43 protein-coding genes and 1 pseudogene (1 of these 44 only partly in view) are annotated in these 46,188 nt (G+C 64.1%); 20 read left to right on the top strand and 24 right to left on the bottom strand.

What is annotated here, in order from left to right; all coding sequences use genetic code 11:
* Nucleotides 1-211: hypothetical protein (locus U4Y90_RS21070; protein WP_415749390.1), on the bottom strand; the 211-nt coding region annotated here is incomplete at its 3' end.
* Nucleotides 212-355: 144 nt separating this feature from the next.
* On the opposite strand from U4Y90_RS21070, the gene U4Y90_RS21065 reads away from it, so the two are divergent.
* Entirely contained in the window at nucleotides 356-478 is a 123-nt protein-coding gene (locus tag U4Y90_RS21065) for a hypothetical protein (RefSeq protein ID WP_279616393.1), read from the top strand.
* Nucleotides 479-519: 41 nt separating this feature from the next.
* On the opposite strand, the gene U4Y90_RS21060 is transcribed toward U4Y90_RS21065, so the two are convergent.
* The 3 genes from U4Y90_RS21060 to U4Y90_RS21050 all read right to left on the bottom strand — a co-directional run bounded on the left by U4Y90_RS21060 (nucleotide 520) and on the right by U4Y90_RS21050 (nucleotide 3,874).
* Entirely contained in the window at nucleotides 520-3,075 is a 2,556-nt protein-coding gene (locus tag U4Y90_RS21060; protein ID WP_321797376.1) for a glucose/quinate/shikimate family membrane-bound PQQ-dependent dehydrogenase, read from the bottom strand.
* Nucleotides 3,076-3,247: 172 nt separating this feature from the next.
* Complete coding sequence (locus U4Y90_RS21055) at nucleotides 3,248-3,571, bottom strand: hypothetical protein (RefSeq protein WP_321797374.1); 324 nt, start codon at nucleotides 3,569-3,571, stop codon at nucleotides 3,248-3,250.
* Between the two features lie 54 nt (nucleotides 3,572-3,625).
* Nucleotides 3,626-3,874 carry a hypothetical protein gene (locus U4Y90_RS21050; RefSeq protein WP_321797373.1) on the bottom strand — a complete coding sequence of 83 codons (249 nt, stop codon included), beginning with the start codon at nucleotides 3,872-3,874 and terminating at the stop codon, nucleotides 3,626-3,628.
* Between the two features lie 126 nt (nucleotides 3,875-4,000).
* Here U4Y90_RS21050 and U4Y90_RS21045 point away from each other — a divergent pair, with 126 nt between their 5' ends.
* Complete coding sequence (locus U4Y90_RS21045) at nucleotides 4,001-4,381, top strand: hypothetical protein (RefSeq protein ID WP_321797371.1); 381 nt, start codon at nucleotides 4,001-4,003, stop codon at nucleotides 4,379-4,381.
* Between the two features lie 15 nt (nucleotides 4,382-4,396).
* Here U4Y90_RS21045 and U4Y90_RS21040 read toward each other — a convergent pair whose 3' ends face one another.
* Nucleotides 4,397-5,596: an amino acid aminotransferase gene (locus tag U4Y90_RS21040; RefSeq protein WP_321797369.1), complete on the bottom strand. Its 1,200-nt coding sequence runs from the start codon at nucleotides 5,594-5,596 to the stop codon at nucleotides 4,397-4,399.
* A 23-nt stretch (nucleotides 5,597-5,619) separates the two neighbouring features.
* A complete protein-coding gene (locus U4Y90_RS21035; protein WP_321797367.1) occupies nucleotides 5,620-7,020 on the bottom strand; it encodes an amino acid permease in 1,401 nt (466 codons plus the stop codon).
* Between the two features lie 50 nt (nucleotides 7,021-7,070).
* Here U4Y90_RS21035 and U4Y90_RS21030 point away from each other — a divergent pair, with 50 nt between their 5' ends.
* Nucleotides 7,071-7,625 (top strand): hypothetical protein, encoded by a 555-nt coding sequence (locus U4Y90_RS21030; RefSeq protein WP_321797365.1) that lies wholly within the window; start codon nucleotides 7,071-7,073, stop codon nucleotides 7,623-7,625.
* An 88-nt stretch (nucleotides 7,626-7,713) separates the two neighbouring features.
* On the top strand, nucleotides 7,714-7,866 hold the full coding sequence (locus tag U4Y90_RS21025) for a hypothetical protein (RefSeq protein WP_321797394.1): 153 nt from the start codon (nucleotides 7,714-7,716) through the stop codon (nucleotides 7,864-7,866).
* 71 nt (nucleotides 7,867-7,937) lie between these two features.
* Here U4Y90_RS21025 and aroQ read toward each other — a convergent pair whose 3' ends face one another.
* The 3 genes from aroQ to U4Y90_RS21010 form a co-directional block, all read right to left on the bottom strand.
* Nucleotides 7,938-8,384, bottom strand: a complete 447-nt coding sequence (gene aroQ, locus U4Y90_RS21020; protein ID WP_321797364.1) for a type II 3-dehydroquinate dehydratase — start codon at nucleotides 8,382-8,384, stop codon at nucleotides 7,938-7,940.
* Between the two features lie 36 nt (nucleotides 8,385-8,420).
* On the bottom strand, nucleotides 8,421-9,479 hold the full coding sequence (locus tag U4Y90_RS21015; RefSeq protein WP_321797362.1) for a Gfo/Idh/MocA family oxidoreductase: 1,059 nt from the start codon (nucleotides 9,477-9,479) through the stop codon (nucleotides 8,421-8,423).
* Between the two features lie 95 nt (nucleotides 9,480-9,574).
* Nucleotides 9,575-10,993, bottom strand: coding sequence for an MFS transporter (locus U4Y90_RS21010; protein ID WP_321797360.1), 1,419 nt, complete (start codon nucleotides 10,991-10,993; stop codon nucleotides 9,575-9,577).
* 395 nt (nucleotides 10,994-11,388) lie between these two features.
* On the opposite strand from U4Y90_RS21010, the gene U4Y90_RS21005 reads away from it, so the two are divergent.
* Nucleotides 11,389-12,963, top strand: a complete 1,575-nt coding sequence (locus tag U4Y90_RS21005; protein ID WP_321797358.1) for a diguanylate cyclase domain-containing protein — start codon at nucleotides 11,389-11,391, stop codon at nucleotides 12,961-12,963.
* 6 nt (nucleotides 12,964-12,969) lie between these two features.
* On the opposite strand, the gene U4Y90_RS21000 is transcribed toward U4Y90_RS21005, so the two are convergent.
* From U4Y90_RS21000 to U4Y90_RS20985, 4 genes are read right to left on the bottom strand one after another with little or no spacing between them, the layout of a single operon-like run.
* Complete coding sequence (locus U4Y90_RS21000) at nucleotides 12,970-15,312, bottom strand: EAL domain-containing protein (RefSeq protein WP_321797357.1); 2,343 nt, start codon at nucleotides 15,310-15,312, stop codon at nucleotides 12,970-12,972.
* 12 nt (nucleotides 15,313-15,324) lie between these two features.
* Complete coding sequence (locus U4Y90_RS20995) at nucleotides 15,325-15,921, bottom strand: methylamine utilization protein (protein ID WP_321797356.1); 597 nt, start codon at nucleotides 15,919-15,921, stop codon at nucleotides 15,325-15,327.
* The gene (locus tag U4Y90_RS20990; protein ID WP_321797355.1) at nucleotides 15,918-16,337 is read right to left on the bottom strand and encodes a group 1 truncated hemoglobin; all 420 of its coding nucleotides are present in this window, start codon (nucleotides 16,335-16,337) and stop codon (nucleotides 15,918-15,920) included. Before U4Y90_RS20990 ends, U4Y90_RS20995 begins: the two co-directional genes overlap by 4 nt.
* Before the next feature lie 2 nt (nucleotides 16,338-16,339).
* Nucleotides 16,340-17,242, bottom strand: coding sequence for a DUF3034 family protein (locus U4Y90_RS20985; protein WP_321797354.1), 903 nt, complete (start codon nucleotides 17,240-17,242; stop codon nucleotides 16,340-16,342).
* 332 nt (nucleotides 17,243-17,574) lie between these two features.
* On the opposite strand from U4Y90_RS20985, the gene U4Y90_RS20980 reads away from it, so the two are divergent.
* Complete coding sequence (locus U4Y90_RS20980; protein ID WP_321797353.1) at nucleotides 17,575-17,763, top strand: hypothetical protein; 189 nt, start codon at nucleotides 17,575-17,577, stop codon at nucleotides 17,761-17,763.
* Here U4Y90_RS20980 and U4Y90_RS20975 read toward each other — a convergent pair.
* The 3 genes from U4Y90_RS20975 to U4Y90_RS20965 form a co-directional block, all read right to left on the bottom strand.
* Entirely contained in the window at nucleotides 17,760-18,431 is a 672-nt protein-coding gene (locus U4Y90_RS20975) for a response regulator transcription factor (RefSeq protein WP_321797352.1), read from the bottom strand. The two genes, U4Y90_RS20980 and U4Y90_RS20975, sit on opposite strands and share 4 nt — an antisense overlap.
* Nucleotides 18,421-20,274 carry an ATP-binding protein gene (locus U4Y90_RS20970; RefSeq protein WP_321797392.1) on the bottom strand — a complete coding sequence of 618 codons (1,854 nt, stop codon included), beginning with the start codon at nucleotides 20,272-20,274 and terminating at the stop codon, nucleotides 18,421-18,423. Before U4Y90_RS20970 ends, U4Y90_RS20975 begins: the two co-directional genes overlap by 11 nt.
* Nucleotides 20,275-20,358: 84 nt before the next feature.
* Nucleotides 20,359-20,739, bottom strand: a complete 381-nt coding sequence (locus U4Y90_RS20965; RefSeq protein WP_321797350.1) for a response regulator transcription factor — start codon at nucleotides 20,737-20,739, stop codon at nucleotides 20,359-20,361.
* A gap of 214 nt (nucleotides 20,740-20,953) precedes the next feature.
* Here U4Y90_RS20965 and U4Y90_RS20960 point away from each other — a divergent pair, with 214 nt between their 5' ends.
* A complete protein-coding gene (locus tag U4Y90_RS20960; RefSeq protein ID WP_321797349.1) occupies nucleotides 20,954-22,177 on the top strand; it encodes an MFS transporter in 1,224 nt (407 codons plus the stop codon).
* Between the two features lie 12 nt (nucleotides 22,178-22,189).
* On the opposite strand, the gene pssA is transcribed toward U4Y90_RS20960, so the two are convergent.
* Nucleotides 22,190-22,804 (bottom strand): CDP-diacylglycerol--serine O-phosphatidyltransferase, encoded by a 615-nt coding sequence (gene pssA / locus U4Y90_RS20955; protein WP_033535860.1) that lies wholly within the window; start codon nucleotides 22,802-22,804, stop codon nucleotides 22,190-22,192.
* 172 nt (nucleotides 22,805-22,976) lie between these two features.
* On the opposite strand from pssA, the gene U4Y90_RS20950 reads away from it, so the two are divergent.
* The 5 genes and pseudogenes from U4Y90_RS20950 to U4Y90_RS20930 all read left to right on the top strand — a co-directional run bounded on the left by U4Y90_RS20950 (nucleotide 22,977) and on the right by U4Y90_RS20930 (nucleotide 29,878).
* Entirely contained in the window at nucleotides 22,977-23,483 is a 507-nt protein-coding gene (locus U4Y90_RS20950) for a MerR family transcriptional regulator (RefSeq protein ID WP_321797347.1), read from the top strand.
* Nucleotides 23,480-25,034 (top strand): annotated as a pseudogene (locus U4Y90_RS20945) (MFS transporter). The gene U4Y90_RS20950 and the pseudogene U4Y90_RS20945 overlap by 4 nt, the downstream one beginning before the upstream one ends.
* A 21-nt stretch (nucleotides 25,035-25,055) precedes the next feature.
* The gene (locus U4Y90_RS20940; RefSeq protein WP_321797345.1) at nucleotides 25,056-25,982 is read left to right on the top strand and encodes a LysR family transcriptional regulator; all 927 of its coding nucleotides are present in this window, start codon (nucleotides 25,056-25,058) and stop codon (nucleotides 25,980-25,982) included.
* Nucleotides 25,983-26,116: 134 nt separating this feature from the next.
* On the top strand, nucleotides 26,117-28,846 hold the full coding sequence (locus U4Y90_RS20935; RefSeq protein WP_321797343.1) for a BNR repeat-containing protein: 2,730 nt from the start codon (nucleotides 26,117-26,119) through the stop codon (nucleotides 28,844-28,846).
* 216 nt (nucleotides 28,847-29,062) lie between these two features.
* On the top strand, nucleotides 29,063-29,878 hold the full coding sequence (locus tag U4Y90_RS20930) for a cytochrome c (RefSeq protein ID WP_321797341.1): 816 nt from the start codon (nucleotides 29,063-29,065) through the stop codon (nucleotides 29,876-29,878).
* Nucleotides 29,879-29,891: 13 nt separating this feature from the next.
* Here the strand turns inward: U4Y90_RS20930 and U4Y90_RS20925 are convergent, their stop codons facing one another.
* Nucleotides 29,892-30,290, bottom strand: a complete 399-nt coding sequence (locus tag U4Y90_RS20925) for a RidA family protein (protein WP_321797339.1) — start codon at nucleotides 30,288-30,290, stop codon at nucleotides 29,892-29,894.
* A 26-nt stretch (nucleotides 30,291-30,316) separates the two neighbouring features.
* Nucleotides 30,317-31,141, bottom strand: a complete 825-nt coding sequence (locus tag U4Y90_RS20920) for an isocitrate lyase/phosphoenolpyruvate mutase family protein (RefSeq protein ID WP_321797337.1) — start codon at nucleotides 31,139-31,141, stop codon at nucleotides 30,317-30,319.
* Nucleotides 31,142-31,271: 130 nt separating this feature from the next.
* On the opposite strand from U4Y90_RS20920, the gene U4Y90_RS20915 reads away from it, so the two are divergent.
* The gene (locus U4Y90_RS20915; protein ID WP_321797336.1) at nucleotides 31,272-32,027 is read left to right on the top strand and encodes a hypothetical protein; all 756 of its coding nucleotides are present in this window, start codon (nucleotides 31,272-31,274) and stop codon (nucleotides 32,025-32,027) included.
* Between the two features lie 72 nt (nucleotides 32,028-32,099).
* Here the strand turns inward: U4Y90_RS20915 and katG are convergent, their stop codons facing one another.
* Complete coding sequence (katG, locus tag U4Y90_RS20910; protein WP_321797334.1) at nucleotides 32,100-34,367, bottom strand: catalase/peroxidase HPI; 2,268 nt, start codon at nucleotides 34,365-34,367, stop codon at nucleotides 32,100-32,102.
* A 466-nt stretch (nucleotides 34,368-34,833) separates the two neighbouring features.
* Between katG and U4Y90_RS20905 the strand changes: the two genes are divergently transcribed.
* Nucleotides 34,834-35,193, top strand: a complete 360-nt coding sequence (locus U4Y90_RS20905) for a toxin-antitoxin system TumE family protein (protein ID WP_321797333.1) — start codon at nucleotides 34,834-34,836, stop codon at nucleotides 35,191-35,193.
* Nucleotides 35,190-35,672: a transcriptional regulator gene (locus U4Y90_RS20900; protein WP_321797332.1), complete on the top strand. Its 483-nt coding sequence runs from the start codon at nucleotides 35,190-35,192 to the stop codon at nucleotides 35,670-35,672. Before U4Y90_RS20905 ends, U4Y90_RS20900 begins: the two co-directional genes overlap by 4 nt.
* Before the next feature lie 107 nt (nucleotides 35,673-35,779).
* Here U4Y90_RS20900 and fae read toward each other — a convergent pair whose 3' ends face one another.
* On the bottom strand, nucleotides 35,780-36,313 hold the full coding sequence (fae, locus tag U4Y90_RS20895; RefSeq protein ID WP_321797331.1) for a formaldehyde-activating enzyme: 534 nt from the start codon (nucleotides 36,311-36,313) through the stop codon (nucleotides 35,780-35,782).
* Nucleotides 36,314-36,790: 477 nt separating this feature from the next.
* Between fae and U4Y90_RS20890 the strand changes: the two genes are divergently transcribed.
* Nucleotides 36,791-37,774 (top strand): glycosyltransferase family 2 protein, encoded by a 984-nt coding sequence (locus U4Y90_RS20890; protein ID WP_321797329.1) that lies wholly within the window; start codon nucleotides 36,791-36,793, stop codon nucleotides 37,772-37,774.
* A 485-nt stretch (nucleotides 37,775-38,259) separates the two neighbouring features.
* On the top strand, nucleotides 38,260-39,552 hold the full coding sequence (locus U4Y90_RS20885) for an MFS transporter (protein WP_321797328.1): 1,293 nt from the start codon (nucleotides 38,260-38,262) through the stop codon (nucleotides 39,550-39,552).
* 22 nt (nucleotides 39,553-39,574) lie between these two features.
* On the opposite strand, the gene U4Y90_RS20880 is transcribed toward U4Y90_RS20885, so the two are convergent.
* From U4Y90_RS20880 to U4Y90_RS20870, 3 genes are all read right to left on the bottom strand, one after another.
* Nucleotides 39,575-40,291 (bottom strand): GntR family transcriptional regulator, encoded by a 717-nt coding sequence (locus tag U4Y90_RS20880; RefSeq protein ID WP_321797327.1) that lies wholly within the window; start codon nucleotides 40,289-40,291, stop codon nucleotides 39,575-39,577.
* Between the two features lie 238 nt (nucleotides 40,292-40,529).
* Nucleotides 40,530-40,934, bottom strand: coding sequence for a BON domain-containing protein (locus U4Y90_RS20875; RefSeq protein ID WP_321797326.1), 405 nt, complete (start codon nucleotides 40,932-40,934; stop codon nucleotides 40,530-40,532).
* A gap of 106 nt (nucleotides 40,935-41,040) precedes the next feature.
* Nucleotides 41,041-42,156 (bottom strand): porin, encoded by a 1,116-nt coding sequence (locus tag U4Y90_RS20870; RefSeq protein ID WP_321797325.1) that lies wholly within the window; start codon nucleotides 42,154-42,156, stop codon nucleotides 41,041-41,043.
* A gap of 339 nt (nucleotides 42,157-42,495) precedes the next feature.
* Here U4Y90_RS20870 and U4Y90_RS20865 point away from each other — a divergent pair, with 339 nt between their 5' ends.
* The 3 genes from U4Y90_RS20865 to U4Y90_RS20855 form a co-directional block, all read left to right on the top strand.
* Nucleotides 42,496-45,312: a LuxR C-terminal-related transcriptional regulator gene (locus U4Y90_RS20865; RefSeq protein WP_321797324.1), complete on the top strand. Its 2,817-nt coding sequence runs from the start codon at nucleotides 42,496-42,498 to the stop codon at nucleotides 45,310-45,312.
* A gap of 261 nt (nucleotides 45,313-45,573) precedes the next feature.
* Nucleotides 45,574-45,864: a hypothetical protein gene (locus U4Y90_RS20860; RefSeq protein WP_321797323.1), complete on the top strand. Its 291-nt coding sequence runs from the start codon at nucleotides 45,574-45,576 to the stop codon at nucleotides 45,862-45,864.
* Between the two features lie 24 nt (nucleotides 45,865-45,888).
* A protein-coding gene (locus U4Y90_RS20855; RefSeq protein ID WP_321797322.1) for an acyl-CoA dehydrogenase family protein crosses the window boundary here: on the top strand, nucleotides 45,889-46,188 show its 5' portion. The gene runs 840 nt beyond the window's last position; only the first 300 of its 1,140 coding nucleotides appear in the window; the start codon lies at nucleotides 45,889-45,891; the stop codon falls past the right edge of the window.

Genomic DNA, 46,188 nt, shown 5'->3' with positions numbered 1-46,188 from the left:
GACGTGCGGCTGCCGGCGCCGATGCACCCGACGGACTCGACGCAGCCGCCGGCGCCGACGCTCCTGAAGGATTCGACGCGGCCGCCGGTGCGCTGCCGCTTGCTCCAGCGGCGGAATTATCGCCGGAGCCGCCGCTGCACGCGACGACAATCGCCGCGACAAGCGCTAGCGCGCCGAGTGCGACGGCGCGAACCGGAACATGCGTGTCCATGTGCATCCTCCTTCGGAGGGTCGGAACAACCCGGCGATTCGCTCTCGCGTACAGTCAATTTCTCAAGATAAATTTGTTGCAACGCGTCATAGTGTGCTAACCTAGGGTTATTACCTAGTTAGTTACCCTAGTACGGAGTCCACCATGGGAATCATTGCCGCCACGCCGATCGCCCTCGTTTCTTTCATCGTCGCCACGGTGCGCAACGCCCTCGCGACGCGCGCCAAGGTCAGCGCGCTGATGGCGGAAGCCTATCGTCGAACGTAACGCACGGGCGCGGGTGAAAATTCCCGCGCCGCTTACGACATTTATTGCAACGTGTAGGCGATCACGTAGTCGCCTGCTTTCGTGCCGAGCGAGCCATGACCGCCCGCCGTCACGAGCACATATTGCTTGCCGCTCGCATCGGCGTAGCTCATCGGCGTGGCCTGACCGCCTGCGGGCAGTCGCGCCTCCCACAGCTTCTTGCCATCGCGCACGTCGTACGCACGCACGTACTGGTCCAGCGTACCCGTCAGGAACGCGACACCGCCCGCCGTCACGATCGTCCCGCCGAGGCTCGGCACGCCGAGCGGCATCGGAATGGGCAAGGGCGCGCTGTCGACGATCGTGCCGTTCTTGTGCATCCACGCGATCTTGTTCGTGCGCAGATCCACGCCCGCCATGTAGCCCCATGGCGGCGCCTGGCAAGGAATCCCGAGCGGTGAGAGAAACGCGCTGATCTCATAGCCGAAAGGCGTGCCCCGCGCGAGCTTGATGCCGCTCGTCTCGCTGCCCTTCTTCTCGCCGTTTTCCTCCGGAATCTTTTCGCGCGGAATCAGCTTCGACGTGAACGCCATGTAGTCGGGATTCGCGATCAGAATCTGCCGCACCGGATCGACCGAAATGCCGCCCCAGTCGAACACGCCGAAGTTGCCCGGGAACACCAGCGTCCCCTGCTCGGACGGCGGCGTGAACGGCCCGTCGTAGCGCAGGCTCCTGAACTTGATGCGGCACCAGAGCTGATCGAACGGCGTCGTGCCCCACATGTCCGCTTCCTTCACGCGCGGCGGGTTGAAGTTGAGCGCGGAGACCGCCTGCGTCGGCGCCGTGTGATCGCCCTTCGCCGCGCCGCCCGGCACCGCGACCTCGCTGATCGGCACGATCGGCTGACCGGTTTCGCGATTCAGCACATAGATGCTGCCCTGCTTCGTCGATGCGATCACTGCCGGCTGCGTGCCCTGCGCCGTCTGCAGATCGACGAGCGTCGGCTGGCCGCCGACGTCCATATCCCACAGATCGTGGTGCGTGAACTGATAGTTCCAGCGCAGCTTGCCCGTCGCCGCATCGAGGGCGACGAGGCCCGCGGCGAACTTCTCCGCTTGCGGCGTGCGTTGGCCGCCCCACTGGTCCGGCGTTTGATTGCCCATCGGCAAATAGATCATGCCGCGCTTCTCGTCGACGCTGAACATCGACCACATGTTCGGCGAGTTGCGCACGTAGGTGCCCCCCGGCGCGATCGGCTCGGTGGCGTCCGGCTTGCCCGGGTCCCAGTTCCAGACGAGGTGGCCGTCGTTGACGTCGAATGCGCGGATCACGCCCGACGGCTCGTTGTTCGATTCGTTGTCGGTCACGTGGCCGCCGACGATCACGAGGTTGCGGAACACCGCCGGCGGCGACGTCGAGTAGTAGCCGCCCGGCGTGAACGGGCCGATGTTCGCGCGCAAATCGATCGCGCCGTCCTTGCCGAAGCCCATGCACGGCTTGCCGGTTTCCGCGTCGAGTGCGATCAGGCGGGCATCGGCGGTGGGCAAGAAGAGGCGCCGCGGGCACTCGGCCTGCGCGGTGGTCTGCGCGGGCGTTTGTACGGGCGTCTGCACTGGCGCCGAAGCCTCGGACGGCGCGGACGCAGCCTGCACTTGCGCGTCCGACGACGCAGCCGGCGCGCTCGCCTCGGCCGGCGCTGAAGCGGATGCGACGTCGGAAGCCGCGTCGGAAACGGCGGCGGCAGCGGCGGGCATCGGATGCATCGCCGCGTCGTAATAAGCGACGCCCCGGCAGGTCATATGCTCCCAGTGCTTAAACCCGATCGGACTCTGAATCTGCGGGTCGTAGCGCCACTTCTCCTTGCCGCTCGCGGCATCCAGCGCGATCACCTTGCTGTGCGCCGTGCACAGGAAGATCGTGTCGCCGACCTTGAGCGGCGTGTTCTCGTCCGTGGTTTCGGTCGGGTCGTCGGCGCCGGGCATGTCGCCGGTGCGATACGTCCACACGACTTTCAGTTGATGCGCGTTCTCCGGCGTGATCTGGGTGAGCGGCACGTAGCGCTGCGCGAGCGGCGAACCGCCATAGTCGATCCAGTCGCCCGGCGCGCGGCCGGTCGCGGCGTTGCTGTCGGGCTGATTGGCATCGGCGGCGACATTCACGTCGATACGTCCCGGCCGGTCATGCGGATCGTTGAAATAAGTGCCGGCGCCGAGCAGCAACGCGAGAACGATCGCGGCGGCGAGCGGCGTGCGCGCCGCGCGCGCGGTCGCCGGCGGCCCGAACAGCGCGCCGCGATGCACGAAGGGAATCAACAGCCAGATGGCGAGCAGCACCCAGATCCACAGGCGCGGCATCAGTTGCCAGAAGTCGAAATGCACTTCGAAGACGGCCCAGATCGTCGAGCCGAACAGAACCAGCGCGAAAAGCACGAGCGCGGAACGCCGCCGGATCAGCAGCAGCAGCCCGGTCAAAACAATGGCCGCCCCCGCGATCACGTAGTACCACGATCCTTTCAGCGCGACGAGATAAGCGCCGCCCGCCGCAAGCAACACGCCGATGACGATGAACGCGAGGGCCGTGAAGAACGTGAGCGGATTGAGTCTTCCGTTGCCAGCCATGCTGAAACCCTCCGTGACGATGAATGGCGGAACACGGCCGGCGCGCGGTCGTGGTTCGGACGTGGTCGCGTCGTGGAAGAGAGCAATCGCTGTGCCGTTCGGCGGAGGGATGACGCGTGCGGGACACGCTTACAGATGACTTTCCGACAGAGGCGCGTTCGCGCCTGCCGGATCAGAGCGGCCGCGGCCAGAGTCCCCCGGCCGCGCTCGCGGGCATGACGCCGGAAACGAACGCCGCCTTCAGGTCGGCGCGTTCGGAGAAACGCGGTGCATCGAACCATGTCAGGAATTCGTCGCCCCAGTTGCCCCACGCGTTTTCGTCGAAATCGAAATCCTCGTCGATGCGGCCGTCGTCGCGCAGATACGCGCCGACCACTTGCGTGCCGTTCCAGTACGCGACCGCGACATCGGTCAGATCGGCCGTCACGCCGCGCGGCAGGTCGCGCAGCAGCATTGCGACATGCGCCTTGAACGATTTGAATTCGGTCGGTCTCATCGCCTGCTCCGCTTTAAAAAAGTGCGTGAAAAAACCTGCATGCGGCGTGCTCGTTCAATTGAACACGCCCTTGTTCAAATCCTTCTCGAACGCGGCGGTCCATTCCGTGCCGTGCCCGATGCGGTATTCGCGTTCCTTCAACGTGGAACGTCGCGTGATGGTGACTACGCCCTGCAACGGATAGACATCGTCCACGACATCGGACGCACCGCCTTCCTGCACGAGAAAATCGCTCTCTTCGAGCCGATGCCGCGCGAGAATCGCAAGGAAATCCGCTCTTTCGTCCGGTGCGATGACAGTCATGAGCCCCTCCACGGTCGAAGGCTGCTTTCATTCAAAGTAGCACACGCACAGAGGAACGTCGGCGCATATCTTGCGACGAGCGCGGGACGGCGCACGCGCCATGTCTTCAAGAGGAGTCGAACGACGATGAAACGCGCATCGATCACGTTTTTGGCAAGCGCGCTCGCAACGCTCGCCGTCTGCGCGCACGCGCATGCCGACGACGCGGTCTGCGGCACGCTCGAAAGCGCAACGAACGGGCAGGACGGCATGATCGCGCTACGCGAAGGGGAAAGCGTGAATTTCTGGCGAGGCGGCGCCGTGCGGCACGGCGCGCTGCATGTCTACAAGGACGGCGAGGTGTATCGCGTGTACTGGCAGCCGGAAGGAAGCGGCGATGTCTACGTGCTCGCGAATGAAAGCGCGACGAGCGTGCGCCTCATCCTGACGCCGCCGCGCGGCACGAAGGTCGACGCGGGGCCGGGCACTCTGCCGCCGCAGAAAGTGCTTTCCTGTCCCGCGTTTTAGCGTTGCACTCGACGCTTACTTCGCCGCGAGCACGTGGCCGATGGCATCGGCGACGATCTGCACGTTGCCCTCGTTCAGACCCGCGACGCACATGCGGCCCGAGCGCAGGATATACACGCCGAACTCCTCCTTGAGGCGGTCCGCCTGATCCGCGACGAGACCCGTGTAGGTGAACATGCCGCGCTGCTTGATGTAGCGCGTGAGCATTTCGCCGTGCACGTGATCCTTCAGGCCGTCGTGAATCGCCTGGCGCATGCGCGCGATGCGCTGGCACATCGACGCAAGCTCCTTCTCCCACGACTGCTTCAACTCGGGCGTGTTCAGCACATGCGTGACGATCTTCGCGCCGTGCGTCGGCGGATTGCTGTAGTTCGCGCGCACCGCGCTCGTCAACTGGCCGAGCACGCGATCGGCTTCCCCGGCATCGTCGCAGATCACGTGCAGGCCGCCGCAGCGCTCGCCGTACAACGAGAAATTCTTCGAGAACGAATTGGCGATGAACGCCGGCACGCCACGGCGCGCGAGTTCGCGCACGGCGAACGCGTCGTCGTCGAGGCCGGAGCCGAAGCCCTGATACGCCATGTCGACGAACGGCAGCAGATCGCGCTGTTGCAGCACGTCGATGATCTTCACCCATTGCGCCTGATCGAGATCGACGCCGGTCGGGTTATGGCAGCACGCGTGCAGCAGGACGACGCTCTTCGCGGGCAGCTTGTCGATGGCTTCGAGCATCGCGTCGAAGCGCAGGCCGCCGGTGGCTTCGTCGTAATACGGGTACGTGTTCACCTCGAAGCCCGCGCGCTCGAAGATGAAACGATGGTTTTCCCACGTCGGATCGCTCACCCAGACCTGCGATTTCGGGAAATAGCGCTTGATGAAATCCGCGCCCACTTTCAGCGCGCCCGAACCGCCGAGCGTCTGCACGCTCGCGATGCGGCCATCGGCGCGCGCCGGGCTGTCGCTGCCGAACACGAGCGCCTGCACGGCGTCGCGATAGTGCGCGAAACCCGCCATCGGCAGATAAGGCTTCGGGCCGAGATCTTTCAGAATCGACAGTTCGGCTTCGCGCACCGCCTGCATCACGGGCAGGCGGCCTTCGTCGTCGAAGTAAATGCCGATGCTCAGGTTGACCTTGTTGGTGCGCGGGTCCTTCTGGAAGTTTTCGTTCAGCGACAGGATCGGGTCGCCGGGATAGGCATCGATATGTTCGAACATGGTGATGATATGAGGACGAGAGATCAGCGGGATTGCAGGCGATCGGCGCGCCGTGCGTCAGCGCCCCTTTTTTTGAGATAGTAGCCGATTCCGAGAACGGCCAGCCAGACGGGAATCAGGTACACGGACAGGCGCAGATCGGCATTTTCGTACATGACCCAGACGATGCCCGCGAGAAACGCGAGCACGATGTAGTTCGAAAACGGATGGGCGAAGCTCGGAAACGACGTCGCTTCGGCGTTCGCGCGCTTTTGCCGGCGGAACATGAGGTGGATGATGCTGATCATCGCCCAGTTGATGACGAGCGCGGACACCGCGAGGCCCATCAGCAGGCCGAACGCGCGTCCCGGCATCACATAGTTGATCACGACGCACGCCGCCGTCACCAGCGCCGACACCGCCAGCGCCGCGAGCGGAATGCCGCGCGCGTTCACGTTGAGCAGCGCGCGCGGCGCGTTGCCTTGCCGGGCGAGCCCGTAGAGCATGCGGCTGTTCGCATAGACGCCGCTGTTGTACACGGACAGCGCGGCGGTCAGCACGATCACGTTGAGCACGTTCGCGACGAGCGCGCTGTTCATCTCGCGGAAAATCAGCACGAACGGGCTGCCGCCGGTCGCGACCTTGTCCCACGGATAGAGCGACAACAGCACGGCGAGCGCGCCGACATAAAAAATGAGAATGCGATAGATGACCTGATTGGTCGCGCGCGGAATGCTGCGCGCCGGATCTTCCGCTTCCGCCGCCGTGATGCCGACGAGCTCCAGCCCGCCGAACGAGAACATGATCACGGCCATCGACATCACGAGTCCGTGCACGCCGTACGGAAAGAAGCCGCCGAGCCGCCACAGGTTCGTGACGCTCGCTTCCGGCCCCGCCTTGCCCGACATGAGCAGATAGCCGCCGAACAGGATCATCCCGACGATCGCCGCCACTTTCACGATCGCGAACCAGAACTCCGTTTCGCCGTAGGACTTCACGCTCGTCAGGTTGATCGCGTTGACGATCATGAAGCACGCGAGCGCCGATATCCACGTCGGCAGCCCCGGCCACCAGTACTGCATGTAGATGCCGATGGCCGAAAGCTCCGCCATGCTCACCAGGATGTAGATCGCCCAGTAATTCCAGCCGGAGATGAAGCCGGCCGCGTGTCCCCAGTATTTGTCGGCGAAATGGCTGAAGGAGCCGGCGACCGGCTCGTCGACGATCATCTCGCCGAGCTGCCGCATGATGAAAAACGCCATCAGCCCGGCGATCGCATAGCCGAGCAGCACGGACGGCCCGGCGAGTTTGATCGTTTGCGCGACGCCGAGAAAAAGGCCGGTGCCGATCGCGCCGCCGAGCGCGATCAGCTGGATGTGGCGGCTCTTGAGTCCGCGCTTGAGTGTTTCGTGCCGGGGTGCTTCGTTCGTGTTGCCAGAAACCATGTCGATGCCTGCTGTACCGCAAAAGTTACCGCGCTCGGATGAACGGACGAATGCCTGCCGTTTCGTACGATTTTTGGCTATGTCTTTTGGGTAAAAACTGTTGTTTTTTCGTGCGGATGACCCCACAGGCCGCAGCAAAAAGAGCCGATTATCTGTGGACGGATCTGCGATTTTACCGCCCGGCGACCCGCGAAGCCTTGATGGGCGGACTTACCGCAGCCGCGTACCGATCTTCCAATCCGCACAACAAACGAATTGAGGCCGGAATCAGGGGTTGTTCGGAGGATTGCCCGGGACGCGTCGGCGGGAGAATCGCATCATCCACTCACGACGGGGTCGCCATGTATCAGACGATGGAAGGAAACGCCAAGCCGCATCGTACGGCAGCGTGTTTCACTGAAGAATCGCAGGACAGCGCGGCGGTAACGCAAGCCGAGTTGCTGCACGCGCTGCAGTCGGTGTCGGACAACATCATGCGCCTCGCCGGGAAGCTGCGCGGCGAGCGCGACGCCACCGACGAAGATGCAGTGACCATTACCGAGCAGCATGCGCTCGCGCAAAAGCTGATCGGACGCCTGCTGACGCTGCCCGCGTCGCCGGCGTAACGGACCAACAGGGCCAACAGAGGGAGAGCGGCGGTGACGGCATGAGCCGCCCGCGCTCGGAGCATCGGGGGAATGGGAAATGAGTTACTTGACGATCATCGCCGCGGTCTGGGGTGTGTGCGCGGTCGGCGCGGTGCTGTTCATCCGCGGTGCGGCGCAACGCGATCAGGAACCGTCGCGCACGCAGAGCGATCGTGAACCGGCTGCGCACGCTTCGAAGGATTTCAGCCACCCGGTCTGACCCGATGACCCCGGCGAGGCGCACCCACACGCCTCGCCCGCAAGTCATCGGAACGCAGTTCGTTTCCCGCCTTACTTGCCCGCGTTGATCGCGGCGACCGCTGCGCGCAAGCCCAGCAGGTAGCTATCGACGCCGAAGCCGGAAATCTGCCCCCTGGCGATTTCCGCGAACACCGACTTGTGGCGGAACTCTTCCCGCGCATGCACATGCGACATGTGCACTTCGATGATCGGCGCGTTCAGAATGGCGAGCGCGTCGCGAATCGCATAGCTGTAGTGCGTCCACGCGCCCGCGTTGATCACGATCGCGTCGACCTTTTCCTCGAACGCGCGATGAATGCGCGAGCACATTTCGCCTTCGATGTTGGTCTGGTAGCACTCCACCTCCACGCCGAGCTCCTTGCCCAGCGCGGCCATTTGCTCGTCGATTTGCGCGAGCGTCGCCGTGCCGTACTGCTTCGGGTCGCGCTTGCCGAACATGTTGAGGTTGACGCCGTGCAGCGTCAGGATCTTTGCCATGTGATGTCCTTGAACTGGAAGGGGAATTGAAAAGGTTCAGGCGGTCTCGACGATCTTGCCGCTCGTGGCGGCGAGCGCGATGGCCTCGGTGATCCGCAAATTTTGCAGCCCGTCGCGCGCGCTGACAATAGGCTTGGCCTCCCCGCGCACCACACGCCCGAAATGTTCCATCTGATGCGCGAGCGGATCGTCGCGCTGCATCGTCACGATGCTTTCCTCGAACGGCTTCCACCACGAGCGGTCTTCCGCCTTCGCATAGGACTTGAGGCGCATCGTCGGCACGGAAAGCGAGCCGAAGGTGCCCGCGATCACGTAGCAGTCTTCGTCGGGATAGGTCGAGTACGCCTTGTTCTCCTGCGAGGTCTGCTCCCAGCTGCGCGGGCACGCGGCCGTGTCGGAGAGCATGAACGTGCCGAGCGCGCCGCTCGCGAAGCGCAGATTGATCGCCACCGTGTCCTCGACGGGAAAGCCGCGCGTCGCCTGCGAAGCGAACGCCTGCACCGCGACGATGTCGCCGCACAGCATGCGCAGATTGTGCACCTCGTGGATCATGTTGAGCAGGATCGGGCCGCCGCCCGGCTCGCGCCGCCACGGCGCACCGGCGTAATACTCGTCGGGCTTGAAGAACACCGCGCTGCCCATCACGGCGACGAGCTTGCCGAGACGCCCTTCGTCGATCACCTGCTTCGCGCGCGCCATGATCGGGCTGTGCGCGCGATGATGGCCGATCAGCACCTCGACGCCAGCGCGCCCGGCTTCGTCGACGAGCGCCTGCGCTTCCTCCACGGTCGGCGCGATCGGTTTTTCCAGCAGAATCGGCACGCCGGCCGCAAGACAGATACGTGCATGCTCGACGTGCAACTGGTTCGGCGTCGCGAGCACGATGCCGTCCGGACGATCCTTCGCGAGCAATTCATCGAGCGTTCTGTAGAGCGGCACGCCCGCCTTTTCCGCGATCGCGACGGCGGCCGGCGCCGGATCGACGATGGCGGAAAGCGCGCAGGTCGCGCTCGCCTGTGCGACGTCCATGTGCGCCTGTCCGATATAGCCCGCACCCGCCACTGCGATACACGTCTTGCCTGAGTCTGTGTTCACTTGAATTCACCGGGTTGAGAAAAAATGCGCGCGCGAGGGCACGCGGACGGCGCGGGTCGCGCGCCGCCGTGAGGAAAGCAATCGAGGGAAATGAACTAGGAAGCGCGCGCGTTTGCAACCGATTCCGCGCGCAGGCGGTCGTACTCCGACTTTTCGACCGGCCGCGCATCCGGTTCGCCGAGCTGGCTGAGCGGTATGCGATACGTCTCCCGCGCGCTCCACGCGGCGATGGCGGAGATGATGGTGACGGCGAGCGCGATCGAGCCGATCGTGAACGGGATGTTCGTCGATCCCGGCGGGGCGACGGTGGCGAAGAGCGCGGGCAGGAGCGCCGTGATCGTCGTGCCGACGTTCTGCGAGATCGCCATCGCGGACACGCGCGTGCGCGTCGGGAAAAGCTCGGGATAGAAGCTCGGGAAGATCGCGTTATAGCCTTGATAGACGATGCCCCACATCAGCAGCGACGCGACGATCGCCATGCCGACGTTGTGAATGCTGATCGCGTAGAGATACAGATACGACAGCAGGCCCGAGGCGATCGCGCCGACGATGATCGGCGGCTTGCGCCCGATCCTGTCGGAGAGATTGCCGACGATCGGAATCACCACCACGGCCAGAATATTGCCGACGACCGGAATCCACAGATACACGCTCTTGTGAAAGCCGATGCCGTAGGCCGCCTGCACCGCATAGGCCGCGCCGAAAATGGTCGCGACCACGGGAATCACGTTCATCAGCGCCATGCAGACGACGCGGATCATGTCGCCGAGGTTGTACTTGAAGGCATCGACGATCGGCGAGCGTGGCACGGCGCCCTTTTCGCCTTCCTTTTCGAAGGCGGGCGTCTCGTGCACTTCGCGCCGGATGATGTAGCCCGCAACCAGCACGATCGCCGAAAGCAGGAACGGAATGCGCCAGCCCCAGGAATTGAACGAGTCCTCCGGCATGTAGTACGCGAGCGGCAGGAACACGGCGGCGGCGAGAATCTGCCCGGCCTGCACGCCTTGCAGCGTGAAGCTCGCGAAATAGCCGCGCCGCCCGAACGGCGAGTGTTCGAGGATCATCGAGCTCGCGCCTGAAATTTCGCCCGCCACCGCGAAGCCCTGCACCAGGCGCAGGATCACGAGCAGCGCCGGCGCGAGCATGCCGACGCTGTGATACGTCGGCAGGAGGCCGACGGCCATCGTCGAGAAGCCCATCAGGAACATGCACAGCACGAGCACGGTCTTGCGGCCGTGCGTGTCGCCCCAGTGACCGAGCACGAACGCGCCGATCGGCCGGGCGACGTAGCCGACGCCGTAGGTCGCGAGCGACGCGACGATCGCCACTTTCGGATTACCCGACGGAAAGAAAAGCTGGGGGAAGATCAACGCGGCGGCCTGCGCGTAGATGAAGAAGTCGTAATACTCGAGCGCGGAGCCTATCCAGCCGCTCGCGGTGGCCTTCTTCGTCTGCTTGTGGTGCTCGGCGTGCGACCCGCCTTGTGCACCGGGTGAGAGAGAGTTCGTGTCCATGACGTCTCCTTTTTTGAATCGCCCGACGGTTTCTGTGGCCATCTCTACGACGAAGCTGCTTCTTTCATTTCCTCACCGACAACGCCTCCGCGCATCGCGCACAGGACATCCAGTCATGATCGTCTCTGAAACGAAAGCTTTCGATGAGGCAAAACCCGCGCGTGCGCCGCGAAACAAACGGCTTGGGCGTTAAATTACTATGCACGCGCGAAAACATAATCCAGCCGGAAGGAAAGTCAGAATGCGCTGAGAGCGAATAATCGCCCGGCGCGCCGATCGAGGCCCATCCATACCTTGCCTAAAGAACGTGCAGCGCCGGCCGTATACACGACTACCAGCGGTGACGACATCGCCGCTGCACTTTTCTTCGTCCTCTCGCTGGCCCAGTCTTCCGTATGTCAGGCAATCCGTCCTTGATCGATTCGATTCTGGCCACGCCGGCGACAGAGGACGGGCGCATCACGGACGCCATTCGCGCATCGCTTCTGTCGACGCTCGTCGACGACGTCCATCCGCTGCTGCTTTCCGGGATCGCCGGTGCCTTCGTAGCAATAATCGCGCTCGGACGCCAGCAGGCGCTCTGGACGATGCTCTGGGTCGCCGCCGACGCCCTTTTGATCGGCGTGCGTCTGTCGATCGTGTGCCGCTATCGTGCGCGCTCCCGCCCGATCGCGCCGCATCCTGGTCCGTGGGCCGCGCGCTATGCGCCGTTCGGGCTTCTGACCTGTCTCGTGACCGGTCTCGGCACGATGGCCTGCGTGTTGTCCGGCGATGCCGTGCTCGCGTCGCTTGCGATCATGGTGACGGCGGGGCTGCTCGGCGGCATCGCGTCGCGCAACGCGGGCACGCCGCATCTGGCGATCGCGCAGGTATGCCTCGGCGCACTGCCGATCGGCGTCGGCGGACTGTTCGGGCCGGCGGGCTACTGGATTCTCGTGCCGCCGCTCTTTCTCTATATCGGCGCGATGTGCGCGGTGGTGCAGCGCCACTACCGCGGCCTCGTCGCGCTGATGACGGCCGAGCAGAGCCATGCCGAAATCGCCGCGCGCTTCGACGCGGCGCTCGCGCATATGCCGCACGGCCTCTGCACCGTGGATGCGTCGGGCAAGGTGGTGATCGCCAATCGCAAGGCGGCGGAGTTGTTCGGTGCGACCGTCGAAATGCTGCGGCTGAACGTTTCGCTGCCGGAATTCATCGGCTATGTCGGGCTCGCGAAGTTCGGCGAGACGCTGCGCGCGCAGTTCTCCGAGCGCTGCCTGCAATGGCTCGAGCAGGGGAACCGGCCGCTCGACCTGCCGCTGCGCGACGGCCGGCATCTCGAGTTGAGCCGCAATCCGGTGCCCGACGGCAGCGCGGTGATCATCATCGAGGACGTCACGGAGCGGCGCAAAGCCGAGGCGAAAATTCTGCACTGGGCGCATCACGATTCGCTCACGGGCCTGCCGAACCGGCGCTATCTCGGCGATCACGCCGAACGCCTGATGGCAAGCGGCGCGGGCCGCGAAAAAGTGATGGTGCTGTATGTCGATCTCGACGGCTTCAAGCGCGTGAACGATACCCACGGCCACAATGCGGGCGATGAATTGCTGAAGCTCGTCGCCGACCGCCTGCGCAACGTCATGCGTCGCGGCGAGCTGGCCGCGCGCCTGGGCGGTGACGAATTCGCGATCGTCGCGACGTATATCGCGGACGCGTCGAATGCCGTTTTCGCGCGCAAGATCATCCACGAGCTGTCCGCGCCGTACGCGCTCGTGAGCGGGCAGACGGTGCGCGTGGGCGTGAGCGTCGGCATTGCGCTCGCGCGTCCCGGCGAAGTGTTCGAAAGCGCGTTGAAACGCGCCGATGCCGCGCTGTACGAAGCGAAATCGCAGGAGCGCGGCACGTACCGGTTCGCCGATGGCGACGGCGACACGGTCACGAGCGAAGATCGCGCCGTCGCCGCGACCGCCGAGCGCGGCCGCGCCTGGTAGACGCCGCTATGCGTCCTGCGGCCCGGCGATCGATGCCTTCTCGTTCGTCGTACGCCACACGTCGAGCCACGCTTCGAGCTTCGCGGGCGGCAGCGGCCGGCTCAGGTGATAGCCCTGCGCCAGATCGCAGCGCAGCGTTCTGAGCCGCTCCAGCATTTCCTCGTTTTCCACGCCTTCCGCGACGACCTTCAATCCCATGTTGTGCCCGAGATCGATCGTCGAGCGCACGATCGTCTCGTCGTCCTTGTGCTGCGACATGCCCATCACGAACGACTTGTCGATTTTCAGCTCGTCGACCGGCATGCGCTTCAGATACGACAGCGACGAATAGCCCGTGCCGAAATCGTCGATGGACAGACGAATGCCGAGCGCATGAAGCCGGTCGAGCGTTTCGATCGCGTGATTCGGGTCGTCCATGATCGCGCTCTCGGTGATCTCGATCCAGATCCATTCCGGCGCGACGCCGTGCCTGTCGAGCAGGCCCTGAAAGATTTCCGGCAGCGACGACTGGATCAGCTCGCGCGCCGACACGTTCACCGACACGGCGAGCTCGATGCCCTGTCTGCGCCACGCGGCGCACTGCCCGATCGCCTTGTCGGCGACCCAGCGCGAAATCGTCTTGATGTAGCCCGTCTGCTCCGCGAACGGAATGAACTGGTCGGGCGCGACGAAGCCGCGCGTCGGATGTTCCCAGCGCACGAGTGCCTCGACATACTTCACGCGATGTGTCGCGAGATCGACCTTCGGCTGATAGTGGAGCGTCAACTGGTCGTGCTCGACGGCCTGACGCAGCTCGCTCATCAGCGAAAGACGCTCGGCGCCGTTTTCGTCGTGACGTTCGTCGTAGACCGCGAAGCCGAGGTTCGAGCGCTTCGCCACGTACATCGCGATATCGGCGCGGCGCAAGAGCACGTTCATGTCCGTGCCGTTCTGCGGAAACGCGACGATGCCGATGCTCGCGCCCACGTCGACGAGCTGCCCTTCGATCGTGATCGGCTCTTCCAGCGCGCGCAGCATGCGGGCGGCCAGAAGACGCGCGGAGGCCAGATCGTCCGCCGGCAGAAGCACGGCGAACTCGTCGCCGCCCAGACGCGCGACCGTATCGGACTGACGCTGCAGCGCCGCGCTCAGGCGCTTCGCCACTTCGCACAGCAGCATGTCGCCGATCGGATGCCCGAGCGTGTCGTTCACGTACTTGAAGCGATCGAGGTCCATCATCATCACGCAGAGCGGATGATCGGCGCCCGTCGCGGCGACGATCGCCTGCTGCAGCCGGTCGTTGAAGAGCGCGCGATTGGGCAGTCCGGTCAGCCGGTCCATGTACGCGAGTTCCGTGATGCGCTTCTCGCGCTCCGAGATGCCGTCCTGCATCTGACTGAACGCGCGCACCAGCTCGCCGATCTCGCCGTCCTCGCGAATCTCGATCGGCGCGGCATAGTCGCCCTGCCCGATGCGCTTCGAGAACTGCGCGAGCGCCGCGATGGGACGCGTGACCGAGCGCGCCGTGAGCACGCTGCCGACGATCGACACGAGCACGCCGGCCAGCGTGATCAGCAAGAGCGTCGACTGCACGCGATGGAACGGCGCGAGCGCATCGTCGAGCGAGCGCGCGAGCAGCACGGCGACCGTGCGGCCTTCGGAGTGCAATCGCATGACGCGCGTCACGTAGCCGTCTGCGTCGAGTGCCGCCTGGTCCTCGAGCGCGCCGCGCGCGTCGCGCGGCAGCGAGCTCGCGAGCACGCCCCGGTTGCCCTTGTCGTCCACCGTGAGGAACGACACGTCGAGCGAAGTGAGCGAGCTCATCGCGCGGGCGAGCGTGTCGTCGATCGCGAAGCCCATCACGACCCACGCGATCGTGATCGGCGCCTTCACCGGCACCGCGACCAGCTGATAGGCGCGCGGTCCGATCATGCCGAACGATGACGCATCGCCCTTCTTGGCGACGGTCTTGATGAGCTTCGGAAACGGAAAAGCCATGCCTTCGTGACCGACGCCGGCGCTGTCGGCGATCAGCTTGCCGTCGAGATCGACGAGCATCACGACATCCGCGCGGACCCGGTCGCCGTGATTCTGCAGCGCGGACACGACCGTCTTGCCGTCGTGCGTCGCGACCGCCTCGCGAAAGCCGAAGTCGAGGGCGACCACGCTCGCCGCCTGCGTCAACTGCTCGCTGTTGCCGCGCAAGACCTGCGCGAACACGCGCTCGGCCACCGACAGTTGCTCTTCGGCGTTGCGATGCGCGTTCTTCAGAATCACCGAGTTGATGACGAGGAACGCCGCGGCCTGCGCGACGAGCATCAGGACGACGAACACGAGCGCGATGCGCGCGCGCAGGCTGTGCAGAAGCATGGCGCGGGCGTCCTATTCGGCCGGTTTCAGTTGCAGCGCGAACTTCGCCGCGCCGTCCGCGCCGACCTTCTGCGTCGGCTGCGCGTTCGGATCGCTCTGGCGAAAATGCCACGCGACCACCTTGTACGACTCGGCGGGCAGATTCTCGATGGTCGCGACGCCGCTCGCATCGGTCTTCGCGAACCACGGCGTGTCGACGATCAGCAGGTACGCGACCATCGCGTCGTGAATATTGCAGCCCATCACGACGAGACCGGGCTTGTCGAACACGACCGGATTCGCGGGAATGCCGTGATACAGGTTCAGCTCGAAGCGCCTGGGCGGCGAGAACGAATAGACGTCGTGCTCGATGTTGTCCTTGTTCGGGAACGTCACCGACGCGCCCGTCTGCACGACGGACACCATCGGCACGAAGCGGCGCTTGATCTGGTCGATGACGGCGGGCGCGGGCTTCGTCGCGGGCAGCTTGTCGTTCACCGGCAGCGCGTAGACGATGGCATCGGAGACGGGCGCGCCGGCCTGATCGACCACTTGCACGCGCACGTTCGCGGCGTGGGCGAGCGTGGCGCCAGAAGCGAGCAATGCAAGAAGAAATTTGAACATGTTCATTCGCGATCCTGGACGTCGCGATACATCGGCGCGAGCTTCGCCAGCAGTTTGTTCTGTGCGTGAAACGGCACGCCGTTCTTGTCCATCGCGGCCTGCAGGTCTTCGACGAGCGCGTTGAACGCGGCGCGGTCGATGTTCTGACCTTCGTGCGCGCGCCGCATCGGCCGGCCGGTGTAGACGCAGGGACCGTCGAGCAGCACGCAGAACTGCTCGACGAGCTTCTGCTTGATGCGCTTCACGGGCGCGTTGTCGAAATAGGGCGCGGTGCGCGGATCGGCGAGCACGTAGTCGTACATGTCGTCGACGATTTTCGTCAGCCCTTCCTTTTCCCCGAACTGACGGTAGAGCGCGTCGTCGGCGTGCGCGGCGGCGCAGGCGAGCATGAGCACCAGCAGCGCGGCATGGCGGATTTTCATCGTCAGAACCCCGCCTGCAAGGAAACGTAGAGGCCGCGCTGATTCTTCACGGTCGCGATATCGCCGAGCGCGACATATGCCGCCGTCAGCGACACATGCTTGTTCGGCGCCCACGCGACGAACGCGTCGTAGGCGTCCTGCTCGCGCGCGAACGAGAGATTGTTCGGCTTCATGCGATATTCCCCGCCGATCGCGACGTTCTTCGACAGCAGATACGCCACCGACGACTCGAACTCCGCGTGATAGGCATTAGACTTGTCGCCGCCGAAGCCGAGCAAACCGAACTGGTTCGCCTTCGTGAAACGCAGCGTGCCGTTGAGCAAAAGGCTTTGCGCGAGCAGCAGCTTGGTCGCGGAGAGATAGAAATCGGTGCCGGAATTGCTCGCGGCGCCGATCGCCTTCACGATATCGCCCTCTTCGTTGTGCTTGAACTGCAGGCCGGCCGCGATCTGCGGCATCCACGTGTCCTGATCGAGCACGGCGTCGCCGAGCAGACGAACCTTCACGCCGAAGACGTTCTGGTTGAACCTGAAGTTCTCGCCGAGGCCGAGCTGCGCGCCGACATCGCGTGTATCGAAGCTTTGACGCGCGAGCGACAGCTCCACGCGATTCGCGACACCCACGGTCAAGCCCCACGTGCCGAGTGCGTAATCCTGCGTGCGGATATAGGTGCCGTGCGCATTCGCGCCGAGCTGGCTCGCGGTGCCGTAGCCGCCGATCACGGCCCACGGGGTCAGGCCGCCGCCGGCCGCGCCTTCGACTTCCGATACGCCGCCCGTCAGCAGCAGCTTGCCGCCGGTGAGCGGCACGACGGGCGGATCGTCGGCGAAGGCGGACGACGAAAACGAAACGAGCGACGCCAGCGTCAGACCGGCGAGGCGCGCCTTTGTGTAGGGCAAACGCATGCGAAAACGATTCGAACGGGTTGTCGGATTTCCCCCAATGCCACCTCGGGAATGCACGATCGTGTCGCGGCGAACCAGGCGCTTTCGGGAAGGCTGCGCGCCGGAACCGACGCGCGTTTTCATCTACCTGTAAACGGCGGCTCCGAGACGAACTTGACGGCCGTTCGTAAGTAATTACGGGACGAGATGCCTGAGCGGCGCGAGCGGACCACGGGCCGCGGGCCGCGTCTGACGGATGAAACGTTCGTATAGTCGCGCCGAGCCGTTCGTAGAATGGTCAGCGCTCGCGCGCGTCCCTAAGCTGATGTCATGGTCACGCACGGGAGCGCAACATGAACGATTCATCGACACGCAGGCTGCTATCGGGTTGCGCCGCCGTGCTGGCGTTCGGGACGTGGTATTCGTTCAGCGCGCCGCATGACTGGAGCGCGCTTCATCGTGTGAGCCGTGACACGGAGTTGCCGCTGGAGCGCATCGCGCTGGAGGAAGAAGCCGCGTCTTCGACGACGCAAAACCGCTAGGCGCGCGGCGGCGTGGATGCCCCTTGCGGCATCTTCACGCCGAGCGCTTCGGCCTTCAGCACGAGATCGGCGAGCGAACGCGCCGCCATCTTCTTCATCGCCTGGCCGCGATGGATCTTCACCGTGATCTCGCTCAGGTTCATCTCCGCGGCGATCTGCTTGTTCATCAGACCCGACACGACGAACGCCATCACCTCGCGCTCGCGCGGCGTCAGCGATTCGTACGCGCGGCGCAAGTCCGCCACCGAGCGGCTCGCCGCGCGGCGTTCCTCATCGGCTTGCAGCGCCTGCGCGACGGCATCGAGCATGTCCTGATCGCGGAACGGCTTGGCGAGGAAATCCTTCGCGCCGGCTTTCATCGCCTTCACGGTCATCGCGATATCGCCGTGCGCCGTCATGAAGACGATCGGCAGGCCGAGCTGGCTCGCGGCCATCTGCTCCTGCACGGCGAGGCCGCTCTGCCCTTTCAGCCGCACGTCGAGAATCAGGCAGCTCGGCACTTCGGGCATGTCGTACGCGAGGAACTCGTGCGCGGACGCGAACGTCATCACGTCGAGGCCGACCGAGCGCAGCAGCATGCGCAGCGCATCGCGCATCGATTCGTCGTCGTCGACCACATAGACCATCGCGCCGTTCGTCTTCGTGTCCGCGTCCCTGTCAATGCTCATCGTCTCCCCCTTCGTGTGCGGGCAGCACGAAGCGCAAGCGCGCGCCGCCTTCGTCGGGCGATTCCGCCCATATCCTGCCGCCGTGCGCCTCGATGATCGAACGGCAAATCGACAAGCCCATGCCCATGCCTTCGGCCTTCGTCGTGAAGAACGCGTCGAAGAGACGCCGCGCGTTCTCTTCGCTGATACCGGTGCCGGAATCCTGCACGGTGATCTGCGCGTAACCGGGATCGCCATCGCTCGCGCCCGTCGCGACGCGCAACACGCGCGCTCCGGTGACGCCCGACATCGCCTGCGCGGCGTTCATGATCAGATTGATGAGCACCTGCTGCAATTGCACGCGATCGCAGCGCGCGGTCGGCGACGGCGTCGCGAGCTCGGTGCGCACGTCCACGCGATGACGCGCCAGCTCGCGCCGCACGAGCTCGATCGTCTCGCCGACGATCTCGTTCACGTCGAGCGTCGCGGGCTGGCTGTCGCGCTTCCTCGCCATCGCGCGAATGCGTGCGATGACCTCGCTCGCGCGCCGCGCGTCGCGAATCATCTGCGCGATCGACTGCTGCGCCTCCGCGATCTCCGGCTGCGCGCGATTGAGCCAGCGCAAGCCGGCGTCACCGCTCGTGACGATCGCGGCCATCGGCTGCGTGACTTCGTGCGCGATCGACGCGGCCAGCTCGCCCAGCATCGTCACGCGCGTCACGTGCGCGAGCTCGGCGGTCGAGCGCGCGAGCGCTTCCTGCGCGCGCTTGGTTTCGGTGACGTCCATCAGCGCGCCGACGTATTCGTCGCCGTCATCGTTTTCGCCCGATGCCCGATGCGCGACGAAATGCACATGCTTGACCGAGCCGTCCGGCAACAGCAGTCGATGCTCGACGTCGATCTCGCCCGCGCCGTCGAGCGCCGTTTCATGCGCGCCGCGCACGATCGCCACATCATCGGGATGCGTGCGCGCGACGATCGCGTCGATGGAAGGAGTCAGATCGCGCGGATAGTCGAAGATGCGATACGCCTCGTCGGACCACCACATCGTGCCGGCGGGCAGGCGCGTCGCGATGCTGCCGGTGAGCGACAGCCGCTGCGCGTCGAGCAGAAACGCTTCGCTGCGCTTGAGCGCGTCGCGCTGACGCTGCAGTTCGGCTTCCATGCGCTTGCGCTGCGTGATGTCGTTGCTGGTCGCGAGCACCGCGCGCGGCATGCCTTTCGCGTCGCGCAGCAAGGCCGCGCGGCTCGCGATGACGATCTCGCCGCCGTCATGGCGCACGCGCGTGATCTCGCCGTCCCAGCGGCCCGAGCGCAAAAGCTGCGCGCGGATCTGCGCGTGCGGCACGGGCGAGTTCGATTGCGTCATGCGATGGATCGGCTGGCCGATCGCTTCGTGCGCCGGGTAGCCGTAGAGCGCTTCGGCGCCGCGATTCCAGAACGTGATGCGATCGTTCATGTCGTGCGCGACGATCGCATCGTGCGCGAGATTCAGAAGTTCGAGCTGCTCCTGTGCCTTGGTCGTCGTGGCTTGATTGCGCAGCGAGAGAATGGCGGTGGTGCCGATCGCGAGCAGGCTCACCGCGCAGCGCGCGAGCGCGCCGCCCGACACGTTCTCGTCGTGCGAGAGGATGAAGCCGACGAGCGTGAGGATGACGCAGCCCCACGCGGTCGCGACGGTCGCGGCGCGATTGCCCGTCGACGCGACGAGCAGCACGACGACGACATACAGCACCGCGATGGCAATATCGAGCGGCGTGAGCGCGTCGATGAGGAACACCGCGAGCGCAATGGACGCCGCGAGCATCCATATGATGCGGGTATCGTGGCGCACCGCGCGCGGCGCGCTCTGGAAGGTCTCCATCACGTGGTCATCGACGTTCGAAAAAAGACGTTCGTTGGAAAGATCGCGGCTCGCGCGCCCGCCGGCCACATTACGCGAAGCATTCTAGCCTTTCAAAAAGCCTTGCCGGATGCGCTCCAGACAATCGGCGACGGCGGTTCCGTCGACCGGCTTGCTGAGAAAGCAGACCGCGCCGCCATCGAGCGCCTGACGACGGGCGGCATCGGACGCGAACGCAGTGATGAACATGATCGGCACGCCCGGTTTCAGCGCCTGCAAACGTTGCTGGAGTTGCAGGCCGGACATGCCGGGCATGTGGAGATCGGTGATGATGCACGCGAGGCCGTCGAGCGGATCGGCGTCGAGAAACGACTCCGCCGACGGATACAGGCTGACTTCCCAGCCAAGCGAGCGCAACAGGCTGGAGGAAGCGACGCGGACGGATTCGTCATCGTCGATCACGGAAACTCTGGAAGGCGATTGCAAGGGCGTTGTCCTGACCGTGCGTGAATGTCGGCGGGCATGGGACTGGTCCACCGCCTCGATGGAAGTCATCTTACGCACGGGGCGCAGGCAGCGACATCATATGTACGTATAGGTTTGAAGCGTCCGCTTTCATATGATGAAACCGCCTGAAGGCGTATCGAGCGCGATGCGCGCCGACGCCGTATAGTCCCGTTCTGCCACTCCAGGATCTCACATGTCGACTCCAACATCGACCGCGCTCGGCAACGGGAAGCATGTCGAGCTCACGCGCGGCCTGATCGCGCTCTTCTCGTTCTGCTGCGGCGCGATCGTCGCGAATCTGTATTACGCGCAGCCGATCACCGAACTCATCGCGCCCGATCTGCACATGGCCGGCGGCACGGCGAGCCTGATCGTGTCGCTCACGCAGATCGGCTATGCGCTCGGGCTGTTCTTTATCGTGCCGCTCGGCGATCTGCTCGAAAACCGCAAGCTCATGATCGCGACCGCGCTCGTGTCGATCGCGAGTCTCACCGCCGCCACGTTCACGCACACGCCCGGCTGGTTTCTCGTGATCTCGCTGTTGATCGGCTTTTCGTCGGTGGCGGTGCAGATCCTGATTCCGCTCGCCGCGCATTTCGCGCCGGACGAATCGCGCGGCAAGGTGGTCGGCACGATCATGAGCGGACTGCTGCTCGGCATACTGCTGTCGCGGCCGATATCGAGCCTCGTCGCGGGCCACTTCGGCTGGCGCGCGATGTTCGGGGCCGCCGCCGTGCTGATGATCGGCATCACCACCGTGCTCGCGTTCACGATTCCGAGCCGTCAGCCGAATCATCAGGCGACGTATTTCCAGCTCATCGGCTCGCTCGGCCATCTCGTGCGCACGATGCCCGTGCTGCGTCATCGCTCGCTGTATCAGGCGCTGATGTTCGCGTCGTTCAGTCTGTTCTGGACCGGCATTCCTGTCGAGCTGACGCGGCATTACGGTCTGACGCAGACGGCGATCGGCATCTTCGCGCTCATCGGCGCGACGGGCGCCACGTCCGCGCCGATCGCCGGGCGTCTCGCCGACGCGGGCCACACCGTGCGCGCGACCTTCATCGCGCTGATTCTCGCGGCCATCGCGTATCTGCCGGTCGTGATTCATCCGGCGTGGGGCGTCGGCGCGCTGGTCGTCACGGGCATCGTGCTCGACTTCGCGGTGCAGATGAACATGGTGCTCGGCCAGCGCGAGATCTACGCGCTGCACGCCGCGAGCCGCAACCGGCTGAACGCGGTGTACATGACGAGCATCTTCGTGGGCGGCGCATTCGGTTCAGCGTTCGCGAGCCCGCTCTACGAGCACGGCGGATGGACGCTCGTCGCGAGCGTCGCGACGTGTTTCCCGCTCATCGCGCTGGCGCATTTTCTTCTGATCGGACGCCATCACTCGGCCCGAACTTATACGCAAGGGTGAGACCGCAGTGGGTCACGGCTTCGGAATGCGGATGCGGCTGATCATCAGCGAGCCGGAAATCGCGTAGATCAGCACGAGCGGATGCAGCGTGAAGCCGCCGAGACGCACCGTGCCGAGCCACATGCTCTCGCCGATCGCGCCCGACCACGCGCCGATCGTGAGCAGCAGCACGATGAGAAACGACGTGGGAATCGGCGTGCCTTCGAAATGCGTGACCTTGCCGCTGGCGCCGGACATTTCCTCGGTCGTCACGTTGTAGCGCGCGAGGCGCGACACGCCGCACGCGACGAAATACGCCAGTATCACGCGGTCATACAGCCCGCGCATTCCGAAGCCATAGCCGATGATCGCCGGCGCGACGCCGAAGGAGATCACGTCGGCGAGGGAATCGAGCTCCTTGCCCAGAAGCGACGCCTTCTGACGCCAGCGTGCGATGCGGCCGTCGAGCACGTCGAAAACGAGCGCTGCGAACACGAGCGCACACGCGAGATAGATATGCAGCACGTCGGAGTCGTCGAGATACGACATCGACGAGAAAAGCGCGCCCGTGCCGCACACCGCGTTGCCCAGCGTGAACCAGTCGGCCAGGTGGAAGTCGCGGATCATCGAGAATCGTTTGGCTTTCATTCGTTTCTGTTTTCGTGACGTTCGGGCAGCGCCGCTTGCCAGCGCCGCCAAGCTTTCAAGTCTATCATCGCGCCCCCGTTTCTTAGCACTCCGCATGCCCGCCTAACCTATACGCGAACGTACAGGTTTGCGTTATAATGCGCGGCATCGACCCGACACTTCCGATGCCGCCATGTCCGCGAACAAGCCCGCGCGCCTCACCATCCGCGACGCCGCCGAGCGCCTGCAAGTCACGCCGCGCACGCTCAAGTATTACGAGGAGCGCGGCCTCGTGACGCCATCGCGCAGCGAAGGCCGCTACCGGCTGTACAGCGAGCAGGACCTGGAGCGCTTCGCGCGCATCCTGCGCCTGCGCTCGCTCGGGTTCTCGCTGGAGGGCATCGTCGAAATGCTGAAGCGGCCGATGGAAACGCTCGGCGAAGGCCGCACCGGCTATTCGGCGTCATCGTTGCGGGAAATCGAAGCCGCGCTGTCGCAGCAGATCGACTCGGTGGATGCGCGCATCGCCGCCGTGCGGCGCGAATTGAAGGAAGCGCAGGCGGTGCGCAGCGAACTCGCGAGCGATCTCGATTACTTGCGGCGCAGAATCGCGGGCGAGAGCAAGGAAGCCCTGCTGCAGGAACGCATGGCCGCACGCAAACCACGCAGGGCGAAAGGCGCCGAAAACGGTGACGAATGATGCAAGCGTCGTATCGGCAACAACGGCGGGTTGCGGAGCGTGTGCTCGGCGATCTGTTTCCGTGGGCCATCGCGCTCGCCACGGGTCTCGACTATTTCGACAACTCCGTCTTTTCGTTCTTCACGAGCTATATCGCGGGCGGCATCAATGCATCGTCCGATGAACTCGTCTGGGCATCGAGCGCGTATGCGGTGGCTTCCGTGCTCGGCATCCTGCAGCAGCAATGGTGGATCGAGCGGCTCGGCAACCGGCGCTATATCGCCGGATGCCTGTTCCTGTTCGCGGCGGGCGCGGTGGCGGCGACGTTTTCCGACGGCTATCGAGCTGGCGCTCGCACGCGGCTTTCAGGGCTACTTCATCGGCCCGATGATGAGCGCCGCGCGCATCCTCATTCAGACGCGATTCACGCCGCAGACGCGTCCCGCCGCGACGCGCCGCTTTCTCAACATGATCCTGCTCGGCACCGCGCTCGCGCCTTTGTGCGGCGGCTATCTGGTCGCATCGCTCGGCTGGCGCGCGCTTTTTTCCTGCACGGCGTTCGCGGGCGTCGCGCTTGGCGTGCTCGCGTTCGTCGCCGTGCCGTCGACGGGCCGCGTGCATCCGGAAGCGCGCGGCGACGCGCACTTCTGGCCGTACATCATCTTCGCGTTCGCGCAGGGCGCGCTGCAGATCGTCATGCAGCAAGTGCGTTTCGAGCTCTTCAGCACATCGCCCGAACTGATCGTGCTGACGGTCGCCGCGCTGCTGTCGCTCGGCTGGTTCGTGTGGCATCAGTGGCATCATCCGAAGCCCTTGCTGCGCCTGCATGCGCTGCGCGAGAAGACGTTCCAGGTGGGCATCGCGCTGTACATCGCGTTCTATTACATCAACAACGCGATGAGCTTTCTCGTCTCGCGCCTGCTCGAAGGCGGCCTCGGTTATCCGGTGGAGAACGCGGGGCGGCTCGTCGGCTTCACGTCGATGGTCTCGCTCGCGATGGCGGTCGTCTATTTCCGCTACGCGGCGCGCATCCGGCACAAGAAGTGGCTGATCATGACCGGCTTTCTGCTGGCCGCGTCGATCGGCACGTGGATGGTCAACATGCCGCCCGATGTCAGCATGCCGTGGCTCATCGCGCCGATGGTGCTGCGCGGCATGCTGCTGCTCTTCATCGCGCTGCCGGTGGCGAACCTGACATTCCGCGTGTTCGCGATCGATGAATACAGCCACGGTTATCGCTTCAAGAACATCGTCAAGCAACTGACCTACTCGTTCTCGACGGCGACGATCATCATCCTCGAACAGCATCGGGTCGCGCTGCATCAGACGCGGCTCGTCGAAACGGTCAATCCGTACGACCGGAACTTTCAGAGCGTGTACGAAAGCCTGCTCGGCGCGTTCGAGCGCATGGGCCACGGCGCCGCCGAAGCGAAAAGCCTGGCGCTCGCGCAGATCGGCCATGTCGTCACGCAGCAGGCGAACTTCCTGAGTTCGCTGGATGGCTTCTACTACATCATCGGTGTCGCACTGTGCGCGAGCGTGATCGCGGCATGGCAAACGCGAATCGATTGATCCGTCTCAGAGCGAAACAACGTGGACACACTCAGCAGCATGCGGATGTTCGCCCGCGTGGCCGAAGAAGGCAGCTTCACGGCCGCCGCGCAACGCATGAATACATCGACTGCCGCGACCTCGCGCACCATCGCCGCGCTGGAGGCGCATCTGCATGCGCGGCTCCTGCATCGCAGCACGCGGCGCGTCACGCTCACCGAAGCGGGCAGGCGCTATTTGCAGCGCTGCGAGCAGATTCTCGCGTGTGTCGACGCGGCCGAAGCCGAAGCCGCCGATGCGCAGTTGCGTCCGTCCGGGCACTTGCGCATTCATGCGTCGACGAGCCTCGGGCAGTCGTACGTGGTGCCCGCCATCGTGCGCTATCAGGCGCGTCATCCGGCGGTGTCGATCGATCTGACGCTCTCGCAGTACACGCCCGATATCATCGACGAAGGCTACGATCTCACCGTGCAGGCGAGCATCGCCGCGTTGCCGGATTCGAGTCTCGTTGCGCAAAGGCTCGGCACGGTGCATAGCGTTCTGTGCGCGTCGCCCGATTATCTGCGCGAACAGGGCGAGCCGCGCACGCTCGCGGAGTTGTCGCTTCATCGATGCTATCAGCTCGTTTCCACGATCTTTCCGCGCGATGTCTGGACCTTCGAAGGTCCGAACGGCACGGAGACCTTCGCGCTTGCCAAGGCGAACTTCGGCGTGAACGTCGCCGGCGCGCTGGCGGTCGCGCTACGCGAAGGCATGGGCATCGGCGCACTGCCGATGTCGACCGCGAGCCGCCTGCTGCGCGACGGGACGCTCGTGCGCGTGCTGCCGGAATACAGGCTTCAGGCGCTGGCGCTACACGCGCTGTATCCGTCGCGGCAGTATCTCAACGCGAAGGTCAAGACGTTCGTCGAGTTCATCAAGGAGTTCGTGCCGCAAGTTCTGGAAAGCGATGCGGCGCATATCGCGTGATAGAGACATATTGTGTCTACTTTAATCTGCAAAACGAAATAATTTATCAGAACACACTATTAGGAAGAAACGTATCCTCCTGCGCGCACTCGCTGAATACACTCGAATCGAGGTTAATCGCAAAGGAGGCGTAAATGACTTCGAAGAACGATCTGGTATTGAGCGGCTTTGCCGGTACGGGAAGCAATGTTACGAATTTCGAGGCCGTGGTTGGTTCCTGGTCAATCGACACGACAGGGAAGGTCAAGGCCGCCGCGAACTTCCGGGCGCAATTGATCCATAAGACCCCGTGTTGGTCGGGGCCCTTCTCGATCTCCGCGGAACTGACATTGTCCGATATCAAAACGCAGTCGTGGGACGGCGTCGTGGTGAATTTCCGGCCGAACCGTGCCCGCAACGGCAATGAGTTTCTTACCCTGCGCGTTCGCCGGGGCGGCAGCAGTATCCCTTGGTGGCAGTTGCTGGTCGTGGATACGGCGACGAAGGACGACTCCGATGGCAATGTGATCGCCAATGGGCCACTGACCGGTTTGCAAGCATCGGACCCGGTGCAAGTGACCTTGTTGGCCGATGTGAATCGCGTGCTGCAGTATCGCATCGATCAAAACGGGAAGACCATCGGACAGGACACTATCTCGTCAACCAGGCCGATCGAATGGGCGAACGATGCACGCGTGGGCGTCTACAGCTACATGGGCGGATATACGTCGTTCGGCAAGTTCGAGGCGACGTCGAACCCCGGCGTGTTCGACCGTTTTCAGCGTAGCGGCACGCCGGGAACGCTGGAGGCGCAACAACTCGCCGGTACGTGGCAGGAAGATCTCGACGACTGGATCGTGGCGAACGGAAGCGCGCGGTCCGCGGGTCTCACCGGCGCCGCCAAGGACTCGATCCTGCTGCACTTGCAATCCCTGCTCGTCGATCCGGCGACCTCCGGCATGTCGAGTGTGCTGAGTGCGGACGTGAAACTGGACGACACGGATTCCTGGACCGGCCTCGTGTTCGGTGGCAGGAACAACCTTCGGACTGCAAGTCATCCGCACGACAACACGCACCCCGACAACTACTTCGCGTTTCAGATCAAAAACGGGCAGTGGCGAGTCATCCACCGGGTCCAGACGCTCGCCGAGCCCGAGATCCTGCGCAGCGGCACCGGCCCGGCGCTGGCCTCCGGTGAAACTTACCGGCTGAGCGTGCAGTTCCAATCCACGACATCGATGCGAGTGTCGGTGATTCAAAACGGTGCGCTCGTGCTCGATCAGCAACTCAGCGGTCTCCCGGCGCCGAACGGCGCGCGGTTCGGCCTCTACTCCAGCAGCACGCGCAATGCATTCACACAGGTCGCGGCATCGGATACCACGGTGAGACCGGGAACACCGCCGGTCATAGTACAAAGCGGCACGCCGTCGACATGGACCGCCGCATGGACACCGAACGCAACCTACTGGAGCTCGCCGTACAAGGTCAGTACGCCGGTATTGCTCGACGAGGCGCGGATCGATGGTGCGTCGAACAACTGCAAGGGCGATCCTCAGCAGTGCCTTTTCACCCTCACGGACGAGAGCGGCAATCCGGTCCGGCAGTACGTCGGCTACTACAACGTCGGCAATGGAGCCGTGGGCGTCACGAAACGTTCGTGGTCGAAGAGCGATAACAATTGGGCGCCGTTCGAGACGCCCGTCATCCTGGCCACACGTCTTCCCTCGGTGGACGGTCATTATCGGATTGCCATCCGAGAAAGCGCTGACGGCCACGTTCACCTCGTGGCGAACATCTGGGCGTCGCCCTTGGTGTACTACAAAACCACGACGCCCGGCAATCTTTCGACACTGACCCTTCAGGACCTCATGGTGTCCAAAGACGTCGAGACCAGCACCACTTACCCTGAATTCATGAGGATTCAGATCGACGGTAAGGACCGCCTGCTGTTCATATACCGGACGGGCGGCAGCGGCAACGGCGACTGGATCATCAACCAATATGTCGACGGTAAATGGTCGCGTTATCTCTCGGGCTTCCTGTTCGCCCGCACGAGCAAGAGCGGTACCGACTACAGTGCCTACCCGGCCACTCGCGCCCCCGTTCTCGGACCCGACGGGAACTACCATCTCGCGTGGATCTGGCGTTCGACGGAATTGCCCGACACCAATTCCCGAATCTGCTACGCGTACAGCGCCAACCTTCGCACGTGGCGCTCGGCCTCGGGTGAGATCATTGCGAACGGAGAATACGACCCGATCACCTATGACGACGTGGCCGCCATCGTCGACGACGTGCCCGAGCGCGGCGGAGCCCTCAATGGGCTCGTTTCCCTCGGCTTCGACCACGACGGCCAGCCCGTTATCGGCTATGTGAAGTTCGACGATCCCTTGCCCGGAACCGGGACGCCTGATAACGCCTACCTCAATGGGCCCGGCAGCAGCCAGTTCTACACCGCGCGGTGGCGCAATACCTGCGGCAGTTGGCAACGCACTCAGTTGACGAATTACCTGGGGCGTTGGGCACCGCCCAGTTCCGCCGCCACGCTTCCCACGCCATTCAACATCGGCGGCACGGCAGCTCAGAAGACGAGCAGCGGCGACAAAGTCCTTGTGCTTCCGTATATTTACGGAGAGCAGGCCGGCACTTTCGTCCTCTCATCCGAGACCCTCGAGGTCATCGGTGAAACCGACTGGCGCACATACTCCAAGCTAAAAGCAATTCCGACCGGAATGCGGACTGCCGTCATCACGAAGGATTCATCCACGGCTATGTTCGGCGCAAACCGTGACGAGGAGTACGTGCTTCTCAACTTCGCCGTGGGCGAAACGGAATCGCTGCCCGTCAATGCAGACACCTCCATGAAGGTGCTGCGCGTCAAGTAGCCGAACCGATACCTGGTGTCATGACCGGGTGTATGAGCACCGCTTCCTGAGCATGCCTCCGGAAGCGGTGCTGCCTTTCGCGCGCAGTCGAACCTGAGGCTCATCGCGCAGCATCGCCGCCGACTCGGGGTCTGGCGAGATATCATCCGCGCTGGAATTCGAACCCGCGATGTGCAATCATCGCCGCTCGACCGGACACCAGAAAAGTGAGGCGCGATGAAGGCGAACCGCGTGCTCGCGCTTGCGGGCCTGATGCTGGCTTGCGCGTCATCGATGGCCGCGACGCTCGCGATCAATGTCGGCGGCGAGCGCTCGCTCACGACCGAGCAGTTGCTCGCGCGTCCCGATGCCGTGACCATCCGCGTGCCGAACGACGTCACGTTTCATCGCACGATGACGTATCGCGCGGTGCCCTTGCGCGCGCTGCTCGGCATCACGGAGCTGCCCGCCGGCAAGGAGCTTCAGGTCACTGCGACCGATGGCTTCGTCACGCATTTTGCCGCGAAGCTGCTTTTCGGCGATGCAAAAAAGCGCGCCGAACCGTGGCTCGCGATCGAGTCGCCGGACGACCCCTGGCCGCAAGCGCCGGGCAGCGGCGATATCGGTCCGTTCTACGTCGTGTGGATCGATCCGGCCGCATCGGGCGTCACGAGCGAGCAATGGCCCTTCAAGGTCGACGCGATCCGCATCGCGCCGACGCTCGCCGCGCGGTTTCCACAGCTCGCCGTCGACAAGAGCGTGCCTGCCGGCTCGCCGATTCGTCGCGGTCAAGCCGTGTTCGCGACGCAATGCATCGTGTGCCACAAGCTGAACGGCGCGGGCGATGCCTCGGTGGGCCCGGATCTGAACCTCCCGCACAACCCGACCGAATATTTCCAGCCGTGGGTGCTGAAGTCGTTCATCCGCGATCCGAAGTCGATCCGCGCATGGGCCGACATGAGGATGCCCGGCTTCAACCGGAACGCCATCAGCGACAGCGATCTCGATGCGCTCGTCGCCTATCTCGGCTACATGGCGAAGCGCAAGAAGTAGGCGCGCGGGACGCTCAGGCAAGCGCCGCCACGCAATCGATCTCGATATCGAATCCTCCCGGCCACGCCGGCACGTTGACGAAGATGCGTGCCGGCGGATTCGGCCCGAAGAAACGCGCGTAGACCGCGTTGACGGCAGGAAACGCATCGACGGACGTGCAGTAGACATTGCACTTGAGCACCTGATCCAGCGACGATCCCGCCGCTTCGACGCACCACTTCAATTGCTGAAGCACGAGTTCCGTCTGCCGTTCGATCGTGGCATTCGCAACGACTTCTCCCGTCGCTGGATCGAACGGCGGAAAGCCCGACACATAGACCGTGTCGCCGTGGCGCGTGACGGCGGACGTCGGCGCCTTGAAGCGTTCGAGCCAGGTCGAAAGCGGTTCGACGCGGATGATTTCGCGAGCCATGTCGATTGTCTCCTGTGCGGCGGGAGCTACGCGCGCCCGTCGAAAATGCCATTGAGGTCATTGCCGGCCGCCGCGTCCCGGAACCCGTCGAAGCGCCCGTCGACGAGTCCTTGCGCCGCGCGCATGAAGCCGCCCCACGCAGCGCGCGCGAGCCCGCCGCCGACACTCACGCGCCGCACGCCGAGCGCCGCGACATCGCTCAAGGTGAATTCCGACACGCCGCCGATCAGCAGATTCACCGGCTTCGGCGCCACCGCCTTCACCACGGCTTCGATCTGCTCCCGCGTCTTGATGCCCGGCGCATAGAGGCAATCGGCACCGGCCTCGGAATACGCTTTGAGACGCGCGATCGCATCGTCGATATCGGGCTTGCCGGCGAAGAAGTTCTCCGCCCGGCCGACTAGCAAGGTATCGCCGCCGCTCTCGTCGATCGCGCGCCGCGCCGCCTTCATGCGCGCCACGGCGACATCGACGGGAAACAAGGGCGCCGATGCATCGCCCGTCGAATCCTCGATCGACAGGCCCGCGACGCCCGCTTGCACCGCGAGCTTCACGCTCTGCGCGACTTCGTCCGGCGTCGCGCCGAAGCCGCTTTCGAAGTCGGCGTTCACGGGCAGGTCGGTCGCCTCGACGATCTCGCGCAGATGCGCGAGCACCGCGTCGCGCGTCACGTGATTGTCCGCGTGGCCTTTCGACCACGCGAGGCCCGAACTCGTCGTCGCGAGCGCCTCGAAGCCGAGCGTCGCGAGATAGCGCGCGGAACCGAGGTCCCAGGGATTCGGCAACATGAAGCAACCGGATGCGTGCAGCGCGCGAAAAGCGGCGCGTTTCTCGGCGACCGTGCGGGGCATGAGATGTCTCCTGTCGACATTCGAGTCGGAACACAGACGATACGCGATCGGATAAAAGCCTGCTGGTCACTAAGTCTCTCTTAAGCACTTGCTCACTATGCTTGAGCCTCATTTTCCCGTGAGAGACGTTATGGACCACGCAAAAAACGCGCTCGCCAAGGTCCCGGAACTGACCCTGGCGTTCTGGATCATCAAGATCGCGGCGACGACGCTCGGCGAAACCGGCGGCGACGCACTCTCGATGTCGATGAATCTCGGCTATCTGGTCAGCACGGTCATCTTCGCGATGGTGTTCGTGGTGGCGGTGATCGCACAGATCAAGGCGGACCGGTTCCAGCCCGCGCTCTACTGGATCACGATCATCGCGACGACGACCGTCGGCACCACGCTCGCCGACTTTGCCGACCGTTCGCTCGGCATCGGCTATGCGGGCGGCAGCGCGATCCTGCTCGCGCTGCTGCTCGCGTCGCTTGCGGTGTGGCATCGCACGATGGGATCGGTGTCGGTGTCGACGATCGCATCGCCGAAAGCGGAGGCGTTCTATTGGGTGACGATCATGTTCTCGCAGACGCTCGGCACCGCGCTCGGCGACTGGACCGCCGACAGCGCGGGCTTCGGCTACACGGGCGCGGCGATGATCTTCGGCGGGCTGCTGTTGCTGATCGTGCTCGCGTATTACTTCACGAGCGTGTCGCGCACCGCGCTGTTCTGGGGCGCATTCATTCTGACGCGGCCGCTCGGCGCCGTGGTCGGCGATTTTCTCGACAAACCGATCTCGAATGGCGGACTCGCGTTGAGCCGCTACGGCGCGTCGATTGCGCTCGTGACGTTCATCATCGTGTGCGGATTCGTGTTCAGGCAGCGGCCCGCGCGCGTCGGGCACTGAGCTGCGTCGCAAAGAAAAACGGCGGTCCCGAAGGTCCGCCGCGTTGCTTGCGATTTCAACGAGCGCAATCGCTTACTTCGTTTTCAGATCGAAGCGGTCGAGGTTCATCACCTTCGCCCAGGCCGCGACGAAATCGTTGACGAACTTCTCTTTCGCATCGCTGCTCGCATAGACTTCGGCGAACGCGCGCAGCACCGAATGCGAGCCGAAGATCAGATCGACACGGCTGCCGGTCCACTTGCGCTGACCCGTCTTGCGATCGCGCCCCTCGAACACGTCGCGGCGTGACGACAGCGCCTGCCATTCGGTGTTCATGTCGAGCAGATTGACGAAGAAGTCGTTCGTCAGCGTTTCGGGCTTGTCGGTGAAGACGCCGTGCGCGCTGCTTCCGGCGGACACGTTCAGCGCGCGCAAACCGCCGATGAGCGCGGTCATCTCCGGCGCGGTCAGCGTCAGCAACTGCGCCTTGTCGATCAGCAGCGCTTCGACGGGCACGCGCACGTTGTCCTTGACGAAGTTCCGGAAGCCGTCGGCGACCGGTTCGAGCGCCGAGACCGAGAGCACGTCCGTCTTGTCCTGCGTGGCGTCCATGCGGCCCGGCGTGAACGGCACCGTGACCTTCTGACCGGCTTTCTCCGCCGCCTTCTCGATCGCCGCGCCGCCCGCCAGCACGATCAGGTCGGCCATCGAAATCTTCTTGCCGCCCGACTGCGCGCCGTTGAACTCTTTCTGGATGCCTTCGAGCGCCGACAGCACCTTGCCGAGTTGCTCGGGCTGGTTCGCCGCCCAGTCCTTCTGCGGAGCGAGACGGATGCGCGCGCCGTTCGCGCCGCCGCGTTTGTCGGAGCCCCGGAACGTCGACGCCGATGCCCACGCCGCCGAGACCAGATCGGCAATCGACAGCCCCGACGCCAGCACTTTCTGCTTGAGCGCGGCGACGTCCTGATCGCCGACGAGCGGATGATCGACCGCCGGAATCGGGTCTTGCCAGAGCAGGTCTTCCTGCGGCACTTCCGGCCCGAGATAACGGGCCTTCGGGCCCATGTCGCGGTGCGTCAGCTTGAACCACGCGCGAGCGAAGGCGTCGGCGAACTGGTCGGGGTTCTCCCAGAAACGCTTCGAAATCTTCGCGTATTCCGGATCGAAACGGAGCGACAAGTCGGTCGTCAGCATCGTCGGCTTGATTTTCTTCGACGCATCGTGCGCGTGCGGAATGGTTTCGGTCGAATCCTTCGCGACCCACTGATTCGCGCCCGCCGGGCTCTTGGTCAATTCCCATTCGTACCCGAACAGATTCTCCCAGAACCCCTGACCCCACTTCGTCGGCGTCGCGGACCAGGTCACTTCGAGGCCGCTCGTGATCGCATCCGCGCCCTTGCCGCTGCCGTAACTGCTCTTCCAGCCGAGGCCCATGTTCTCCAGATCGGCCGATTCGGGCTCGGGGCCGACGTTGTCGGCCGGCCCCGCGCCGTGCGTCTTGCCGAAAGTGTGACCGCCCGCGATCAGCGCGACGGTTTCCTCGTCGTTCATCGCCATGCGCGCGAAGGTTTCGCGGATGTCGTGCGCCGCCGCGAGCGGATCGGGATTGCCCTCCGGGCCTTCCGGATTGACGTAGATGAGCCCCATCTGCACCGCGCCCAGCGGGTTCTCCAGATTGCGGCCGTCGTCGGTGCGGCTGACTTCCTCGCCGTGTTTCTGCTCGTCGGCAGTGATCACGCCCTGGTCCTGGTCGTTGCCGGCCGCGCCCTTGCCGTAGCGCACATCGCCGCCGAGCCAGGTCTTTTCATTGCCCCAGTAGACGTCCTGATCCGGCTCCCACGTGTCTTCGCGGCCGCCCGCGAAACCGAAGGTCTTGAAGCCCATCGTTTCCAGCGCGACGTTGCCGGCGAGAATCATCAGATCGGCCCAGGAGAGCTTCTGGCCGTACTTCTGCTTGACGGGCCATAGCAGACGGCGAGCCTTGTCCAGGCTGACGTTGTCAGGCCAGCTATTGAGCGGCGCGAAACGTTGCTGACCGCGGCCGCCGCCTCCCCGACCGTCGCCGATGCGGTACGTGCCCGCGCTGTGCCATGCCATGCGGATGAAAAGCGGACCGTAGTGACCGAAATCCGCGGGCCACCAGTCCTGCGAATCGGTCATGACCGCTGCGAGGTCTTTCTTGACCGCGGCGAGATCGAGACTCTTGAATGCTTCGGCGTAGTCGAAGCTCGTGCCGAGCGGATTCGACTTGCCGGAATGCTGATTCAGCAGATCCACCCGTAATTGCCGCGGCCACCAGTCCCGGTTCGTCGTACCGGTGCCGGCAGCATGCGTAAACGGGCACTTCGATTCGTTTGACATGCGTTATCTCCTTGCGAGGACGTATCCACTCGTTCTTGTGCTACCCACTACCATGGCGTCAGATTCGTGCTTGCCATGCGGCACGGACCTGGTCCGATCAGGGATTTCGCAGCGTGCATCGGACGATCGCGGTCGTCCGGCAGCCTTGTACAACTTAAAAAATACGTGAGAGCGACGCCCAATAGAATGCGATTTTTGCAATCCCGCTGATAGGCGACGGCTATAAGACAGCGATGTGCATGTTGCAGCGCACGATCGCGCCATCGACCTGATCGGCGTATGTGAAGTTCGAGGCGCCTGACTTCCGTTCGTAACGAAATCGCAACTCCACGCGCGAGATCGCGCGAGAAACAGGGTCATTCAGTCTAGCAGCGTCTCATGACATTGACAGGCGAAGTGCACGTACGTCCCGGCCCGCTCCCGCCGACAATGAAACGGCACCTAAGTCAAGTCGTCCGTCCGGCAAATGGCGGGGACGCCGAAGGTGTTGGAGTATTTGACAACACACTATGGCGTTGTCAAAATGTCCAACACGAAGGCTAATCTGATTGCGCAGATACGCGAGGCGTACTCGTCGAATGCGTTCGTCGAAGTCACCATATGGCAGGTACCGCAACCCGTTCCGGGCTGTACTCATTCCTACAAGTACAGACTCGCATACGTGGTATCGAAAGTGTGCGTTCTGCGCTATGACAACGAGCAAGGGAAAGGCGACCATCGTCACTTCGTCGATGGCGAGACGCCTTACGAATTCTCGTCGGTCGAGCGGATTTATTCAGATTTCCTAACCGATGTGAATCGCTGGAACAGATGGAGGTTGAGATGATGAAGACCGTTACGATTGGCATCGCTTCGCTGGAAGAAGTCGGCGAACGAGTCATGAAGGCCGTGAAAAGCGGCAAATTCCAGGGCCATCTGTTCTCCTACGCCACTCCCGAGCTGCTCTTTCGCACCTTCACGACCCCGCGCTGGCAAATCATCCGTGCGATGACCGGCGCCGGCCCCATGTCGATCCGCGAGCTGTCGCGGCGGCTCGAACGCGACGTCAAGGGTGTGCATCGCGATGTGACGGCGCTGCTCGAAGCCGGCCTGCTGGAGCACGACGAACACGGCGCAATCGTCTTCCCGTACGACACGGTGCACGTCAATTTCACGTTGAAGGCAGCGGATCTCGCCCCGCCCGCGGCCGCGCGACGCAGCATCGGCGAAACCGCAACCGATGAAGATTGCGCACCATCGCCACGCAGCCCGCGCCGACGCGCGGCGCCACGAAAGCGCGAGCCTCGTCCGGCCGAAAGTCGCTGATCCACAGGAAGCCGACTTCTGCGGCCTGAATCCGGCCCGCGCGCCGGCATGTCGCGCAATCGTTCGGGAAGAATCCTCGGCATGGCCGCGGTACTTCGAATAACGGATCAGCTCCAGTCGTCCATGTCGTGCTTGATCTTGTGCCGATTCGCGATGAGTTCCTCCACGCTCGGCTCGTTGCTCATCGCGCGCTGGATGGCGAGTTTCGTGGCCTCGTAGTTCGTGCGATACATGTCCTTCTTGTCGAGATTCGCGTCTGTCGCGCAGCGCGGATCGATCCACACGAGGCTGATGATGCACAAGTCGTTGGCCTGATCCTTCGGCAGGATGCCTTCGACCAGGCAATCGACCACGGCGTCGGCCGTCGCGGACTGCACCACGCCACCGAACAGATCGATGTTCGCCATGTCCTTCAGCGTCACCTTCGGAACGATCATCGTCGCGGGCCTTACCATCTGATTGCACGCGCGAATCGCAAACATCGCGGTGTGCCCTTTCGACTGCGCCATCATGCTGGCGAACGCGTGGCCGACCGGTCCATCGACCCGGCCGATGAGAATTTCGGGCATCGCGTCCGTGGCTTGCCCGGGTGCCGCCAATACGGTGGCTTCGCCTGCGCGGAACGTCAGATCCTGACTCATGTGCACTCTCCTTGACGCTGAACGAGGTTCGTGGATCGAAATCGGCAGCGTCACGCAAGGATAGTGCCAGCCCGCTGGCGCGGCCCCTTCGTCACTTCCACGGCAACAGTCTGCTCTCGGCGTGTGACACATTGTTCGAGCCGTAGACGATCCAACTCTACGCGCGAAATCCACCGGGCAGCGCCAACACGCGGACCTCGCCGCATATCTTCTTCGTTATCCGAATGAATCAGGATGACGCGACCAAACCGGACAGTGGCGGACTGCCATCGGTTCAACGCCGAGCGGGTGGATTGGAGGAGAACTTAAGTATTAAGTTCACGACAAGTTGTAACCGACAGGCAAAAACTGCTGAATAACCCTCTATCTACGATGGCAATAGTCAATGACCCTGATGCATATATCAGCTTTAGCAAGTAGAATCCTTTGGCTCTAATCGTTCTACTGAAAAAAATCCCGAAGCTGGGATTCACATACATGCAAGCACCGCCCAAAATCAGTGTCCTGCTGCCTGTGTACAAGGTTGAGCCGTACATCGAAGAGTGCCTCGACTCACTATTGTCACAAACCTCCACCGACTTTGAAATCATCGCCGTCGACGACAGCAGTCCTGACCGCTCCGGTGAAATGACTTCCCGCATTCTGGAAAAACAAAACAGAATTCCGTGGAAACTTATTAAGAATCTCGAGAACAAAGGACTCGCCGAAACTCGCAAGATCGCCGCAATGGCCGCCCGCGGCGAATATGTGTTGTGCGTGGACAGCGACGATCACATTCACCCCGACACGATTCGCAGGGTAATCGAGGAAGCCGACGCGCATAATGCGGATGTCGTGATTTTCGCTGCCGAGAACATCACGCCCGACGGCAAGGTCAATTACCGCGTCGAGACCGGCGACACGGTCATCAGCGGCGTGCAGGCCGTCGAGAAAATCCTCGACCTGTCGCTGCAGGCGTATTGCTGTAACAAGTTAGTGCGCCGCTCGATCTTCCTCGACGTCGAACATCCGACCGGCCTGATTTACGAAGATATCTGCGTGTCGGTTCAGACGCTCGGCAAGTCGAAGATCGTGCGGCTCATTCCCGATACCCTTTATTCGTACATGTACCGGGAAACGGGAATATCGACACGCTTCAATCCGAATATCGTCGATCTCTACGCCATCATCGATCGGGTGGAGAGACTCACAGCATCGATGCCGATACCGAATTATCGCCGGCTGCTGTTCCGACTGAAGTACATCTATGCGTACCGCACGATCGCGTTTCAAGCCGCGATCAAGGCACCGACCTATCGGCTCGCCAAACCGATTTTGTGCAGTGTGTCAGAAAAGCTTCGCGTCGCGCATTTGCTCGGCATGTATTCGGATCATCGGCCGAAGCTGTCCATCGTCATGGCGATGCTCAAGATCCATCCGTGGATTTTCTATTGTTTCGTCCGCCGATTCGGAAGGGGATAATTCCGCACCGCACTAGTCGCATAAGATCCATCCATTAATCCGCCTCGCCGTTTCCGCAGTCCTTCTGCGGAAACGGAGTTTCTCTGCCATGCCGCCGCGCATCGCGGCCCCCTCGCTGCACGCTTTCCCGATGAGCGCGCTTGCGGCACCGCCCGATGCCGCGCCGCGTCAAACGCTCGTCCTGAGGAAGCCATCCCACCCTCGTAGCGATCCGGACTGATGGATCGGCGCATCCCCACGCGCCGACGTCCCGCCCTTTCGCCCAACGCACGCCCTACCGACACAATTGCCCACCGCGATAAGAGACGGCCTCGTCGCGGGCGCCGCCGTGCACGAAGCGGGCGTTTTCCCTGTCCTCCCTGTTTCGGGTGGGGGTGTGTTCCATATTCCGCCCGTAACGTGGCAGCAAGCCGCAAGCGTGCGGCCCATTTTCCCGCCCCGACGGCGCGCTGGCACTGGCGCCACCACCTGAGTCCAATCGAAACATGAACGCACTCGATGCCTATCGTCCACGCGCGGCGTGGATGACGACACTGATGCTGACGGCACTCGCCCTCATCAACTTCCTCGACAAGATCGTGCTCGGCATGGTGGCCGTGCCGCTGATGCGCGATCTGAACCTCACGCCCGGACAGTTCGGCATCCTGGCGGGAAGCTTTTTCTGGCTGTTCGCCGTATCGACCGTGCTCGTCGGGTTCCTGGCGAACCGGGTCCAGACGCGCTGGCTACTGCTCGCGATGGGCATCGCGTGGGCCTTCATCCAGATTCCGCAAGCCTTGATGAGCAGCATGGCGGCGTTTCTCGTCAGCCGCGTCGCGCTCGGCGCGGCGGAAGGGCCGTTCTATCCGGTCTACGTCCACGCGCTCTACAAATGGTTTCCTAACGAGAAGCGCAACATGCCCGTTGCGTGCGTGAATCAGGGTGCGGTCGTGGGCCTGTTGCTCGCGGGCCTGATCATCCCGATGATCACGCATCACTGGGGATGGCGCATGAACTTCATCGCGCTCGGTATCGTCGGCGTGGCGTGGAGCCTGCTGTGGCTGTGCTTTGGCCGAGAAGGGACGCTCACCGATCGTCCGCGTGCGCACGCCGGCCCCGACGCACCGAGGCGACACGTGCCATACCGCAAGCTGCTCAGCAACCCGAACGTACTGTGCGTGTTCTTTCTCGGCTTCGCCGCCTACTGGATGCTCGGCGCCGCCATGAGCTGGCTGCCGACCTATCTGGAAAAAGCGCTCGGCTTCTCGGGCATCGAGTCGGGCCGCTGGTTCGCGATCGTGATCGCCATTGCCGCGCCGTTCAGTCTCGGCCTGAGCTTTCTGTCGCAGCGCATGCTCGCCCGGGGCCTGACATCGCGCGGCGCGCGCGTGAACCTGCTGTGCGCGGCGTTCATCGGCGGCGCGTGTATCTTCTTCCTTCTGCTGCTGCCCGGCTTCACGCCCGTGCAGAAGATCCTGATATTCGCGCTCGCCAACGCACTGCCTACCGTATGCTTCGTGCTCGCGCCCGCGTTGCTGTCGGAAGTCGTGCCGGATACCCAACGCGGCGGGCTCATCGGCATCCATACGGCGCTGGCCAGCATGGGCGCGGCCATCTCACCGATGCTGATCGGCCGCATCGTGCAGATGAGCGGCGCTACGAACCCGCACGCTTACGAGCTCGGATTCGCGACGATCGCCGCCATGCTGATCCTCGCAGCGGTCGTCGCCCTGGTCTGGCTGCGTCCCGGGCGCTCGCGACACGATTCGAACGAATCGATCGCGCCGAGCGCCGCCTGAGTCCGTTCCAGACAACCCGAAGTCATAGCTGACGCACGACCGTCGCTTTCCAGGAAGCGCGGTCGCCGCGAAACAGCGTTTCCGTGCAACACAGCGCATTCCCTTGTATATCGAAGGGCGTGCTGCGAACCCGAAGCAGCGGCGACCCCGGTTCTACCTTCAGACGCCGCGCGTGCTCCTGCGTCGCGGCAATCGCCGCGCTGTCAGTCTGCACATGCCTGAGCCGCATGCCCATGCGCTCCTCGAGAATGCTCACCGCGTCGTTCGATCTCAGATCTTCAGCGACGAGCGCGCGAACCAGCGGCTCCGCGCCCATCATCGTGAACACGGCCACGGGCACCGCGTCCCACTTGCGCAGGGTCGTCGCGCACCAGAGCCTCTCCCCTTCATCGATGCCGAGCGCCCGCGCCGCGAATGCGGGCGCCTTGATCGCGCGAACCGACAGCAATTCGCCGTGCGCGACCCGTCCGGGTTTGCGCGCCGCCGCGACGAAACCCATCGCTTGCCCAGCAATCGAATGCGCCGCCGGGCGCGTGACGAAACTTCCCTTGCCGTTGATTTTTTCGATCAGGCCTCTTGCATGCAAGCCTGCCAACGCCTGCCGAATCGTGATGCGGCTCACGCCGTATACATCGACGAGTTCGGCTTCCGACGGCAGCTTGACGCCCGGCGTGAGCTCGTTCGCGACGATCTGCTGCCGCAAGGTTTCTTCGATCTGCCTGAAGCGGGGCTGAGTCATCGCGAATCGTCCAGCATGTCTGCCGTTTAGCAGTGATATGGCGATTCTAGCGGGCAGGCTGTGATAACAGGTTACGGGTTTGGACCGATAGGCCTGTCATGACAGGTGGTGACATCATCGCGCGATTGAAAGTTGCGAGCCGCGACAGAAGTGCCGCCGCGCGTCGAAGCAGAATCCGACGCGCGGCGCCAATGGAAGAGAGGACGACGAGAAGAACCGCAGCGGCTGTAACGCGGCCTTAGAACGTCGAGAGCGTCAGCGTATTGCGCACCGATTTCACGCCGGGCACGTCCTGCGCCACGCGCGTCGCCTGTTCGATCTGCGCTTCCTCCGGCACCCAGCCTTCCAGCAACACGTCGCCGTCGGCTGCGCTCGCACGCACCGTGATGCCTGCCGCGCGCAGCCCTTTCGCCTTGGAAAGCGCCGTCAGGATGCGCCGGCGCAGCGCGCGGTCGGCGGCTTTCGGCGAGGTCTTGCCCGCGTTCGCCGCCTGCGTCGTCTGTGCAGCGGTGCTCGCGGCCGGCACGGAAACGCTGGCGGGCGCGGGCGCCGGGATCTGCACCTGAGCCTGCGCCTGCGCGTGGCACGCGACGCCGCCGGCAAGCAGCGCAATGGTGAGTTGTACGATTCGAATGGGATTCATAGTCTTGCTTGTTGCCATGATCGTTGTGACCTGTTCTCGATGCAATGAAAGCGCAAAAAAGCACCCGCCGCGCCCGCAGGCGCGGGCAAGGCGGGCACGGTGTCAATCAGAAGCGATGCGTCATGCCCACGCCGACGAGCGTCTGCTTCGCGCCCGGCCCGTTGGCCGTGTTGCCGGGCCAGGTGGTCGTCGCGAGACCGTTGTTTTTGATGTAGCCCGCGCGCGCGTAGAACGACGTGCGCTTCGACACGCTGTGGTCCGCGCCGACCTGCACGCCCCAGCTGTTGTCATGCACACCGCGCACCAGCCGCTGAAACACAGCCACTTCGAACACGTCGGCGGGCGTGGCCTGAATTGTCGCGCCGAGTTCCGAGACGCTGAACGGATGCGCGGCGTCCATGCGCGCGGCGACCGAGCCCGCTGCCGCTTCATCCGGCTTGTGATACGCGTAGTTGAACTGCAGGTTCACGATGCCGATACGATAGGCCAGCGCGGCGGTAAAGTGCGCGACGGGAACCGTATTCACCGCGGCCGGCAGCCCGGGGAAGCTCTTCGAGCCCGGCCGCTGATACAGATACGCCAGGCCGACGTACAGCCCGTAGCCCGAGTATGTACCGGCGATATCGAACATATTGCCGATACTCTGCGGATACGGCTGCGTGACTGTGGTCGACAGCGCATACATGCCCAAGAGCTGGAATCCGCTCAGGTTGGGCGATCGATAGAAGATCGAGTTGCTCGAACGCCCGCCACCCGTCTGGGTCGACAGCGTGTTGCGGTCGATGCTCGTCGCCATGGCCGCGACCGGCGAGAGCAGTTCGTTCGCGCGGAACGGTTCGCTCGGATACAGCGCCCAGAAGGTTGGCTGGTACTGCCTGCCGAAAGTCAACGTGCCGTATTTCTCGTGCGTCATGCCGACCCACGCCTGGCGATAGAACATCGCGCCGCTATCGACCGAAAAGGTGCCGTTGTTGAGGTTGTAGCCGTTCTCCAGCGTGAACACGGCTTTCAGTCCGCCGCCGAGATCCTCGCTGCCCTTCAGGCCGAACATCGAACTGCTGCCGGCGCCGCTTCGTATCGACCACGACTGCCGGCCGCCATTGTTGAACCACTGGAAGAATGCATCGGCAACGCCGTAGAGCGTGACGCTCGATTGCGCCGCCGCACTGCCGGCCGCGATCGCCAGCGCCGCGCCGACGATGCCGTTCCTGATCAAACGCATGGGTGTCTCCTTTCTTGTGTGCCGAACCGGCCAGTGTGTGATCGATGCGCACGACCCACGCCGATGCAGCACCGACCCATTTCGGCCCAGTGTTGCAGTCCATGACAAACCCATCACTACCCGAAGCGAGTAGGCACGGGAATACCCGCATTCTTCGACGTCGCTGACTACCATTCTTTCGCAAAACGAACAATTGACTTATTCCTATTCTTCGGCGCGATGATGTACGCATGTTCCCTAGCGCGCGGCGTGCATCGCGACCGCTAGAATCAGTGGATTAGGCAGAGTCCTAATTTGGTTTCGCATTCGAGCTGGTCACATGAGAGACGCAGGTGTGAGATGACTGAAACGATCGTCCTTCGCAATCCCAACCATATCGACGACGACCCGGCGCTTATATCCGCGCCTTCGCCGGCCGGGCCCGCCTGCGCGTCGCCACGCGCGTCGACGCGCGTCCTCGGCCGCGAGCGGCTCGTCGCGCAACTCGTGGAAGCGCGCCGCAAGCGCTGCATCGTGATGCAAAGCCCGGCGGGCTACGGGAAAACGACCGCGCTGATCGCGTGGCGCGAGGCGCTCTATCCGCTCGCGTTTCAGGTCGCGTGGCTCACGCTCGTTCCGGAAATCGACGATCTCGCCCCCTTTCTCGACGCGCTCGCCGCGAGTCTTGCCCACGTCGATCAGTCGATCTCGCGCGATGCGGCGCTGCTCGGCGGCCGGGGCACGGACGACGAAGCGATCGAGCGCACGATCATCGCGCTGGTGCGCGGCATCACGAGCCGCCAAGACGATCTGGTGCTCGTCCTCGACGACCTGCATCGTCTGACGGACCGGCGCTGCCACCAGTCGCTGCAATGGCTGCTCGATTACGCGCCGCCGAATCTGCATGTCGTGCTGGCGTCGCGCGGCGCGATGCCGCTGTCGCTCGGACGGATCCGCGACGCGGGCCTGCTGCTCGAACTCGACATGCGCGATCTGCGCTTCTCGATGGCCGAATCCACGGCGTTCCTCCAGTCGCACTTTCCGGACATCGGCACGCGCGACGCACGGCGCATGCACGACATGACCGACGGCTGGGTCGCGGGCCTTCAGCTCATGGTGGCCGGCGCGAAGCGGGCGAGAGCCGCGCCGGCGCGCATCGCACCCGATGCGCCGTCGGACGGCGCGCCCTTGCTGGACAGCAGCACGTTCGCGCATTACTTCAGGCGCGAAGTCCTGTCCCGGCTCGCCGCGAGCGAAGTCGAACTGCTCGTGAGGATGTCGGTATGCGAGCGCTTGTGCGCGCCGCTATGTGTTGCGCTGATCGGCGGAGAGGATCATCCCGACAGCGTGCTGCGCCTGCTCGCGCGCCTCGAAAGCGACAATCTCTTTCTCGCGCCGGCCGGCCACGATGCGCGTCATATATGGCACCGGCTGAATCCGCTCTTTCGCGAAACGCTGCTCGAACGCTTTCGCGAACGCGGCGCGCCGCAGCAGCGGCAGGTGCATCGCGCGGCGTGGCAATGGTTCAGCGATCACGATCATGCCGACGAGGCCGTGCGCCATGCCGTCCTCGCCGGCGATCCGTCCGCCGCCGCCGATCTCGTCGTGCGCATCGCGCGCGGCCTGCATCTTCGCGGCGATCTGCGCAAGGTAGTCGCGCTAATGCGCCTGCTGCCGCAAGCCGAGGTCCAGGCGCGCGCCAGCCTGCGGCTCTGGATGATCCATCTGCATCTGTACGCCCGCGAATTCGACGCGTGCGCAAGCGCGATCGAGCGGCTGCGCGCCGATCTCGCTCCCGGCGACACCCAGTCGCGCTACGGCCTGACGCTTCTGCAGACCGCGCTCGCCGTCCAGCGCGACGATCTCGACGGGGCCTGTGCGCTGCTCGCGCCGTTGCGCGCGCTGCCCGACGGCGCGCACGGCATCGAGATCGGAGCGCGCAACAATCTGCTCTCGTGGATTCACGCGCGGTGCGGCGAATTCGATGAAGCGCGCCTCATTCACACCGAGCGCGGCGCCACGCTGGCCCATGGCGCGCCGATCCTGTCGACATCGGCGGGCGCGCTGAACGGACGCGCCCTCGTGGGCTTCAGCTATCTGCTCGAAGGCGATCTGCTGCGCACCGAGCGCGTCTGCCGCGACGTGCTTCACGAAGCCGAGCCGCGCGGCGGCGCGGCGGCCGAAGCGACCGCGCTCGCCACCGCGCTGCTGGGCGAGGTGCTGTACGAATCCGGCGATGCGGAACAGGCGCGCAAGCTGCTCGAAAAGCACGTCGACGTGATCGAGCGCGTGTCGCTTCCGGATTCGGTGACGAGCGCGTTCACGGTGCTGTCGTCGTCATATTGGCTGTCGGGTGATCGGTTAGGCGCGCTCGCCTGGCTCGACCGGCTGGAGGACTATGCGCAAAAGCACGACTTGCGCCGGGCGCTCGTCCATTGCGTCGCGGAGCGTGCGCGGCGCGCGCTGCAAGCCGGGCAGTTCGACGCCGCGCAGCCGGATCTCGCGCGGCTCCACGAGTTGACCGCAAGCGCCGGAACCGGCGCCCAGGCGGCCGATTTCCGGGTGATGGCCGAGCAGGCACACATCGAATGGCGTCTCGCCCAGAAAGATTTCGATGCCGCCGAGCCTGCGCTCACCTCGCTGATCGAGCTATGCCGCGAGCGCGGCTGGCAACGGCGCGTCGTGTTCTTCAAGATGCAGAAGGCCGTCGCGGCGCACTGCCGGGGTGACGCCGCGTCGGCCCGCGCGCTCACGCTGGCCGCGATGCGGCGCGGGCACCGGCTGGGCCTCGTGCGCACGCTGCTCGACGCCCATCCCGCCGCGCTGGATCTGATCGGCCGCGTATCCCGCGACGAGCCGCAGAATGCGGTCCTGCAGTTCTACGCGGACCGCCTGAGCGACGCGCAGCGCCGCGCCGCGCCGCCGTCGTCCGCCGCGCCGAAGCCCGGTGTGCGTTGCGGCGACGCCGGAATGCAGGACATCCTGAGCGAGCGCGAATCAAAAGTGCTGAGTCTCCTTGCGCAGGCTCTGCCGAACAAAAAGATCGCCCGGACGATGGGCATTTCGCCCGAAACGGTCAAATGGCATCTGAAGAACATCTACGGCAAGCTCGGCGTGTCGCGCCGCGACGAAGCCGTGGCGCGCCTGCGGGATCTCGCCCTGGAAAAGGGCGCGTGATCCCGGGCGCGGGCTCGATCGACAAGTTGGCCGGCGCCTCGGCGTGAACCGGGCGAGTCGCCTCGCGCATCACTCGGCACCCGGCGACGATACGCGGCGGCGCCCGGCACGCCGCCACCCACCTCGGGTGGTCACACACCATCGCACCCGCGCCTATCCTTCATGCTCAGAGGACACAAAGGGCACGCGATCCCGGAGTCCGGCGCGCGCCCCTTGGCGGCATCCGGCAGAAAGGGCATCCATGCTCGGGAGACAGAGGCTATGAGCACGCTCGAAGCAAGCGGCAAGACTACGCCGCCACATAGGCGCGTACGGTTTTCCGTGCGGCAGATGCGCGTCGCACATCGCGCGGGCGGCGCACCGAGCCTTCGCGGCGGGGGATCGCGGCCGCGCATCGGGCAGCGCTCGTTCGCGGATTTCATTCCATTCCGCGCCACGCTCGTCGCCGAGCACCCGATGCCGATGGCCGAGCCGCCGTCGGTCGACCCGCCCTGCCGTCAGCCACAGGCTTCGCACATCGCCTGCATGCGTCAACTTCACGCGAACTCATAAAAACTTACTACCCAGGAAACTGCAATGCACATCGAACGCACTGTCTTCAGAGACGATCATGAAATGCTTCGTACTACTGCGCGACGCTTCTTCGAGCGTGAATGCGCGCCGCGCCAGCACGAATGGGACCAGGCCGGCTGCGTGGATCGCGAGACCTGGCTGAAGGCCGCTCGCCAGGGACTGCTCTGCCTGTCGCTTCCGGAAGAATACGGTGGCGGCGGCGGGGATTTCGGGCACGTGGCCATCATCAACGAGGAAATGACGCGTGTGGGCGTGAGTGGGCTGGGCTTCGCGGTGCATTCGGACATCGTCGCACCTTATATC

It is taken from the genome of Caballeronia sp. J97 (assembly GCF_905220305.1).
GTDB lineage: Bacteria > Pseudomonadota > Gammaproteobacteria > Burkholderiales > Burkholderiaceae > Caballeronia.
The sequence above is the reverse complement of the archived record's forward strand: the minus strand, read 5'-3'. Positions and strand labels throughout refer to the sequence as shown.

Coding starts and splice junctions, on each gene's coding strand:
- U4Y90_RS21065 (WP_279616393.1), top strand. CDS start 356: ATGGGAATCATTGCCGCCACGCCGATCGCCCTCGTTTCTTTCATCGTC.
- U4Y90_RS21060 (WP_321797376.1), bottom strand. CDS start 3,075: ATGGCTGGCAACGGAAGACTCAATCCGCTCACGTTCTTCACGGCCCTC.
- U4Y90_RS21055 (WP_321797374.1), bottom strand. CDS start 3,571: ATGAGACCGACCGAATTCAAATCGTTCAAGGCGCATGTCGCAATGCTG.
- U4Y90_RS21050 (WP_321797373.1), bottom strand. CDS start 3,874: ATGACTGTCATCGCACCGGACGAAAGAGCGGATTTCCTTGCGATTCTC.
- U4Y90_RS21045 (WP_321797371.1), top strand. CDS start 4,001: ATGAAACGCGCATCGATCACGTTTTTGGCAAGCGCGCTCGCAACGCTC.
- U4Y90_RS21040 (WP_321797369.1), bottom strand. CDS start 5,596: ATGTTCGAACATATCGATGCCTATCCCGGCGACCCGATCCTGTCGCTG.
- U4Y90_RS21035 (WP_321797367.1), bottom strand. CDS start 7,020: ATGGTTTCTGGCAACACGAACGAAGCACCCCGGCACGAAACACTCAAG.
- U4Y90_RS21030 (WP_321797365.1), top strand. CDS start 7,071: ATGCCTGCCGTTTCGTACGATTTTTGGCTATGTCTTTTGGGTAAAAAC.
- aroQ (WP_321797364.1), bottom strand. CDS start 8,384: ATGGCAAAGATCCTGACGCTGCACGGCGTCAACCTCAACATGTTCGGC.
- U4Y90_RS21010 (WP_321797360.1), bottom strand. CDS start 10,993: ATGGACACGAACTCTCTCTCACCCGGTGCACAAGGCGGGTCGCACGCC.
- U4Y90_RS21005 (WP_321797358.1), top strand. CDS start 11,389: ATGTCAGGCAATCCGTCCTTGATCGATTCGATTCTGGCCACGCCGGCG.
- U4Y90_RS21000 (WP_321797357.1), bottom strand. CDS start 15,312: ATGCTTCTGCACAGCCTGCGCGCGCGCATCGCGCTCGTGTTCGTCGTC.
- U4Y90_RS20995 (WP_321797356.1), bottom strand. CDS start 15,921: ATGAACATGTTCAAATTTCTTCTTGCATTGCTCGCTTCTGGCGCCACG.
- U4Y90_RS20990 (WP_321797355.1), bottom strand. CDS start 16,337: ATGAAAATCCGCCATGCCGCGCTGCTGGTGCTCATGCTCGCCTGCGCC.
- U4Y90_RS20985 (WP_321797354.1), bottom strand. CDS start 17,242: ATGCGTTTGCCCTACACAAAGGCGCGCCTCGCCGGTCTGACGCTGGCG.
- U4Y90_RS20980 (WP_321797353.1), top strand. CDS start 17,575: ATGAACGATTCATCGACACGCAGGCTGCTATCGGGTTGCGCCGCCGTG.
- U4Y90_RS20975 (WP_321797352.1), bottom strand. CDS start 18,431: ATGAGCATTGACAGGGACGCGGACACGAAGACGAACGGCGCGATGGTC.
- U4Y90_RS20970 (WP_321797392.1), bottom strand. CDS start 20,274: ATGGAGACCTTCCAGAGCGCGCCGCGCGCGGTGCGCCACGATACCCGC.
- U4Y90_RS20960 (WP_321797349.1), top strand. CDS start 20,954: ATGTCGACTCCAACATCGACCGCGCTCGGCAACGGGAAGCATGTCGAG.
- pssA (WP_033535860.1), bottom strand. CDS start 22,804: ATGAAAGCCAAACGATTCTCGATGATCCGCGACTTCCACCTGGCCGAC.
- U4Y90_RS20950 (WP_321797347.1), top strand. CDS start 22,977: ATGTCCGCGAACAAGCCCGCGCGCCTCACCATCCGCGACGCCGCCGAG.
- U4Y90_RS20935 (WP_321797343.1), top strand. CDS start 26,117: ATGACTTCGAAGAACGATCTGGTATTGAGCGGCTTTGCCGGTACGGGA.
- U4Y90_RS20930 (WP_321797341.1), top strand. CDS start 29,063: ATGAAGGCGAACCGCGTGCTCGCGCTTGCGGGCCTGATGCTGGCTTGC.
- U4Y90_RS20925 (WP_321797339.1), bottom strand. CDS start 30,290: ATGGCTCGCGAAATCATCCGCGTCGAACCGCTTTCGACCTGGCTCGAA.
- U4Y90_RS20920 (WP_321797337.1), bottom strand. CDS start 31,141: ATGCCCCGCACGGTCGCCGAGAAACGCGCCGCTTTTCGCGCGCTGCAC.
- U4Y90_RS20915 (WP_321797336.1), top strand. CDS start 31,272: ATGGACCACGCAAAAAACGCGCTCGCCAAGGTCCCGGAACTGACCCTG.
- katG (WP_321797334.1), bottom strand. CDS start 34,367: ATGTCAAACGAATCGAAGTGCCCGTTTACGCATGCTGCCGGCACCGGT.
- U4Y90_RS20905 (WP_321797333.1), top strand. CDS start 34,834: ATGGCGGGGACGCCGAAGGTGTTGGAGTATTTGACAACACACTATGGC.
- U4Y90_RS20900 (WP_321797332.1), top strand. CDS start 35,190: ATGATGAAGACCGTTACGATTGGCATCGCTTCGCTGGAAGAAGTCGGC.
- fae (WP_321797331.1), bottom strand. CDS start 36,313: ATGAGTCAGGATCTGACGTTCCGCGCAGGCGAAGCCACCGTATTGGCG.
- U4Y90_RS20890 (WP_321797329.1), top strand. CDS start 36,791: ATGCAAGCACCGCCCAAAATCAGTGTCCTGCTGCCTGTGTACAAGGTT.
- U4Y90_RS20885 (WP_321797328.1), top strand. CDS start 38,260: ATGAACGCACTCGATGCCTATCGTCCACGCGCGGCGTGGATGACGACA.
- U4Y90_RS20880 (WP_321797327.1), bottom strand. CDS start 40,291: ATGACTCAGCCCCGCTTCAGGCAGATCGAAGAAACCTTGCGGCAGCAG.
- U4Y90_RS20875 (WP_321797326.1), bottom strand. CDS start 40,934: ATGAATCCCATTCGAATCGTACAACTCACCATTGCGCTGCTTGCCGGC.
- U4Y90_RS20870 (WP_321797325.1), bottom strand. CDS start 42,156: ATGCGTTTGATCAGGAACGGCATCGTCGGCGCGGCGCTGGCGATCGCG.
- U4Y90_RS20865 (WP_321797324.1), top strand. CDS start 42,496: ATGACTGAAACGATCGTCCTTCGCAATCCCAACCATATCGACGACGAC.
- U4Y90_RS20860 (WP_321797323.1), top strand. CDS start 45,574: ATGAGCACGCTCGAAGCAAGCGGCAAGACTACGCCGCCACATAGGCGC.